Here is a 56,176-nt window from a genome sequence, read left to right as displayed (position 1 = left end):
CGCGAGTCAAGAACTTTGCTGCCAGGCAACTTCAGGAACTGTCCCCCGAGACTTTGGCCAAGCTGAGGGAAGTAATTGACAAGCACGCCGGGGGAGATGAGAACTCCTAAGCTGTTGGGAGTGCCGGCTTGGGACGCTTCGACTTTCCGGGTAACTCGTTGGCGTGGAATGGCGACACCGAAAAGGGGGAGGCCTCCGTTGCGACGTTTTTGAAGTCGCTGCCCCCGGATTGAAACCAAGCTGCGAGCTCCGATAACTGCCTCTCGATCTCGTCCGGTCGCGTCCTGTATCGGCCCGATTCAAATGTCAGGAAGCCAGCCTCGTAAAGCAGGCTCAGCTGCCCTTGGAGGGAAGGCGCTGACCGGCTGAAAGCGGCAGCTACGTCGTCGCAGGTTGCCGGTCCGTGGGCCATGAGGAAGCGGATGATCTTGCTTCGCGTCCTGTGCATCAAGATGTTTGCCATGGAGACCACAACCAGGTGATGAGGAGGTCTTTACGGCCCGCTGTAGACGGGTCTACAGCAAAACGATACGCCTTAGAGCGAGCTGAGGGAAGCGATGGCCGGCGCTCATTGCGTGATAGGGGAACCCCCGGAATACTGAGCATCACCACGAATCTGACAGGTGCGTTTGCAACGTTCGGGAGGTGAGTCGTGACCAGCGATGACAAGCACACGGGGAGTACTGCTTTGTCTCCTCAAGCTGAGCTGGCCCGCCGCCTGAACCTGCTGCTCGACGTCGTGATGGCGGAGCGGGGGCAACCGATTACGTTCCGTGAGGTTCAGGAGAAGCTGGCGGACAAAGGGATCAAGCTGTCCAGGGCCCGTTGGTTCTACATGAAAGACGGTACGGGAAGACTAGTAAGCGACCCTGCCCTGCTGGGTGCTCTATGCGAAACCTTCAATGTGGATCCCGCTTATCTGTTGGATGCTGATTCGGCCGGCCTGCCCCAGCGAATTGATTCGCAGCTTGAGTTCGTGAAGTCCTTGCGCGCTGCCAGGGTGAAGACTTTCGCAGCCCGCACTCTTGGGGACGTGTCGCCGGAAACACTTCGAGCAATTACGGAATACCTGAACAAAGACATCAGTAGGCGCCCAGAAGGAGAGCGGGCGGCGGCGAATTCACAGCCGGAGCCTCCGGAGTCGCTGGAGCAGGAGGGGTAGGTCGCTGCTGGGGCTACTTTTGTTCTTCCAGCAGGTACTTCAGGTGGGCGTCGAGCAGCTCCTTGATCCGGACGGGGTTCGCGGAATACCTAGGCGACCGTCCGTGCCTGCGGCCGGGCTCGACGTCGACCATCACCACGCCAGCTTCCTCTAGCGCGGCGAGGTGCTTGGCTACACTGGGATCGCCTGCGCTGACCACGGCGGCGATATCGCCCCGGGTTGCCGGCCCGTTGGCCGTGAGGAACCGGAGAATCTCATTGCGTGACCTGTTGCCGAACGTCGCGACCGCAGCCTCGACGTCGACCGACCAGGCCTCGTCATGCGGCTGCGTAATTCTCGGCATAGCGCCATTCTTCCCGAAGAATCCGGAAAAAGTAAGAACAGCACTCTTGACGATACTTTAAGTATCTTCGACAATAATTCGTATAGCTTCTGCTGATCGTTGTGGGCCTCCAAATCCACACACCAGGGCCGCACTCGCGCGGCCCTGCGAGGTACTGATCTGTACAGTCAAAGCCGGTGAAGCCATGGAAATTGAATCGAAGGCGTTGCAAACGAAAGGCCAGTCAGCGCCTCCTGTTGGGGTGGATGTTTCGCTGCGGAACTCGCCCCCACCAGGCGGCCTCCTCATCCCCATCGATCGGATTCTGGTTGCGGTTGATGGCGTCCACCGTTACGTCAACTCTCGCTTAGGACGAATTGGACGCTCCTGCGACGTGGATGATGTCATGCAGGAGATTCGCGTTGCTGTCTGGGACGGGGTGGTGAGGGACCGTTACCGGGAGCTTCCAGGGATTCCTTTTGAAGCTTGGGTGCAGGGAGTGAGCAACAAGATCTGTGCTGCCCATATCCGCCGTGAGCTCGCTCATCAAACGCTGCCTCTGCTCGTGGACTTCACGACGACGGAAGGGACCCCGGAGGTTCTTGCGGTCATAGGCTTCTCAGCTATCTCGGGCAGCGCGGAAGGCTGCATCGATCAGGCATGGGCGCACTCCATGTTGGATCTGGTTCACCGAAGCGTCACTGAGGAAACCTGGAAGCTCGCTATTTCCAGCCTTGTCAGCCCACGGCATTACGGCCCGCCGTCTCCTCAGGACCGACGCCGCTGGCACGCGGTCACTGTCGTCCGGCAAACCGCCAAGACACTCAACGCGGCGCTGAACTGCCACCCGGAGGCAGGGATAGGGCTGGACGGCCTGTGCCGATTGGCTGCCAACTGCCTTCCCACCAATGTGCTTCGGCGAGTTGCCATGTCGATAGTCCGCCCGGGCTTACGTGGGCCGGAGAGATCCGCCCAGATGGCTGCCTTGGCGAGTGAGCTACGCGTTTCGGAAAGGTACATAGCCGTGAACATTGGCTTCGCCCGTCAGCTGTACCGGGCCGCTTGGCGCGTGATCCAACATGAAGCGCATGTGGCGGCTGTGTAGAGCAGCCGTTTACGAACAGAGGCAGGACGATGAATCTGATACGGGGGTTTGGCCACCAGCGGTTTTTGGCGGCAGGGCTCGTTGCCCTGTTGATAGTCAGCGTGATTTTCCTTCTCTGGCCGGCCGCCGATTCTGGCGGGGATGTAGCACCGCCGCCGTCTGCAGCCGCAGGGGTGCCCACCCCCGAGCCCTCGTATACCTCGTCAGGTCAAAGCCGCCCCTCAGCTGCCTCTACCGAAGTCAAGGTACAGGTTCAGCCTACTAATGGCTCACTGCCTCGCACTCAGGATTACAGGGCGCTTGCTTCGGCGGCAGCCCAGGACATTTATACATGGGACAGCCGTTCTTCGTCGTATTCCGCCATCTATGCTCGTGTGCGGTCCTGGTGGGAGCTTCTTCCAGATGGGTCAAACCCTTTGTCAGCGCTGGTTCGGGAGTTTGAAGGTACTGGGGTGACAGCTAGCAGCTTCACCGTGCTTGCGGAACAGTCTGCAAGGCGAAGCGGCACTGCTCAAACCCTTCGATGCGACCTTGAGCTGGCAAAAGTGCAGGAATATCCAGCACCTTGGGATGGCCTCCATGTTTGCACTGTGACAGTTCAGGTCGTGGACGAGGCGAACAACAGCCGAAGCGCGTATGCGGCGCCAGTCACCGTCATGGTCAACTGTCCGCCAGCGGTTACTGCTCCAGCTGGGCGCTGCGCGGTGGTCGGCTTCTATGCGACTACCGGGCGGATCGTTTACTGATGACAGCCCTAGCAGCCGCCGTTGTTATCGCCCGACGGCGGGTATTGCTGAGGGGTATTTGCGCCGCCGGCATCGCCGTCCTACTCGCCGGGCTCATGACCTTCCTGGGAGGGGTGGGCGTACTAGCCGGCATTGGGGGCCAGCGCACTCTTGCCTGTGCGCCATCTGGCCGTCACACAGACGTCAATGGCACTGGCGCCGGCCTGGAGATCCGCGCTGCCGGTCAGTTGCTTTACGTTCTAACGCCTCGGCAAGAGAGCGTCGCAAGGACGTACATCGCTGTGGGCAAGCAGCTTGCTTTACCTCGTTCTGGACGCATCATCGCGATCATGACGGCGCTGCAGGAGTCGAGCCTCCGCGTGCTTGCCAATCCAGCGGTGCCGGATTCGCTGAATTACCCCAATGACGGCCTCGGGCGGGACCACGACTCTGTTGGCTCAGCCCAACAGCGTCCGGCGGCAGGCTGGGGCACAGTGGCCGAGCTGATGGATGCCTCGTACAATGCGCGGGCGTTCTACGGTGGGCCGACGGGACCTAACCGTGGGAGTCCCCGTGGGCTGCTAGACATACGTGGCTGGGAAGCGATGGACAAAGGAATGGCGGCGCAGGCTGTCCAGGTCTCCGCCTTTCCCGAGCTGTACGCGCGCTGGGAACTGGCGGCGACAGCAATTGTTGCGGCCCTTGAAACGGGCACCGATCCAGCCAATTGTGAGAGTTCTCCGTCTCCGGCCCACTCTGTCGGATCAGCGCGCAACCTGAGCCAGCTCCGCCAGGACATCCTGAGGTTTACTCAAGAAGGCCTCGGCGGACAGTATGTCTGGGGCGGTACGGCCTTCAAAGCCTGGGACTGCTCCGGATACGTGCAGTGGATCTACGGACAGGCAGGAATCCAGCTGCCGCGGGTCGAGCAGTGGCGCGTTGGTGTTCGAACAGACGACCCACAGCCAGGAGATTTGGTGGTGCAGAATCCTCAAGGACCGGACAACTGGGGTCATGTCGGCATATATGCCGGCGACGGAATGATGTGGAGTGCGCTGAACCCGGCGGTAGGGACACGGCTCCATCCTGTCAGTTGGAATCCCGGCGCAGCCTATTTCGACCTGTTGGCGCGTTAAGGCGCACATCGGGTTCGATGATCAGAAGCGGCGTCCGGGCCTGGGGGAGCGTTCAGCTACGTAACCATTCTTGACGCGAGGATTGTCCCTTCGGGCACGGGCCTTACCGTGGACAGCGTGGAGACAAGCCCTGGGAAGGGGATTATCTACTTATACGTTCCGGCTCGGCTTTCCGAGATGCAGCCCTACTTCGTACATGGCGTTGTGGCGAAGGGAAAGTCGAGGGTGACTTTTTCAGCATCGTGCAAAGGAGGGGCGAAGGATCTATCGCCGTTACAGCGAGCCAGATTCATGGCTACCTCGTGGCAGGCAAGGCGTTCCTGAAAGGTAAGTAACTGGTTGCTGGCGACGGGGATAGACGCGGGTAACCTGCCCGCCGGGCTTCGTGCGCTTCCGTGCGGATCATCATCAGCCGCCATCCGCCCATTTTGGCGTCAAGGGAAGATCTGAAGACGGGTGACAAACCCGCGTCATAATGTCCCTTATGGCGTGGGACAGTGGAGCGCTCTTCACCATGGCCACTGGAAAGCGCTGGCAGCGCTCGAACGCAGCACGCACCGTGCAGTGGCTGGCGCGCCGGGCCGGCATCGACGGACAGATCAGCCCGCACAGCCTGCGGCGCACGTTCGCCACGATTGCCCTGGACTCCGGGACGCCGCTGCACGCGCTGCAGGACAGCATGGGGCATGCAGATCCGAGGACCACCAGGCGGTATGACCGGGCCCGGAACAACCTGCAGAAATCAGCCGGCTACGACTTCGCCAGGGCCCTGGCGTAGGGGCCGTTTTTGACCGGCCCTTTCGAGGCGCGGCAGTCTTCTGGTCTGGTGCCGCTATCGTGGCCCGTATGGGGAATCAAAAAGAACGGAACGACCCGCCGGCTACGGACGTGGAGGCCGTGACCCTCGATATGCTGGCCTTTTCCATGTTGCTGAGGCTTGTTCGCCAGCCCGATTTGGCTCAGAGGTACGAGTCGCTCGCTCTGGACCTGAGGACTGACGGCTCGGTCCACGCGGTCCAGGCTGCCCGGCAGTGGGTGTTTCCTACCCTCCAATCAGGTCCGGGCCGTCTCGACGATCTATATGTCCAGAAGCGGGACGGTTCAGTCGACCTTTTCCTCAGCGCTTGGTATGACGTCCTCCGCAACAGACTGTGGGATTTTGCGAGAGGCACGTAGGTTGCAAGAAATTCCGGTCGTCGTCGCAGGGCAAGCCACTCGGGGCGTGGTTCGACATGCACATACTGTCGTTTTTGTGCCCCTATATATAGGGTATGAAAAGTGGCGGAGAAGGGCCGGCTACAAACTGCCGCCGGTACCGTCACTGGGGGCAGCGTTGTGGCTGGTTGCGTCCCAGTTGTAGACCCTGCCGCGCTGGGACTGGAACTCTCCCCGGTGGGCCGGGATTCTTTCCCTGGCCACTGGCCGGAAGATTCTCCAGACGACGCGAATGGCAATGGCCACCGGTACGGCAAAGATGACCGCCGCAGCAATGAAAGTCTCCAAGGAATATCCCCCCTATTGCCCCGATAGTAGCAACTTTGGACTAGGCCCAGCGGGCATCCAGTAGCATTGCCGCAAGTGGCCGGTGAGGGAAGGGAGTTGTTCATGCACTACGTCGTCCTGAGCGCCCGCAGAGCCGACTGGGACCGACGCGGACGCAGGCTGTGAAGTGCTGCGCGGCAGGGGGACATGCAGAAAAACGGGATCACGGAATCGTAGTGCCGATCATCCCGGGACAGCCGCTACCTGCGGTGGGCGCTGAGCCACTCCAGGGCTTCCTGTTCGTCGGAGAAATACCGGCTGGGGCACGCCGGATGGGGAAGCCCGTGCATCCCGTGCGCTATGACCCGGTCCACAGGGGTGCTGCCCAGGATCGCAAAGGCCGTGACCGTGGTCGATCTGCTGAGGACCTCGACGGCGTCGCGGCTCACTGACTGCACACCCGTGATCTGCAGCAGTACCGCGGCGCCAGCACCGGCCGTTAGCGTAAGGAACCGCTCCCGGACCAGGGCTCCGTCGGCTGCAGTGATCCGGCCTCCTGGACTCAGCGTGATGCGGAGGACCCGGTCCCCGATGACGTGGATCGTGACTTTTTCTGGAGCTGGATCTGGATCTGGATTGAGAGGCGCTTGATCGCCTTTGGCAGCCCCGTCGGAAAAAGTCGTTGCCGCTGCAAGAGTGAGTTGTTCGGCCTTGACCTGGGCCATTGTTGTCATCAAATTCCCCCAAGTGATGTAACTGCGGCCTCGTCGCGGCAGTTGCGCCCGGGATCTGTCAGAGGCCCGGCAGACGCCAGCGTACCCGTCAGCAGACTCAAGGTCCATGTAAATCCGAGCAATGAACACAGCCTCAGTCCGCTCGCGATCTTTTGACCGCGGGGGCGCTGGATGGCCGTTGGGGTTCACTTGACAGCGATCCGGAGGAAGCGCATCCCGGTGGATTGCCCGCGTGGCTGGAGCACCGGCTCCTGGATCATCTCGGCCCCATCACCGCCTCATTGAATGCCGTCTTCCGCTGGAAGCTGCCCGGGCCGTGTTGCTCATAACGACACTGTCAAGGAAGACCGCAGCCCCGGCTTTATCCCAGCTGATCACAATGGGCCGCTTCCGTGAAGTATCCACTGTGTAGGCTTTCGCCATGAGGGCCCTGAAGCACCCGGGGAAACCGGCTGGAAGCCGCCGGCAGTCTGTGCTGCTGCATGCCGGTGCGTGTCTTCTGGCGTGCTGTCTTTTGGCTGGGTGTGCCCCTACCATCACAGGGACAGTCACTGGCCGTAACAGCACCTCGAGCGCCACCAGCACACCGCACACCGACAGCGACCCCGGGGACAGGAAACTGAACCTGCTGGCCACCGACCCGGCCCTGGTCAACCTGCCGGCGGGTCTGGTCAGAACCTCCGTACAGCGAACTCCCGCCCATTACGAAACCCGTGGGTTCGGTTCAGGCGGCTCCTTCGGCGCCGGGGTGACTGTGACTTTCACCAGCACCGCCAGCCCGGCCGACGTTTACAAAGCGATCGCGGAGAACGCTGCCTGCAACGGCTGGGTAGCCAAAGGGTCCAATTCGGCCGGCCTGACTAACAGGTGGCTGAAAACCTACCCGGACGGCACGTTGGCCACCCTCTTCCTCGGCAGTGAGGATCCGAACGCAGTGTCACCAACGCACACCTATTCGCTAAACGGTGGAATCTGAGATGGGACCTGACTGCAGGCTGAAGACGAACAGGCACAGCGCTCAGTGGGGGGACACCAGACCGCTATGGAACAGGTAAGCAGGCCATTGCGGCGGCGATCTGCAGGAATGTGGGTCCTTCGGATCGCCGTCCTGACCATCGACACTTTGTCGTTGCTCTTCGTCCTCATCATCCGTTTTGCACCGACAACTTCAGGCCACGACGACGGTGAGGGGTGGTACTGGGCCGGGCTGCTGCTCGTGTATGCGCTGTTCCTGGTCCTCGGGCTGGCGTTGCTGCTCAATGTCGTCTTCCTGGTTGCCCTGGCGTTCATGCGCCGACGATACGACAACAACTACAACCGGGTCTCCCGCGCTTGCCTGTTGCTGTTGCCCGCGGCCACGGCCTTGGTGATCGTGCTGAACGGATAGCCTCCGGCGAGCTTCAGGACGAGGACGGGACCGGGGGACCAGGAGTAGTCAGTCCGGCACGTAGTGGGGCCTGACGTTGAGCCCGACGCGCTGGGGTTCCCCTGGTCCGGGGCTCGTGACAGTGAGCCAGTAGTCGAACTCGCCGTCCGTGCCGGTGGAAATGCAGATCGTGTCGGTGCCGATGACTTTCGCCTGCCGTTTGCATGGATGGTTGGTTGCCATGGTGAAGCCGAGCCCCGACGTCAGCGCCGCAACGTCGTTATCGGTGAGTTCGCTGCCCGTGTCCCAGCGGCGGGAGAGACTGGGGCAGGGGTTCGTGCTGATGCACAGGAACCGCTCGGGGCGGACTATTTCCGTGGTCAGCTTCCAGTCGGCCGGGATGGCGAACCGCCCGGCACCCGAAAGCATTCGATCCGTCACCTTGTCCTCGGCGGACTGTACTGCAAAGAACGCCGTGACTGCCAGCAGCAGGATCACAGCCAGGACCCCCCAGATTCTGCGCCTCACTGGACCCCCCAATCAGTTCCTGTTCCGGCCAGCGTAACCCTGTCTGTCCCGCCGCAGCGTGAGGAAGGGTTTCCCGTCAGCCGACAGCTGACCATATAGCCTGTGATCTGTACCGACACTTCTTTGGGGGACCCTTGAAACGCATCCTGACGGCATCCCTGCCCGCACTTCTTGTCACGGCTCTGTTGAGCGGGTGCGGAGGAGCGCCGGCGGCTGCTCCCAGCAGCACCAGTTCACCCTCGGTTTCGGCACCGTCGCCGAGCCAGACACCCAGCGCCACACCCACGGCCATGGCCACGGCGACCCCGACGCCCACGCCTGCAGGTCTGAAGTATTCACTCTCCTGCTCGGTGAATACCGCATCCCGGACCACGGTCACCGACTACAGGGCCGCCTGGGCGACCCCGTTCGATCTCTGCACCGTCAACAGCGCGACGGGCACTCAGACTGCAGCCGAGAAGGCCGCAGGTGTTGCCTCGGGCGGAACCTCGCCGGACACGGCCAAGTACCTTTACGCGCTGTGCGCCACCACCGCCGGACACTATTTCGAGGGCTCCGTCAGTGCCGGGCAGGCCAAGGAAATTGCGGCTGCACTGATTCTCTGTCCGGATCACCCGAAGCGGGCCGTTTTGGAGGCGAACGCCGGCGCCGGTGCCGCCCTGGACGCCGACCGCGCCAGCGGCAAACTCGTCTACACGGGCAAGTATCTGGTCGGCAAGGACGTCGTGCCCGGCACCTGGCAGTCCCAGGGTGACAAGGTGGAGAACTGCTACTGGGAGATCTCCGACGCTCAGGGCAACATCATGGCCAATAATTTCATCAACGTCGCCCCGCAGTTCACCATCGTCATCCCCGCCAGTGCCGCTGGATTTACGGTCAATGGCTGCGGGTTCCGCTGGATCTCCGGTTAGCCGGCACCACCGGGATCAGCGTCAGAGTTTATAGAACGACGGGGGAGACATGAAGAAGAACGGCCTGGAGTTCAACACCAGGCGCATGCCGGAGAAGTGGCGGCCACACTTCAAGATTTACCGATCCAAGATCAGCATCTATTTGGATACGGCCGATTTCGGCGTTCCACTTATGGTGGACGCCTCGGAGATGATGGGGTTCCTGCCTGCAGGGATAGAGGATCCATCATTCGTCAAGGAAATTGGACCGGTGCGACCTGGTGGAGAAGCCGTCTGGATCGAAGCGGAAGTCTTTGGCGGCTTGCCGTCCCGTCCGGACGTCCAACGCATCGGGGCGATGGTGCACCGCAGTAAAACGAGGACCAGTTTCATGGTCGCGCCGTTCACGGGGGCAGATAACGAATTCTGGATGGAGATCTACCTGCGGGACACCGACGGACTCTCAACGAGGCTGAAGCAGGACGTACGGTTCCGGCTTGACGGCCCCGGGTTCCTCACCGGCTGGGAATTCATGGAATACCGAAGCGTCCTTCGTCCGGGAAAACAACTTGGGGAGACCCAGAGCATGTTCACCACTGGAGACTTCGAGGTGCAGGCCAGCGGGCCGGATCTTGAAGAGGGTCATGTTGCGGCTCTGGAGGCAATGAACCGGGTCTTCTTCGCCCTGGCGTTGATGAATTGTCGCAACGTCAGCCTGCGGGAACGGGGTTCAGGCCGGTCCACAGGAGCCGGGCCCACTGGTGACGCCTTCCACGAGGTGGTTATTGATGGCAACGCCCGGGGATCAACCAGGACCGGCAGTGCATCTGCGGGCGATGCCGCCGGGCGACGTCATCTGGCGCGGGGTCACTTCAAGACCTTCACCGAGGATGCGCCGCTGCTGGGCAAGCATGTGGGGACGTACTGGTGGGGCTGGCAGGTACGTGGCCAGGAGGGCAACGGCGTGATCGAGAAGACGTACTCGCTGAGGGCCAGCCGCCGCTGACCCGTAGGCCCGATGCTGCCGTGAATCTGCGCTCGGTGCGAACGCTCGGCAGTCGCTAGATACTCTGGAACAATCGTGGCCATGGAAAATGAGTGGTTTCGGTCTCCGGCCTGGGGTGAAGCGGATCGCGCGCTTTTTGAAGCCCGCCTCGCGCGGTCCCGTGGCTACAACCGCGCCCAGTACCTGCGTATCAAGGGACTGGCGCTGAGCGACGCCGGCGAGATTGCCGGGGCCAGGGACCTGTGGTTGCGCGTCCTCGCGGACGACGGAGAGTTCTCCAAAATGGAGGGCTTCACAGCATTGGAGCATCTCGGAGACTCATACGTTGAAGACAAGCCACTGCTTGCAGAAACCTATTACCGCCGATTGCTCGCTGACAATCCCACCCTGAAGAGTACAACCGCGACTCAGCACATCAAGCTTGCCGAACTCCTCATTCGGCGGGGTGAAGCGCAGGACCTGGAAGAAGCCGCGGAGTTGCTGACCCAATGGCCCGACGTGGCCCGCCTTCCATTCCCCAGCGCCCATTTTAGGTGGAACCTCGCAGTGATCGACCTTGCAGAAGCAACCGGAGACCGGGAAACGGCGGTAGAAGCAGCCCGCCGGGCGCTCGACCTCGCCTATCGAGGCCCGGTGTTCCCCCGGCACAAAACAGTTGGCGTGGTTCACGCGGAACACCGGGACCTTGAGCGACTGAAGCGCGTAGCGAAGTAAATTCGTGTTGCCTGCGCCCGCACGCTGATCGGCTTAGGGCGGGCCGGAACGGAGTACGAAAAATGGCCGAAGCGAGGTCAGCCGCCACGGCAAGACCCTACTTTGAAACACCTCCGTGCCAGGAACAAGCACCACTCTTGCCTCCTGACTTGGACACGCTGCCGTCACTGCACATGGTGGAATATCCGTAACCGGATGACCCACCGGAGGTGTAGCCGCCAGAGCCCGATGAACTGGAACCCGGGTTCGATCCGCTGTAAAGGGTGCTGCCACCAGAGCTGGGAGAGGCAAGGCCCACAGCCGTTAGACGGCGCTGGTATTCCGGGGCGAGCTGGGCCAGGAAATCGATCATGGCGTCCATGTCCGCCTTGCTGTGAACGTAATCGGCCGGGTAACAGGAACCGGCGAAGACCAGCCACATGGATCGGGCGAGGGCGTCCTTGCCGGACTCCGAGAGACGGCTCAGGTCGCCGATGGTGAAATACCCGCTTCCCCGCTGCTGCATGTCTTTGCAGACGCTGTCCCTGAGATGGTCGTAGTCGATTCGGGTTAGGGGTACGCCGGCGGCCCGGTACTTGGCACTCACGGTCTCGAACATCAGGTCGTCCAGGATGCTGGAACTGGTCACCTTCGCCGACTGGGGCACTGCAGTTCGGGAGGGTGCTGCGGCAGGTGACTGGGGGGCTGCATATACCGGCACTTGAGGAGCTTGCGAGGAAGCGCTATTGCTGGTGGCATACGTGCTGCCTGCACCTTGCGGGGCGCTGCATCCGGCAAGAAGAAACGCAGCTGCACAAGCGATAGCCACGCTTCGTCTCACGCGATCCCCCAAGTTGAAAGTCTGTAGGCAGATCTTACAGGCGGCCACCCTGGCCCGCCAGCGGCTGGCTGAGCCGCCTCCACAGAACTCGAATGCTTGTTCACATGTGGAGAAGCCTGTGGAGAACGTATGTTCGATAAGCCCCGGGAGCCGTCCTAAAATTGAGGGGTGATCAAGGCGGGCAGCCCCGAGGACATGGACCGGATGATCGCACGGTCGGACGCCGACAAGAGCCACCCCATCGACGACACCTCACCGATACGGGACTTCCCCAAGTTCAATTGTTTCCTGGTCCAGGTGGGCAGCATCTACGGCAAGGCCGTCGCCTGGTCAGACAGTTACGGCCTGATCGAATGGTTGGATGCCTCCAGCAAGTACCGCATTGGCTGGGCGCATTCGACCAGCATCAAGCGGGTGCCGGCTGAGGAGTGGAAGGGTGGCAAGGGGCTCTAGCCGCGCGGCATTCCTGATGGCATTCGACTTTTCAGGGGGCGGCCGGCTCGATCAGCTCGGGTCCGTTGTTCCGGACGCTGTTGACCCTGGTACTGACCACGCGGGGGACCAGAACCGGCTCCGGAAGGGAGTCCAGCACATGCTGGATGTCGGCCTTATCGGTGAGGTCCGGGTCCAGCCATTCGGCAAACCGGTCCCTCGGAATGATGACCGGGCTTCGGTCGTGCATATGGCCCAACGCGTCCTGCGCGGTCTGCGTCAAGACCGTGCAGCTGAGCAGCCAGCGTTCGGGATCATCCTCCGGCAGGGAAGGGTCAGCCCACCATTCGTACAGGCCGGCGAAGCCCAGCAGCGGTTCCTTCTCCGAGTACAGGTAGTTCGGAATCTTCTTGCCCTCGTCGGTCTTCTGCCATTCGTAGTAGCCGTCGGCTGGCAAAATTGCCCTGCGCTTCACCGCGGCCTTCCGGAACGAGGGCTTCTCCAGGATCGACTCGCTTCGCGCGTTGATCATCTTGGAGCCGATCTTGATGTCTTTGGCCCACGACGGCACCAGGCCCCACTTGGCGATGAGCAGGTGCCGGTCGATGCTGCCCTCATCCAGCCGCTCAGCCACAATGGGCACCGCCTGGGTGGGGGCAACATTCCAGCTCGGCGGTGGCGGACTGCCCTCCACCTCTTTGGCCTCAAAATGGCTGAGAAGATCCCCGGTGGCCTTGGACATCACGTATCTGCCGCACATGGGGCCATTCTGCCCCACGACCGGGGAATTCTTCAGGCATTGTCTACGTTAGAGTCGCCGTCACACCAATCAACAGAAAAGAGATGCACCTTCGTGGCAACCGATTACGACGAACTGCGCACCGACGTCAAGGAATCCCAGGAGAACTCCCTGGAGGCCCTGAAGACAGCCAAAGCCCCCGACGCGAAGTCTGTGGTCCTGGAGCTCGACGAGGCTGACACTACTGATGGCCTGACCCCCGGCGGCGAGTTCATTGCCGAAGAGCTCATCGTCCAGGTCATTCCTCAGGCCGAGGACGAGTTCACCTGTTACTCCTGCTTCCTGGTCCGCCACCGTTCGCAGAAGGCCCGTGAGAAGGACGGCCATGCCTACTGCGTCGAATGTGAGGGCTGAGAGGTTCTGGCCGGCTGTCCCGGAGCACATCTGGGACAGCATCCGCGAGGCATTCACCCTGCCCACAGCCGCGGAGCTGGAGACTCACTTTCAGGCCCTGGGTGATGCCAGCGCCATGCAGCGGGCCGTCCGGGTTTTCATCGGCGAGGGAACCTTTTGTCCCGGCTTCCAGCTCAAGGACGGTCTGTTTCATGAGCCGGTGCTGGATCTCTTCCGGCACGCCATGGCCTTGAAGATCCCGCATAATGTCTTCGCTGCCTGGATGGTCAGCCCACTGTCGGGCCTGGTCGACCAGTCTGGTTCCGGTTTCCGGCCGGTGGACCAGCTGGGCAACACAGGGCAGCTTCAGGACGCGCTGCTGGCGTTTGCTGACAGGTATCGTCCAATCGAAAAGCGCAGCTGAGCCTACCCAGCCTTAGTTTCAGCGCTTGCGGCCCATGATCTGATTGATGGCCTCTGCCTTGCGTTGCGCGTCCCGTTCCGGGTCGATACGCGGCGCGCTTGCACTGCCACCCAGTATCCGGCTGTAACTGGTGCGGCCCTGGTACTGCCTGAGTGCGTCCGTCCGCCGCTCCATCGGCGTTGGCGGCCTGGACGTCAATGGCCGCCCGGCCCTGGCTTCCCGGTGGTCCTTGAGCTGTGTGACCCGGGTCGATTCCGGCTTGTCCCCAATGAACTCAGCCATCCCTGGCGGCGGCACCAGGGATCCTGCGTCCGACAGGCTCCATTCGGATATGGGAGCGGAGGCGTAGTGCGTGGGAGGCACGAGGTACCGCTCAGCCGTAGGGTGGCGGTAGTTGCCTGAGTACATGGCCACGAGGACACCGAGGGTCTCATACTCCATGTCCAGGACGACGCTGGTCAGCGGCAGATCGAGGACCAGATCAGGAACGTCCGGAGACCACAGCCAGACGTCACGGATACCCTCCTGCTGATAGCCGCCGTGGCGGCGATTCCACTCTTTGGTGTCCATTGGCTTGCGCTGGACCTCGAATGCCAAATGCCGGCCGGAGGTTGCTGTTGCCCTCACGTCGCTCCGCAACTGGACCTTGGGGATCCAGATCTCGTCTTCGACGGACCAGGGAAGGATATGGTGTTGCTCTCTGGCCCAGTCCATGATGATGCGCTTGCCGTGCAGGTGCTCAGCGGTCTCGCCATGGCGTCGCTGGCCCTCGGGGGCCTCGCCGGTCTTGTGGCGGAAATGCTTGCATCGCGTTTTGGCGTCAACGAGCGTGACCGGGACTTCACGGCCCTCTTCCTTACAGTCGATGCAGACGATCTCCTGGGAGCCCTTGTACCCGTAGCGGTCGTAGTAGGAATTGTTTCCGCGCTGCATGGCCGCCGCTGTGACAATCTGCCCGTCAGCGTTGTTGTAGGCGACGAGGGGCTCTGAGGGTTCCCACGGCCGGGGAGAGAGCCGACGTATCTCGATCATGGGCACAGTATGCGCTAAAGGGCAGACAGTTGCTGCCATGTAGCTGTTGGAATCGCTTGAGCTCATTCATGCAACGTCATTCCATTTTCCTCACCGGACTCCCGTTAGGGACGCTCACCGGGAGAAGGGCCTCGGACAACACTGCAAATCCTCACCGCCAACTGAAAAGTAAATCCGATAGTTCAGAAAAGCCCCAATGTTTTTAGTACTGCCGGTACCCGGTGGCCATATCGCTAAGAGTTTTCGCAGTGCGCAGGCATGCACCCTCACCGCATCCGAGGTCTACTCTGCGAAACCCTGTGTTGAGAATCTGGTTTGTAGCCCCCTGCCGTCCCGTACCAACGACCTTCTCAGAACTCGTGCCTGCTCCGCCTGGGTGACGCGAAACCCTTGGCCGTTGTTTCCCTCTCTGGGATCATGAACCCAACGGAGCGAGAGGAGCAATCCGATGTCTGCTGCGGATGAGGAACCCCGAGCGTCCAGGGAAGAAGCCATCCGACGCATACGGAGGGGAATCCTGGCCGCCCAATTCCGGATTACCATGGACGAGCTCCAGGGCCGACAGGCGCCGGAGGCGGTCGTGTGCCTGGCGCAGCTGACACTGCCGCGATTGCCGTCACCGTTCAAGACTTTGAGAACGCCGGATGGGAAGCTGCGGACTGATCCGGCGTCACGGAGAGAACTGGCCATACATGTTCGCCGCAATCTTCTCGCCGCGCAGTTGAGGGTGGCCTTGGACAAGGAACGGGGCCGGGTGACCCCCGAAGCCCTGACCAGGCTGTCCCAGCTGGAGCTTCCACCTCTGAACTGAGGGACCTTGGTGCCGCCGCCAGTACTGTCGCAGCGTCTCATGCGAGTGCATTGGCAACTCGTCGCGACCGCGATGCCTCGAAAAATGCACCAAAAATGCACCACGGAACTCCTACGAAAGCAGAAAACCCCTGGTTTTCCGGGGGTTTTCCTTGGCGGTGACGGTGGGATTTGAACCCATGGTGGCTCGGAACATTAGTACAACTGGTATCCGCGAAAGTAGACATCTATTCCATGAGACTCGTCTTGAAGTATCAGACGGACGGAAAGTTTAGTCATTGATCTGCGCCCTGTGGTCCTGGGCTGGCATCGATCATCCCAGGAACAAGATGAAGGACTTAGTGGACCGCTCAATGCGGCCAGCCCCATGTCCTGACCTACTCACTAACCCACCACATCCTGAATCTTGTCTGGAGTCATTGCCCGCATGGTGCTCCTGCCAATTGTAAGAAGGTGATCGCTGGCGTGGTCATGTCGCTTTTTCCCACAACTTCCATAAACCCGTGAGCTCTTCTGCTCACTCCATGGAACAAGACGGACGGAACACTCATGTACTTTGCAGCGGTGGACCCGGGGATCACCCCGAATGCGAGCTTTCCTTTCCTGGAATCGCTCAAACAGATTGGCGGCGGCATCCTCGTCGGCGCCTTCATCATCATCGCCATCGTGGCAATCATCGGGGCCGCCATGCTGCTGGCCGGCAAGCTGAGCCAATCCTCACGTTTGGCCTCCAGCGGGGGAGTTATCCTCCTTTGGACCGGGCCCGTGGCTGCCATCCTCGGCGGCATCAACGGCTACATCCTCTGGTCGCAGACGGCGTTCCCGCTCGGGTTCTGACCCATGCCTGTCGAGTGCGACCTCAACGGGTGGTGGCCGCCGGGCTGCGGACTGGTTTCACAGGCGAACGATAACGCCCTCGGCGCCGTCACGTCACTCTTCGCGAACATCCTACAAAACATGGCCTCATGGTTATGGGCCTTCATCACTGGCGCTTTCACTATCTCTAACGTGGACGACTCACAGTGGCTCTCCATCGAAGGGCTGACGAACTGGTGGTCGATTGTCATGATGACGCCGCTTGTTGTTGTGATGATCCTGCAAGTCCTGTCGGGACTGATGAGTCAGCAACCGAGACGCATCGGCCGGGCGATGGTCGGGGGAGCGGCCGCAATTCCCTTGGTTGGCGCGGCCGTCTACATAGTCCGTCAACTGACCCGCGCCAGCGATCAAGCTTCCGCAGCTCTGCTCGAATCGATAGGTTCTGACCCCTACCTGGTGTTCATGAGGCTCTTTGGATTTGAGCGGGCGCCCGAAGGAGCAGGGAGGGAGTGGAACTTGGTTTCTTTGGCGCCCGGGACAACCGGTGGTCCCGTAGGTGCAGTCGTGGTGACTTTGATGGCCGTTGTTGTCGTTTGGATCCTGGCCTTCATTCTGATGTGCTCGATGATCTTTCGCTCCTTCGCCCTCGTTGTGTTGGCCGCAGTCGCTCCGGTCGCCCTCATGTTGTTGCCTTGGGACAAGACCAAGTCCTGGGCGCGACGGTGGTGTGAAGTGGTTACTGCTTTGGTGATCGCCAAACCCTTGGCCGGAACCGTGTTGGCCGTCGCCGTGAAGCTTTTCGCGGAATCCAAATCATTCGCAGGGCTGGCAGCGGGAACTGTAGGCATGGTACTTGCCTGTGGCGCACCCTTGATGGCCATGCGCCTGGTGAGCTTCGCTGGAGGGGAACTGGCAGCAGCGGCTCAAACTGCTGGAGGGGGTCACATCCTCTCCCGCAGCAGCAGCGTTGCAGCGCGACAGATCAGCAGGCAGTTCGGCGGAAGGCTCACACTCGCGAGCATGGTGAGTCGCTCGGCCATGACCCGGCCGATCAGTTCCAGCCGCAACGTCATCCCGACGCAAGCGTTGGCGCCTACCGATTCCCGAGCAGGCAAAGGCGCCGGCGAAGGTCCGCTGGCCCTAAACCCGGGAACCTCTACGACGGACCACGCGCTGCACGAACCGGAGCCGCCTGGCTTCGTACCCCCGGCCCCGCAGAGACACACAGGCGCAGCCCCAGCACCTGCTCGGAAAGCGCCATCGGGAGAAGCCGAATCGCGAGTGAATCCAACCGCGAGCGCGCCGGGCCCATCACGGGTCCGGCCGAAACCGCACCCACCAAAAATCGATCCTCCGAATGGAGGCAATCCGCATGTCTGAAGACGCACGCGCCCTCGAGGCCGTCAAATTCCCAAGGTACGAGCGCCGGGGGTTCTTCCTCGGGCTCAAGTGGTACCAGCTGCTGATCGTGGCCGGGGGAGGCGCAGTCGCCATCGTTGCATCTGCGACCAGCGGCCCAGCTGGCCTGTTCACCTCCGGCCCCATATGGCTTGGGCTCATGCTGCTCGGGCTCCTCCAGTACTCCCGCATCCCTTATCCAGTCTGGGCAAAACAGATCGCCCTTTACTTCTACCGCGCAGCGGCGGGACAGACGCGTTTCCTCGTTAGGCCGGCAGCGCCCCAACTGGCCGGACGGCTCGCCCTCCCCGGCGGCCTCGGCAACCTGGAAATCCGGACAACGGCCAGAGGTGAATGCTTCATCGTTGACCGGCAGGGGAGAGAAGCGGTCGCCGTCCTGCGTTGCAGTACCCGGTCCTTTGCCCTCCTCGACTCGGACGACAAGGCGTGGTCTATCCAAGCATGGTCGCGTGTGCAGGCCGGTATGGCACAACGGCCCGGAGTGGCCAGGGTCGCCGTTCAGGACTACACCGTGCCGTACCCGTCATCCGCGCTCTGGGACTTCTACCGCAACAACGCGCAACAGTCTCCAAGCGCGAAGCCGACTTGGGGACAACGCGCCTATGAGGACTTGCTGGGCGCGGCCGGGTCGACCATGAGCCATGAACTTCTGGTCGCGATTGTCCTGGACACGAGCAAGTCCCGACGCCGGATCAAGGAGTCGGGCGGTGGGTTGACCGGCCTGGAACGCGTCCTCCGCCTGGAAGTTGAGGCGATGAAGACGTCGCTTGCCACTCACAACGTGAACGTGGAGGAGTGGGTCGGTGAACCAAGATTGCTTGGCGTCATTCGTGGTGCCTTCGACCCCGCTGCTGTGCCCTCAGCCAAAACCGCACTGGCGGCAGCCCCGCCGTCAAACATTCCAGCACATACGGAGACAGACCACGTCCACTGCCACGGCCCCATGGCCGTCGAAGAACACTGGACCTATCTGCGCACCGACAGCGGGTTCCACCAGACCTTCTGGGTCGCCGAATGGCCACGGCAGAAAGTCTTCCCGGGCTTCCTGCATCCCCTGATCTACGTCGGCGAGTTCCGCCACACCTTCACGGAAGTCATCCGGGCCGTGCCCACGGCCGAGGCGCTGCGCGATATCCGCTCTGCGCAAGAGGCGCATGAGACTCGCCGCCGCATAAACGCCCGTTTTGACAGGCCACTCACCCGCGAGCAAAAGGCCGAGGAGGAAGAAGTGATCCAGCGGGAGGAAGAGATCGTCGCCGGCCACGGTGACGTGCGGCCGGCCGCCTACATCACCGTCACCGCGACCTCAATGGAGGACCTCGCCCGGCACCGCCAGGAACTGGAGTCCGCTGCCGCAGGGGCCTTCGTCGAGCTGCGCCTTCTCTACGGTCAGCAATGGGCGGCGTTCGTCGCCGGCGGACTGCCGTTCGGAAGGGGCTTGCGGTGAAACGGGCAACGACGAGCTTCGAGTACCTTCCGTCCGGGCAGACGCGGAGGGAAGAGAAAGCACGACGGCGGCCCTCGCCATCCGCGGCCACCGGGACCAACGCGGCGCTCGCCGACAAACGCCTCGATCTTGGCGACCTGCACATCGGCGGCGACTGGGGCAGCAAGGCGCCGAACTCCCTGCGCGGGCCACACCGGCTCCGTCCTGCACCGCACCGCGCCTCCACCATGACCTTCGCCGCTGCCTATCCCTTCCTCACCGAGTCCGGCCTTGGCCACGAAGGAACTTACATCGGCACCGACGTCTTCGGATCCGGCGCCTTCTCCTACGACCCTTGGATCCTCTACGACAAGGGCATCATCAGCGGCCCGTCCATTGTCGTTATCGGAACTGTTGGCACCGGCAAATCCATGTGCGGCAAGTCGTTGGTGACACGGTCGATCACCCTGGGGCGAAAGGCGGCCGTTGCTTCCGACCCCAAAGGTGAGTGGGTCTCTGTAGCCAAGGCTGTGGGAGGAAAGGTCATCTCCGTTGGCCCCGGCCGTCCCGCACGCGTCAATCCGCTCGACGCCGGTCCGCGCCCCAGCGCCCTCACTGAGGCGCAGTGGCAAGCAGTAGTGAGGCAACGCCGTCGCTATCTCCTCGTGGCGCTGGTCTCCCTCATGCGGCAGGGCACGCCGCTGCGCCCGGTGGAGCACACGGCTTTGGACATTGCCCTGATGGAAACCATGTTGGAAAACTCGAACCCCACCTTGCCCATGGTGCTGGACCATCTCCTGAAGCCATCAAAGGAGATGATCGCCTTAGTAGGCGCAGAGGGCGGGACCGCAGTCAGCCACTCGCTCCGGCGCACGGTGTCCGGCGATCTTGAAGGGATGTTCGATGCGCCGTCCACGGTGGCCTTCGACGCTGACGCGCCCATGATGGTGATGGACACGTCCGCCTTGATTGGCGCCTCGGAACAGGCCCTGTCGCTGGCGGCGGCCTGTGGGGCCACCTGGTTGGAAGCGGCTATCACAAATCCCGACGGCGGGAAACGGCTTGTCGTGTACGACGAGGGGTGGCGGATGCTCGCCGATCCATACATGTTGGCGAAGATGAGCGAGCAGTGGCGGCTCGCCCGAACGTACGGGATTGCGAACCTGTTGATCATGCACAAGGTGGCAGACCTCAACGAGATCGGCGACAGCGCCAGTGGCCACCGTCAGAAGGCGCTGGGTCTGCTGACCGAGGCGGACACCCGGATCATTTACCGCCAGAAGCACGATGCGATGCGACTGACCAAGGAAGCGCTTGGCCTGACTGAAGCCGAGTGCGAGCACGTTGAGAACTTTCCGAAGGGTGTGGGGCTCTGGAAAGTGGGGAACCGCTCCTTCATCGTTGCCAACCGCGTGACCACTGACGAGCTCGCCGTCTTCGGCACCGATGACAGGATGCTGTGAGGCGGCCGGGCAGCTCAAGGGCTGCAAGCGATAATCCTCTGGTGACCGCAGGCCTGATGGGGGCGGCGGCCTATGTTTGTCTTTGTGCTGTCGTTCAAGCTGCTGGGCACCTGGCGGCGTCGTGGCGCTGCGGCCCGACGCCGCCGTCGCCCTTCAATCCGGGCGCCGCTGTCGGACTTCTGGCCAACCGCATGGAGTGGATAGTCTCGCCGCGATCCGGCTGTGTGATCGGCACAGACGCCGTTTGGTGGGTGCTCGCCCCGGTGCTCCTTCTGGTGGGCGGGCTCGCCATTGGCGCCGTTGTTACCTGGCGGCGCTGGAAGCAATCAGGAGGGTGGCTGCGCCAGGACATCCTGAACCGCGACGGCGTTGCCCGCCGGGCAGAAATCCTCCACGACTTCGGGGCGAGGGCCGTGCGGAAGCGGGGAAGGTTCACGCGGCCGGGGGTGGTGAACCCCTCTGTGCAGGACGTGTCTTGGACGCTGGGCCGATCCCGCGGCGTCACCGTCCATGTCTCCACAGAGGAGTCGATGGTGATTCAGGGTGCGCCGCGGTCCGGCAAGGGCTTGTACGTGGTCATCAACGCCATCCTTGATGCGCCGGGGGCCGTCGTCACGACGTCGACGAGGGCGGACAACCTGGTGGTGACCATGAAGGCGCGGGCCTCTGGTGGGCGGCCCGTGACGGTCTTCGACCCACAGGGTATGTCGGGAATTCCGACGTCGCTTCGCTGGTCGCCGGTGCGCGGATGCGAAGACCCGGACATCGCGACCCGGCGGGCGTTAGTCATTACGGCGGACACCGAGATGAAGGGCGAGAACGCGGCCTGGCAGAAGCGTTCGTTGATCGTGCTGCAATGCCTTCTTCACGCTGCGGCGCTGTGCGGCGAAGGAGTTGCGGCATTCCGGCGCTGGTCCTCCAGCCCGGTACTGGCACGGGAAGCGCTCGAGGTGCTGGGCGCGCCCGCAGCTGCACTCGGGTGGCAGGCCGACCTGATGGGGATCCTGGAGGACGACCCGCGGAATACGTCGAACTCCTGGATTGGTGTTTCGGCGGCGGTGGCACCCCTGTCATCGCCCAAGGTGCTGGCCGCGCTGAATCCGCAGGACGCCTCGGAGGAGTTCGATCCGAAAGCCTTCATCCGGGAGCGGGGGACTCTGTATCTCATAGGCACTCGAGCCGGGGCCGCTGCTGCCGGGCCGTACCTTTCGGCGCTGATCGATGACATCGACAATGCCGCCCGGGAGATGGCGCTCGTGTCACCCGGCGGCCGGCTGGAGCCGCCGCTTTCCCTGATCCTGGACGAGATCGCCAACCTTGCCCCGTGGCCCGGGCTGCCTGTGGCGTTGTCCGACGGCGGCGGCATCGGAATCTCGACGCTTGTCGTGTTGCAATCCTTGTCCCAGGCCCGTTCAGGTTGGTCCATCGAAGAGGCATCGACCATCTGGGACTCGGCCATCATCAAGGTCATATTCGGAGGCGGGTCCGACGAACGCGACCTGCGCTCGCTTGCCGGGTTGCTGGGGGAGCGGAGCCTCACCCTGACCACGCGATCCTGGTCGTCCGCTGGCAGGCAGGACGGAGAGCAGATTCGGGAAAGCCCGGTAATTGCCTTGGACGAGATCCGTCGCCTGCCTGCCGGGACCGCTCTCATGCTGGGCCGGCGCACCCGGCCCATCCTGCTGGACCTGCTGGAGTGGCATAAGCGAAAGGACGCCGGGGAGTTGCGCCGCCTGAAAGCGGAGATGGAGCGCGTCTTGGCCGACGGGCACAGGGAGCGTCAGCAGAAGGCGGAAGGGGCGCCCGATGCGGAGTCATGACGAGACCGACGAGTTCGACATCCCGTCCGCCAGCTCTTTTGGGGACGATGAAATCACCGCGCAGCTATTTCGGTCTGCCTTTGGTGGAGCTGCCTCCCACAAGAGTGTGACGCGCCGGTGGCGGGAGATGACACCCGAACAGTCGCAAGAAGTCTGGGGTGCCCTATTCGCTTGGGTGCGATGGCTTGTGGCTACTTACCAACTGACGACGTCGGTCATTCCCGACTGTTGGTGGCGCCACCCTGAGATTGTGGCTGAGTTGTACGCGCTGCACCGCGCGGAGCTCGCCTCCTATACACAGGACGATCCGGGCTTTGGTCCGCTGGCATTTCACGAGAGGCTCCCGCACGCCGTCGAACGCCTACGGATGCACGCCAGGACTGCCGGATGCGTGGGGCTGCAGGCGCACAAGGAGCCCGCGCCCCGAATCCTGGCGAACGACGATCCTGCCTTCGTTGAATGGCGCAAGGCAACCCATCAACTGGTCGCCGACTTCTAAGTCATGCCGCTCCTGCGGCGCTCAACCATGAACGGGTGTCTGTGCAGCAACGCTGCGATCCAAGAAGCATGAAGGGTGGCTGTCGTGGCCGCTATACCTGAAGTTCCTCCCACCAACCTGCCCGACTCGCGTTCCCCAGAAGCCGGGCAAGGCGCTCGCCGCATGGCGCCCGAGGAGCGGATCGCCTCACTGATGGACGGCCTACACTCGATCCTGGAGGAGGCTGTCGAGTCACCCTCTCATTGGCAGGTCTTGCTCGATGCATCAGCCAATTTGTGGCGGTACTCGGGCGGCAACGTCGCCTTGCTGATGATGCAGATGGCGCAGCGGGGAACGGATGAGCCGACGCTCGTCGCCGGGTACAAGGAATGGGAACGCCACGGACGCACTGTGCTTCGGGGCGAGCATGCACTTTGGGTCATTGCGCCTCGGACCGCCCGTGTGCAGCAGATGCTCTTGCCTGATGGCACACACCAGCGCATTCCCTTGGGCAACAAGCTTCCCAAGGGCGCAGTCGACGAGGGGAAGAAGACCCTCATCACGGGTTGGCGCGGGCAAGCAGTCTTTGACGTCTCGCAAACTGAAGGCACTCCGTTGCTGGTTCCCAAGCCCGGTCCGGCTTCGTCCGCGGATGCGCCCCAGCTGTGGGAGCCACTGACTCAGGTTGCTCGAGCGCACGGCTTCTCGATCCACGTCACGGAGGCGCAGTTTGGCCTGACGAGCGGTTTCACCGACTTCTCTCAGCGGCAAGTGCAGGTGGGCGGCTGGCTCAACGCGGAGGAACGTGTCGCCGTGCTGGCGCATGAGCTCGGCCATGTTTTGCTTCACGGGCCCGACGACAAAGTTGGAAGGCTGTACGGGAGCAGCGTGGACCACCGCGGCCTTGCTGAAGTCGAGGCGGAGTCAGTCGCATACACGGTGCTGAAGGCCCATGGGATTGACCGCGGGCCGCAATCGGCAAGCTACCTTTCGGGCTGGGCTGACGCAGTCATTGAAGCGGAACAATCGGCAGGGGCGCGGGGCAGTTCCCCGAAACAGCCTGCTTCGCGAGTCGACATTGCGAAGTCAGTCTTGGGGCGCGTCACAGCGACAAGCAAGGACATTCTCGAAGTCACGGACCCTCCTGGTCTTGGGGGCAAAGTCCCCGTCGACGTCTCACCGCGAGCGCAAGGCCAGGATCCGTACGTTGGCCCGCAGCCACCACGCGGGCCATCTCGTGGCCTGGAAATATCGGGTCCGTAAGCGATCCAAGAGGTGTTGGACGGGAGAGGCCCGTCTGCAAATGAAAGGTCAGCACACATGAGTACAAAAATCCCGGTCAACATCACCGGTAACCTCGTCGCGGACCCTGAGCTCACCTATGGTGAGTCCGGTGTCGCCCACGCAAAGCTACGAGTCGCTGTAAACCAGCGCATCCAAGGCGCCGACGGAAACTGGCACGACGGCGAACCTGTCTTTCACAATGTCTCTGCGTTCCGAGCACTCGCAGAAAATGCCTCAAACTCCCTGAAAAAGGGGGACCCTGTCACGGTGTCGGGTGAACTGGAATTCCGCGCGTTCGAAAAGGATGGCGAGAAGCGGGAAGCCCGCCGGATTGTTGCCGAAACCATTGGTCCCGACCTTCGGTTCGGCACGGCGGCCTACCAGCGCTCGCCGCGCGCGGCCGCCGGTGCGGAGGCTGGATTTGACGCCGGGCTGCAAGTGACGCCGGAAGTGGCGCAGCCCGCCTACAGCATCGCTACGAAAGGGCCGGTGGCCGTGCCCCCTTTAGGCGGGCCGGCGCGAGCTGACATGAGCATGTAGCTGTTTGCTGCTGGATGTAGGACGGCCTGATCCTCGACTGGACCAGGCCGTCTCTTTGTGCATGTTTCCCGGCGCTCAGACGCTTCCGATGGCTAAAGACTCGGCGTTAACGACGGCGGTGGTCTGATTACGCGCCAACCCGGCACGGGGCGCCTCAACCAAGAACCTGTGGCCGCAGTACTAAGACAAACGAAGAAACTGTCCAGGCTTCACCTGCACCAGGATCGGCAGCGCGAGCTGGACCGGCGCGGCGCCAACCGGCTCGTCGAGCAGGTCGTTGATCGAAGTCTGCCCTTTCAGCTCCCCAGATGGGTCCCTTTCCATGCCCACGACCCTAGGTACGATTAGACGCCGACGGCTTCGTCGACGCGCGGTGCGCTATCCGATGGTTACTCGAAAATCGCCGGAAGGGCGGCCAACTAAAGCGCACTGCTGCCCTTCCAGTCTCCGGGCTGGACGCGCCGGATGCTCGAGGAATGCGCCCAGCCCATATGGTACTTCCCGGAAGGATCCAGCCACTCTATGAGGCCGTACTTTTGCGTCCAGCCCACGGCCTTGCCGTAAATTCCACCCACGAACACAAGTGGCCGACCATGCTTGGGGAAATCCCTCAGCGGCGCAGGATCATCGATCGGCCGATTCGCCTCAGTGTCCATGCGAATCATCATTCGCTCCAGATCTTCGGGGGAGCCGGATTTGATCATGAAGCCATATTAGAACATGTGTTCGAATGCTTGGATCGGATGGGCCTTGCGGCAATGGGTGGAGCCTAAGTGCGCCACCCTTGGGCGGGTGCCCACGCCAAGCAGTCAGCGGCGCGGATGAAGTACGTCTCTGGCCAAGGGACGCCGGGCATTATCTGAGCTGGGTCGGGTGCGAGGAGCAGGATGGATCCTGGCCATACCGGCTCCGGCAGCGCTTCAAGCCAGGCTGGTTGCACATGTTCGAAACGGTTCCACAGGATGGTCACCCACGAACCGGTTGGCTGCACGGCATCGACACTGAGGAGCGTCACTTCTGTCGTCGTGCCGCTCGACTGCTTGGTGGTGTTGAACGCCCTCCAGCGGGCGGCGGACAAAGCCTGCCATTCACGGGACCGAGTGATCCGCTTCCACCATTGCCAGCCCAGCAATAGTCCGGCTGCGAGCCAAACAGCCACCAGGGGCAAAGATACCGAAGGCGGAAGACTTGTGGCGGGAACGATAGCTAGGAACAGGACGAGGAGAATCAAGACGCCCACGCTGGTCAATACCAACGCGACTGTCGCGACTCGCGGTTTGACCACCGGATTTTCGACCATCGTCTTGCCTCACTTCCCAGCTTAGAACTGCCAGCCAGCACTCGTAAGGACGACCTGCTGCGGCAAGGACAATTCCTTGTGACCGGTTCCTGATTCGGGTGGCGTAGATCTGAATCGAACGACTTCGATTGCTTCGCTTAGACGTGCTCGCTGAGCCGCTTGTTCCCACTCGAAGTCCGAGGGTGCTAACCCCAAGGGCAGGGGAGAATCGGGCAATGCCCACCTGTCCCGGTAAACGGCAACGTCACGAACCAGCTGCCACGTTTCGGCGCGGGCGGAGCCTCCGAAGGCATCGAGCAAAGAACGTTTCCACTCAGGATCGGTTGTCAGAGCCGCCATGCTGACGGTTTCCGATCTTCGGATAATACGTGCCCTGACCTGCTCAACCATCTCCGCTAAGTCGGGACGGGAAATGGTGAGCTTTTCAACCAAGGGTTCCACAGCCGCCGTCGTTCCCCTAGGTAATCGACGCAAACGCGTGCTGAGGACGGCGCAGCGATCATTGGCGCTACTGGTTTCCTGGCAGACCTGCTGGAGGACACGTTCGGTGTCCTGCCGGCTAATAGTTGTGGCTTTGCGCCATGCAGCTACGGCTGCGCCCCATGACGGCGATTGTTCGAATGCGAACGATGCGCCCGGGAGGTTCTCGTCCAGCCACTGTTTCAGATCCAGCCCTGCGGCGATCTGCGCGAGGTAGTCATACTCTGCGTAGAGTCGCTCAAGGCTGTCGGCGTTCCTTCGCTCCGCGTCGCGCACCTCGTGGGCAGTCCGCTCCGCACCTTCAGCCGCGAGTACCTCGCCAAGGATCCCCCGCCACGAGAGCTGCAGGGATGGGTCGACAGCAGCATGGTCGGCGTCGTCACCTTCGCTGACATACGCGAAGTTGCCGGACCGACCGCGGGTCATGCTGACGTACAGCAGCTCGCGGGTGAGCCTGCCCTGAGTGACGACCGTATGGCCGGTGTCCACCGTGATGCCTTGGGAACGGTGAGCCGTGGTCGCGTAGCCGAGCTCGACGGACGACTCAAGATACGACTGGGGGAGTGCGACGCTGGCGCCGGTGTCGCGACGGCGCGCAAGCAGGGAGTCATGACGCTGGCTGATGGCTTCGACGTCGAACAGCGTGCCATTCCGGACGAACTCACCGTGGCTGTCGACGAGCTTTCGGTCGTTTCCGCGGGCGATCACCGTGTCACCGAAACCTGCGCATAGGCCGTCGCTGAGCAGCATCGTCAGCTCTGGGTCCACTTCCCCTTGTGCCACCCGGTCCGCTTGGGCGCGCTCATTAAGCATGCTGACCGTTTCGTTGTCGGCAGCAATGAGGATCGACGACTTACCCGTCCGAGTATCTGCCAGCCAGGCGAGGTACGCCTGGTCAGCCATATTCAGGTAGGTTCCGTGCCGGATTCGCCCATGTGCTGCATAGTCATTAATGGATGAGTAGTCGCCCTTCCGGAGCTTGAGCGATGACGCCCGTTCCCACTCCTCATGGAACCTCCAGATGGTGCTGAGCCGTGTTGCCTTTCCCTGCCGGTCCAGCCAGCCAAGAACGCCGCCGGCATCGATGGCGTCCAGCTGTCCAGGATCACCCACGAGCAGAATCTTGGCGCTGGCTTCCTGCGCCTGGCGTACGAGCGCCGCGAGTTGGAACGTGGAAACCATGGAAGCCTCGTCAATAATGACCAATTGATTCGCTTGGAAGCACCATCGTTGCTGGGTGGCGGCAAGGCGCACAGCCTCCTGCGCTAACGCGATGCTCCGGCGCTCGCCGACGTTAGTTGCGGTCAGTTGCGTCTGGACGTAGAAGAATCGCTCGGCCCTCGAACTTGCGCCCTGCCCGGCGGATTCGTGCAGCCATTTGCTGACGTTCTCAGTGGCCATGGCAAGTTCACGGCCCAGCACCTCCGCACTTGCGGCCGCAGGAGCCAGCCCGACAACGCTGCCCGTGCCGTACTCGGCTTCCCACACAGCCTTGACGACCGCTAGCGTCGTTGTCTTTCCCGTGCCGGCTGGCCCCACGATGGCGGCGAGCCTGTTACCGGTTAGGATCACGTCGGCAACCGCGGCCCGCTGGTCAGAGTGAAGCGCACGCCTTCCAGGTTGTTGGACCTGGTCGAGGAGGTCCATGATGACGTCCGCGCGGACTGCCGGGCCGCCGTCGTCGTTCCTTGCCGCCATAATCGCGTCCTCGCAGGCGAGCGTCGACGTATCGGTGTAGAGGCGTGATCCGTGGAAGTCGAACACGCTCCGCGTTCCCAGCCGGAGGTCTGCTCGGGCGTCGGAAGAAACGGTGTATCGGTAGTCGTTTAGCGGCACGGACTGCTGCTCGGCAGCGGTGGCGACGGCGTCCATCAGCGCGCTCCTGTCGGCCGCGGGCCGGCAGCGTACTTGGGCGCAGACGCGTTCGGCTTCCGCCAGGAGGTTCCAGCGGTTCCATGTTGAGCGTTTCTGGGCGACGCGCTCACGGCTCACGGTTGCGACGGCGCTGATCCAGTCTGGGGTGAAGTCTTGGAAACCGAAAGGGGAAATCTTGGAGCGATTGACCGTTGCCGCGATGACGTCCTCTGGCTGGAATCCTTTGGCGGTGGCGCGTGCCTTCCATTGTCTTGAGAGCCGGTGCAGGGGCGTGGGGAGTTCGGCCTTGGGGACGCGTGTGGTCAGGGTAGCTTGCTGCCGAAGCTTGATGATTGTGGCCGTGCTTGGCGGCTGGCCATGTTCCTTTGTCCACTCCGCAACCAATCGGTCCGTTTCCAGGTTAATGAGGCGTGAGCGCTTGGAGAACTCCCGGATGAGGTCTTCGTCGATTCCGGTGAGCTGCTGGCTAGGGTTGTGAGTACTGATGACTGGGATGCGGATGTCCGTGTCGGTTCCAAGTTGTTCGTGGAGGGCGTCGAAGAGGAGTCCGTTGTAGTGTTCGCTGGCAGCGACGGCGGCCTTGTAGAGGGTGCGGGAGTCGAGGGTCACCCAGGCGCCGTCATTGATGCGCCGGACGCGGTTGGCGATGACTATGTGAGTGTGCAGTTGTGGATCGCCGGTGCGCGATTCCCAATGGTCGAAGGCGGCTGCGATTGCGCCTCTTGTGCCGACGTGAGCGACGCCGTTTCGGCCGGCTCTGGTGTGGATGACTTGCTCTTCCAACCAGGTCAGGGTTGCTTCAACTGCTTGGTGGTGAGTGCGGAGAATGTGGTCTTGCAGGCTGCGAGGGCTGAGTGCCCAGAGGACCGATACGGACTTTGGCACGCTGAAGGTCAGGTCGAAACCTACGACGGCGTGTCTCCTCACCGTGGGCGAACCGCTCTTGTTTTCGACGGCAATGGGATGGCCGTGCGGGCGGCCCAGCGCCGCGCCCGTGTCCGGATGCATAGCTATATCGAAGACGGCCTTAGCGTCGGACTCGGTGATGACGTCACCGCTGCTTCTGTTGATGCCTTGGAGTCCGCTGCCTATCCAGCGGCCTTGAGGCGTCCCGGCCTTTACGTAGTAGGTGGTCGCGTCCGGGGGAGTTGTGGTGAGGTCGTCCATCATCGTGGTCTTGAACAGGTAGCGAAGACCTGACTGCGCGGACAGCCGGGCGATTGACATGGTCATAGCCGTGACGATGAGGACCGGCGCTTACTCGGATTCCATCCCCGGCGATTGAGAATGTCCAGCGTCGTGGAGTCGAGGGCGACGCCCTTTGCATTGGTCAGCGAAACCAGCCATGCAGCGACGTGGGCGAGGTCCTGCACATTGGTTCTTTGTGCACGTTTGAGGCGGCCTACTTCCCCCTGCAGGACATTGTTGCTCTGGCGTAGTTCGGAATTTTCGGCCTCGAGCCGGTCAATTTCGTATGACTGTGAGCGCAGTTTCGACACCAGAATCTCGACACGACGCCGGCAGATCCTAGCTTTGATGTCCATGCCAGGGTCCGCATTTCGGAGCTCATCACCGGGAGGCGCAATTAGGGCGCCGCCGGCGCCAGCCACTTCATCTGCACCTTGCCGGCGCCGCCGTCGACGATCCCGTCTTCTGTTGCCGCAGCGCACGGAACAGAAGCGCTGGTCCCTCCGGGACGGCATAAAACCGGTTCTACACTCTTCGCAGCTCTTGTCGGTCACGGATGTTCATCGGTGTGGCAATCCGTCTCGACATGACGAGCCGCGACGCGTCCTCACGGTCAAGACCTTGGATGCCAGAGGTGTGAGGAGTTGATCGTGATGGGCAGGTGGGGAGGCAAGCGATAACTGAGGCACCGATATCGACGCTGGGCGTGTGGAGGGTGGGACGGACCGCTGAAGGTGCCCGAGCTTGTGGCACTAAGTCGCGGATTTGAGGACACGCAAGGCTCGGGCAGGCGGAGCCCGTGCGGCTCGAATTCTCAATGGTCCAGACGGCCTCTGGATAATTGCGCAACAAGCTGTTGCACAATTGCCAGGCACCCGCCGACACATGCTCAGCAATAAGGACGGCAGTCAGGTTTGGATCTAAGACTGTTATCCCGGCGTGTGCAGAAACCGGCTTTCGCACCTATTCTGACGGTCTTTTCAGCGTTTCCTGACGTCATGTTGGGGTGTGCCTCTGTCTTACAACCAACGTCGCCTGTTGGCGTTGAAGCAACCAGCTGCGGTTCACGAAACCTTGCTTTCTAGAAGAAGGCTTGGCGCTGCTGACCGGCGGGTAGAACGTAGCTTCGTTCACGGACGCTGGACGCACTTCGGATCATGACGCTCGCTCACTGTCGGTCAGGCAGGGATCAGGTCCGAGCTGTTCGGCGAACCGAAGTGGTCGCGTAAGGTCGATCCCTGGTACCCGTCGGGTCGAAGACCACGGCGACGCAGGATCGGCACGACCAGGTCGACGAGGTCATTTTACCCGTCGTGCAGGTCGTCAATGAGGATCGAGAAGCCGTCGGTGACGCTTGCATTCATCCCTCCTGAGGCATGTCGGCGACCTGCTCCGGGGTGCCGGCGACGCCGGGGTTCGGATCGAGGACGCGGTGACCGAGGATCTCTAATGGGGTCCGGCCCTCGCTGGCGAGCCTGTGGACGAGGGCCTCCTATCAGACTGCCCCGTCGGGGGAGCGGGCGCGGCTGCCAGAGTTGGTTCCGACATTGAACGTGCACCCGGCCAGGGTTCGGCTAAGTGAGCAGAGGAAAATGGGGAGAATCTGCGCCGGGCGGCACAGTCCAAACGTGAGCAGGCAGTCTTGGAGGCCGAGAAAGGCCTACGAGAATTACTGAAAGCCCGTCCAATCAGCTTTCAGACGGTCTCTGTTGAGGCCGGAGTATCAAAGGACTTCCTCTACCTCACAGCCGAGCTGCGCGAGAGAATCATGGACTTGCACGAAAGAACCATTGCCTGCATCTCGACCGGCCTCTGCCCAGCGAGAGCCTGGTGGCGTATTGGAGGACAACAACAGCATCATCAGGACCCTCACGTCGAAGCTTGCTCAAGAACGCTCCTTTAGCCGACGAAAGATCTCTGAGCTCGAGGCAGCCTTGGCGGCAGCGCACGGTCAGATCCTTGAATTACGTCGGGTCAGGCCAGCTCCGACCGGATAAGACAGCTCCCCAGCAGACGATGGGATGTAGCACGGCAGCAAGAAGCGCGGTACTGTCTTAATGACAGATACTGACATCCTGAAGCGAGGAATCCATGGTCCGGGAGCGTATGAGTCTGCGTGAGCGCCAGCAAACGCAGATCAGGGATGAGCTTCGCTCTGTTTCCTTTGAACTCTTCCTTAGGGAGGGGTTTGATGAGGTGGCCATTTCGCAGATCGCGGCGGAGGCGGGCATTTCGGAGCGAACCTTTTACCGGTACTTCGCCACGAAGGAAGATGTCGCGCTGGACTGGATTGATGACATTGCCGGGGCTATGCATCGGCAGCTGAGGGCAGTCCCCTCCGAGGTCTCTCCTGTGGAGGCCTTCGTGCGAGCGTTCGTGGGCCTGGAGCGGCTCCCTCATTTGGAGAACTCGCAGAGGATGCATCTGATTCTGACCACGCCGAGGCTTCTGTCTGCTTACACGCTCCGGCAGCATGCCTGGGAGGCCAGTGCGGCGGAGGTCATGGCGGACCGGCTTGGGGTGGACGGCCGGATGGATGCCAGGCCTGCCCTGTGGTCAGCCATCGCCTTTTCGGTGGCCTTCAGGGTGGCGGTTGAGTCAGCCGTACATGGTGTCGATACTGATTACGAGCAGGCTCTGCGTAGCCGTTTCGAAGATGCTGAGTCATTCTTCGCGACAACTCTGGCAAGCGCCACTGTGAGCGCAGCTGTCTAATTCCTTTCGTTCAAGTGGCTTAGCCCTTTTCTCCCGTTTCACTGTCAAGGCGAGTCGTTGAGACTGGAGGGTGCCTTAGACGCATCTGTAGTGGAGGCCGGACCCGACGGGTCCGGCCTCCAACTACTGTCACGGTCGTTTGTTGTGTTGCTGGATTCTGTCCCTTGCCGCCAACACCGTCATTGCTTTGAGGCGTGTTCTGTCACGGCCGGCGTGGAAGAATCTTCCAGCATTTCTCCCAGTTCCTCTTCGGCCTTCTGGTAGCGGGGAAGCAGCAGCAGGAAAATGACACCCCCCAGGACGACGAAGAATGAGGTCCAGATGGGCAGGGAATAGCTCTTGCCGATGGCATAGAGCTGGCCGATGACCAGTTGCGATCCGCCGGCGAACAGTGCGTAGAAGACGTAGAAGATACCGAAATTGAACCCAAAGCTGGCAACGCCGAAGTAGCGGCTCATGATGAAGCCGGCGAAATCTGCTTCTGCTCCGATGACGACGCCGAAGACGAACACGCCGATGGCAGCAAAATCGACGGGGGCCAACCAGGTCCACAAGATCGCGGCGGCGGCGAAGAGGTGCATGATGCCGGCGACCTTTCCGGCGTGGAATCGATCAAAGAGGTATCCGGAGCAGAGACGTCCAAGCAGCGTTGCCACGCCTAGCACTCCCAGTGTTGCTGCGGCCTGCAGTGGTTTCATGCCCCGGTCTGTCAGGAGCGGGTAGTAGTTCACGAGCAAGGCCGAGGTGAAGCCGCAGACGAGAGGCACAATCATCGTGATCGTCCAGAACAGCGGACGCTTCAGCGCCGAAAGGTCCCGTTTCGCCCCGGCCGTGTGGGTCTTCCCTGCCGCCTCCCGGGGGTCTGCCGCCTGTGGCCTAAAGAAGACAAGGACCAGGGGCAAGGGGATCAAGGCAATCACGGCCAGGGTGGTGAACGCCTGGGCCACGCCTCCCTGCTGGATCGCCAGGGTCAGGACGGTGGGAATGATCATCGTGGTCAGCCCAGCGCCTGCGGCCATGATGCCCATGGCCAGTCCCCGGCTGAGATTGAATCGCTCGGAGATGGCGCGGGTGTAGACAACGGGGATCGCACCGACGCCGATCAGCCCCATGATGAAGAACATCAGCCTGAGGCCATTAATATCCGGGGCCAGTTGGCCCATCAGGAACAGCATGGCGGCGAAAGCGGGGATACTGATGCCTGCGACAATGCGTCCGCCGAACCTGTCTATAAGCCGCCCGGCGACGGGGCCGGTAACGACCATCGCCACTGTGGCGAACAGCCAAAGCGAGGAGATCTCGCTGCGTGCGAAACCACGCTCGGCCTCCAGAGCCGGTGTGAGGGCGCCGAGTGAATTCAGCGTCAGCGTAATCATCGAGAGTGCGTAGCCAACGAAGGCTGTGACCAGGGTGGGGAAGCCCTTCTTCGTTTCACCCCACTTCGTCACCGGCGGGTAATGGCCGGTGCTAATGCGGTTCAGCCCCTTTGCGTCCGACATGTTGTTCCAATCCTCATTGACTTCCAGGACCAAGTGGTCGTCGCTGACCACCGACCAAAGTGTGTGTGCTCGATCACTGTGGCAGGTGCTGCCAACAAAAGCAATACTGCTTTTGAGGCAGTAAATATGAAAAAGGCAGCTACTGACAAAAAAGTTCAGAATGCGTGATGACAGTCACTGACAGATGTGCATATACTGTCTACATCGCAGTTCGCCAACGTTGCTGAAGGAGCGCACATTGAACAGCAGCACCGCCTCGCCCACCCGGTCCGAAGTACTCGCCTACACCTCCGGGGACGCTGAGCTCACGTACAAACTCAAAGGGATGGACGGTCGGATCAGGCTGACCCTGGCGGGGGAGAGCATGGACCTGCTGGTCGAAGATGCCCGGATTGGCGCCGTCGTGGACCCTGTCGGTGACCCCGTATTCGGTTTGAACCTTCCCGCCGAGGTCTTTGCGGCCGAATCCCGCGGGAGCCTTCGTTTCACGAGTGCATTCCGGGCCCGCCGCCACGGTGTCGAAATTCTGGGCGACCCGGCTACCGTGATTGCCCCGTACGCCGCAGCCATCGAACGCCTCTACGCTCTGCTTCTCACGGCCGGCCAGACAACCGAGCTCGAAGCACCGTCCCGGGCCTTGTTCAAGGAAACTGACACGGCGATCGGACGCTACGTCTACATCGACATCGACGGCGTCGAGTACCGCATGTACTACGAAGAGGCCGGCACCGGTGACATCCCGCTTCTGCTGCAGCACACGGCCGGCGGCGATGCCCGGCAGTGGCGCCACCAGCTGGCAGATCCCGAATTCCAATACCGCTTCCGGGTGATCGCCTATGACCTCCCGTACCACGGCCGGTCGCTTCCGCCCACGGATCTGCGGTGGTGGGAAGAGGCCTACAAGCCAACCAAGGAATGGATCGAGAAGGTCATCGTTGCATTCTCCGACGCCCTCGGACTGGACTCCCCGTTCTTCATGGGATGCTCCGTCGGCGGGCAGCTCGCACTGGACCTGGCAGCAGACTACGGCGACCGTTTCGGTGCCTACTTCGCACTGAACGGGACGCTGGACAACCCGCTGAAGGGTGATGCCATCATTGCGACCTGGAACGACCGGTGCAGGGACAACCGCTTCTCCAATGAACAGGTCAGCACCGGGATGTACTTCGCAACTTCCCCGAACGCACCCGAACCGTACCGCCGCGAAGTTTACTGGGGCTACCGGTCCAACTTCCCGGGTGTATACGCCGGAGACAACGACTACTTCATGGACGGCCACGACCTGACAGTCAACGGTGAAGGACTGGCCGCCCTGACCAGCCCGTTGTACGTCCTCGGCGGTGAATACGACCCGGCCGCGCTTGACCCCGAGCACGGAGCCCCGGCCGTCGGAAAGCTGTTCCCCAACGTGGACTTCCGCGAGTTGAAGAACCTCAGTCACTTCGCCCCTACGGATGACCCACTGACCTTCCGTGAAGCCATGCTGCCCATCCTCGATGAAGCACTCACCCGCACCGGCGCCCTGAAGTCCTCATTGGTGCCGTAGGAAAGCCAGGAAACACTCATGACCACCACCGCGAACGTCATCGACTTCGACCACCGCTCCGCCCATTACCGGGACAACTGGGAAAAAATCGCCGACGACCTCCACGCCACCGGCAACGCCATCGCCTGGTCCGAAGCCCACGGAGGCTTCTGGGTCGTTGGGTCCTGGGAAGGAGTCCAACAGGTTGGAACCGAATGGGAGTCTTTCACCTCGGTGAATGACCTCAATGGAACCGAAAACGGCGGCAAAGGCCAGCGCATCCCGCAAAACTCCTACCGCCTCTACCTGGGCGAATCCGACCCGCCCCTGCACACTGAGCGCCGCCGCCTGGAAGTCCCGTTCTTCACACCCCGGGCCATCCGCAAATGGGAACCGGTGGCCCGGCAATTCCTTGACGAAGCCATCAATGCCGTCATCGAGACCGGCCACGCTGACCTGATCAACGACATCATCCTCCCCGTCACGGCCCGCACAACCCTCTACGTCGTGGGCTATCCGGCCGACGACTGGCAGGACGCTGCCGCAGCCGCCCACCGCGGCGCCTACACCCAGCCCCACGAACCGACCTACCCGCACGCAGAACAAGCACGCCTGCGGACCCGCTTCCGGGAAATCCTCCAGTCCCGGCAAGGCGCGGAAGGAACCGACGTCATCAGCTCACTGGCCAACGGCAGCGTCTTCGGCGAACCGCTGTCCCTGGACGAGGGCGAAAGCATGATGAACGCCCTCGTCTTCGGCGGCTTCGACACCACCATGTCCGCCACCGCACGGTCCCTGGTCTGGCTCGACCAGCACCCCGAAGAGGCCGAACGGATCCGCACCGACCGCGACTACCGGCTCCAGGCGATCGAAGAACTCCTCCGCTACTTCACCCCACCAGCCGGCATGGGCAGGACGGCCGTGCAGGACATCGAACTCATGGGACAGCAGATCAAGAAGGGCGACTCCGTATACATGTGGCTCGCCGGCGCCAACCGCGACCCGCAGAAATTCGAAAACCCCAACACCATCGACCTCACCCGCGCCAACGCCCGTGACAACATCGCCTTCTCCACCGGCGCGCACCGGTGCCTCGGTTCACCCCTGGCCAAGATCGAGCTGAGCATGCTGCTCTCCGAGATCCCCTCCCGGCTGCAGAACCTGCGCATCGAACACGACAAAATCGTGCGTTACCCCACGATCGGCGGAGTCAACGGCATCTCACTGCTCCCCGCAACCTTCACCCCGGGGACCCCGTCCTCGCCCGAATCCGCCTCAACATCTGAGTAGGACAGGAAAGAACAATGCCCGAAATCACATACACCCTGCACAACGGCCAGACCCGCACCCTCAACGTGCCCGCCGGTACCACCGTCATGAAAGCCGCGACCAGCAACGGCGTCCCCGGCATCATCGGCGAATGCGGCGGAGTGCTCTCCTGCGCCACCTGCCACGTCTTCATCGACGGTCCGGACCTTGACCGTGTGCCACCGATGACCGACCTCGAAGACGAAATGCTAGAAGGCACCGCTATCGAACGTGAAGACAACTCCCGGCTGGCATGCCAAATCCACGCCACCGACGACACCTGCCCACTCCACGTCACCATCCCGGAGTACCAGCAATGACCACCCCCCAGCCCCGCAACATCCTGATCGTCGGAGCCAGCCAGGCAGGCGTGCAAATCGCCTGCAGCCTGCGCGAGTTCGGCTACGAACACGACATCACGATCGTCGGCGCCGAACTGCACATCCCCTACGAACGGCCCCCACTGTCCAAAGCCTTCCTCACCACGCAGCTCAACCACGAGGAAATCGCCCTGCGGACAGCGGAATTCTTCGCCCAGAACAACATCAGGCTCGAACTGAACCAACGCGTCACCCACATCACCCGTGATGCCAACGGCCACGGAACAGCCACCACCGACACCGGCCGCACCTTGACCTTCGACGGGCTGGCACTGGCTGTCGGAACCCGGGTCCGCAAACTCGCCGCCGCAGGGCAGGACCTGAACGGCATCTCATACCTGCGCGACGCCGACGACGCATCGCGGGTCCGGAACCTGCTCGGTCACGCCTCCAAAGTCCTCGTCATTGGCGGAGGCTTCATCGGCCTCGAAGTGGCCGCAAGCGCCCGCACCCTGGGCAAGGACGTCGACGTTGCCATCCCCCGCGACCGGCTGCTCGGCCGGGCCGTGGGAGCCGAAACCGCCGCCCAGCTGCGCGCCTCCCACGAAAAGCGCGGAATCCGGTTCATCGAACACGCCCAGGTCACCTCATTCATCGATAACGGCGAAGGCCACGTAGCCGGCGCCCGTCTGGCTGACGGACGCATCATCGACGCCGACACCGTCGTTGTTGGAATAGGCGCCGAACCCAGGGTCGAACTCGCTAAAACCCTCGGCCTGGACGTCACCGACGGCATCACCGTCAACGAAAGATGCGTCGCATCCGACGGACGGACCGTCGCTGCAGGGGACTGCGTCAGCGTCCCTAACCCGCAGGCAGGCATCGGCCCCGCACGAATGAGATTTGAATCCGTCGCCACAGCTATCGACCAGGCCCGCATCGCGGCAGCCTCGCTCATCGGGCACGCCGCTCCCGCCATGGGCGTGCCCTGGTTCTGGTCCAACCAGTTCGACCTGAAGCTGCAGGTCGCAGGGTCCCCCACAGCTGCCACCGGGCATGTCATCCGCGGCAACCCCGCGGAAGAGAAATATACGATCCTCTACTACGCGGGGGACAACGTCGTCGCCGTCGAAAGCGTCAACCGCCCAGGTGAGTTCATCGCCCTCAAAGGGGCACTGCAAAAGGGACGCACCGTACCAGTCGAACTGGCCTCCGACGAAACCCAACCGCTGAAGAACCTGCTCGTTCCCGCAGGCCGCACACTGCTCGCGGGAGCAGCGGCATCATGAACACCACCACGGAAACAGGGCTGGCTGGGCGGCTCGCATGGTCGATGAAGCAGTCCTTCCTCCGCTACGTCGCCCGTCTAAGCGACGGCCGGTGCTCGGCCACGGACGGCGCAGAACCGAGCGAAACTGAAGGATTCACCTTCGAAGTGTCAGCCATGCAGGCCACCAATCACGGGCTGAGCCTGGCCTTCCGGGGCGACCTCCGCTTCAGCGGACACCACGGCGCCCTCTTCCTGCGCATCGCAGACCCGGCCATCCTGGTCGACGGTCCCCACGGAACACTGAGCATAGCGGGCGGCGACGCCGACGCCCCCAGGGTCCCGCTGGCCACCTTCACAGCGGCCGTCGACTCCTCCGGACCTGCGCTGCGGATCGCCGGCACCGGCCTGATGCTGACCGAAGCCGGCAGCGAACTGTTCATCGGCATCTACCCGCCAGGTGAACCGCTGGATGACTTCACCGTCGAAGCAGCACACCACGCTCCGGCATCCACCGCCGCAGAACCCGCGCTCAGCCATTGACAGACCCGCCCCTTCGTTACACCGACAGCGAGAAAGACCTCATGACAACGACAACATCTGCACAGCAGTGGCCCACCACTTTGGAAGAGATCGACCTTCAGGACCTGACCGAGAGCCGCGACCGTGGCGTTCGATGGCTGACCGAACGGGTAGGCGCCGATGGTGCACCCGAGGGCGCCGACCGCGCCAACGCCTGGTGGCGGGCCCCTTGGGCTCTGGCCGTCGGAGGCGCTCCCGACGTGGCGTCCGCGATGCTCGGTTGGATCGAACGCACCGCCCTGACATCTGACGGTGACCTCCGCGAGGGCCCGGCCTCGGCCCCGGCACCCGGAAGCCCGGTCTACCACTTGTCCCCGATCGCCATCGCGGCGTGGCTGTTGGGCCGGTATGACACCGCGGAGGCAGTCAACACGGCGATGGCGCGTTACCAGGATCCGGACAGCGGGGGCGTCTATGAATATGCGACTTTCGATGACCCGCTGCAGGACATGCTGAAAACAGCCCAGCTCGGCGTATCAGCACTGGTCACCCGCGACCGGAACACCGCAGACGGGGTCTACTCCTGGCTCCAGGAAACGTACGCGCTGCAGCAGGAACTTCCCACCCGCCTCTACACCAGCCGCCGCCACGGCACCCTCGTGACCGCTTTCGAACCCAACGAAGCGTTCGGCAGGGTCGTTGACTTCACCGCCGAACGACAGGCGTACTTCCAGCCGGGCATCGCCGCAGCTTTCCTGGCGGGCTACTCCCAGCAGACCGGCCTCCGCTCCCCGATGGATTTGGCCCACAGCTACCTGGCCCTGAACCTGAACGGAACCGAGCAACAATTCAACGACGCGTCCTCCGTGCAGATCTGCAAATTCGGGTGGGGCGCCGCCGTAGCTCAAGCGGTCTCCCCAAACCCGGACACCCTGGCCTCGGTCGTCAAAATGGCTGCCTGGTTCATGCGCAACCAGCGCCCTGACGGCAGCTGGGCACCATCGAGCTTCGTCCGGCCGGAACCGACACTTCTGGACCTCTACTGGAAGACCGCCGAGCACGTCATGGAAGTGTCCTACATCCTCAACACACTGCGCGCCGAACCCGGCCAGCGCCCCACCAGCCTCTGAGACCAGGAAACCCATGAACACCACCCAGAACACCCTGCAGGCCCCCGACACGAACACCGCAGAGACCGAAGCGCTGCGCACAGTCCCCACCCAGCTGTTCATCGGTGGCACGTGGCGCGCCGCCGGCAACGAGGGCCTAATTCCCGTCATCGACCCGTCCACCACTGCCACGCTGGCCAGCATCGCCGACGCCAGCGAAGCGGACGCACTTGATGCCCTCACGGCCGCCAGCAATGCCCAGTCCCGCTGGCAGAAAACCCCTGCCCGCGAACGGGCAGAAATCCTGCGCCGCGCCTTCGAACTGGTCGTTTACCGTAGCGAGCAACTCGCCCTGCTGATCACCTTGGAGATGGGCAAACCCCTCAGCGACTCCCGAGCTGAAGTGACTTACGCAGCGGAGTACCTGCGCTGGTTCTCCGAAGAGGCCGCACGGGTCGGTGGCGGTTACCTGCCCGACCCCGGCGGAAACGGACGTCTGATCACCCTCAAGGAGCCTGTCGGGCCCTGCCTGATGGTCACACCCTGGAACTTCCCGCTGGCGATGGGAACCCGCAAGGTCGCTCCGGCGATCGCCGCCGGCTGCACCATGGTCATCAAACCCGCAACACAGACCCCACTGACCATGCTGCTGTTCGCTCAGATCATGGCCGACGCGGGAGTCCCCGACGGTGTCCTGAACGTCATCACCTCCAGCAGCGCGGCATCTGTCACGGCCCCGCTGATGAACGATCCCCGGTTGCGGAAACTGACGTTTACCGGGTCCACCCGGGTAGGACAAAAGCTCGTCGAACAGTCCGCAACCCAGCTCCTCCGCCTGTCCATGGAACTCGGAGGCAACGCACCGTTCATCGTGTTCGACGACGCCGACCTCGAAGCGGCCGTGGAAGGGGCGATGCTGGCCAAGATCCGCAACGGCGGTCAGGCCTGCACCGCAGCCAACCGGTTCTACGTCCAGGCGCGCGTGGCCCAGGAATTCTCCGAACGGTTCGCCGACCGGATGGAACAACTCGTCGTGGGCAGGGGAACCGAACCCGGCGTCAACGTCGGCCCCCTGATCGATGACAAAGCCCGGGCAGACGTCGCCCAACGCGTGGAAGAAGCACAGGCCAGCGGAGCGAGGATCCTCACCGGCGGCCAGTACCTCGGGGACACCGGCTACTTCTACGCCCCGACCGTCATCACGGACGTCGCTCCCGGCTCGCGCCTGCTGACCGAAGAAACGTTCGGTCCCGTCGCCCCTGTCGTGCCCTTCGACACCGATGAGGAAGGGCTGGCGCTGGCTAACGACACCGAATACGGCCTGGCCGCCTACGCCTACACCGAAAACACCACACGCGCCTGGCAAGTAGCCGAAACCCTGCAGGCCGGAATGGTCGCCATCAACGCCGGCATCGTCTCCAACGCCGCAGCTCCCTTCGGCGGCATCAAGCACAGCGGATTCGGCCGCGAAGGCGGGTTCGAGGGAATCAACGAATACCTCGAAACAAAATACGTCCGCTTCCCCTGACCAACCCCACCCAGCACGGATTCATCAAAGGAGAAAAATGTCCGCCACCCAATCACCGCCCCGCACCGACCTCTTTACCCGTGACAAGCTCTACATCGCCGGTGAATGGGTTCCCGCCGGCGACCGCCCACGGATCCCTGTCATCAACCCGTACACCGCCGAGGAAATCGGCTCCATACCCCAGGCAACGGTCGCTGATGTGGACGCAGCCATTAGTGCCGCAGTGACTGCCCACACCTCCAGCCCCTGGCAGCGCATGAGCTACCTGGAGCGAGGCGAAGTCCTGGCACGCATCGGCGAAGAAATCATCGCCCGCAGCAACGACATCGTCGAAGCCTACGTCCACGACTTCGGAGGCCTGCGGGCCTACGGGCAGAACCAAGCCATCAGGACCGCTGGAGTCTTCACCGAACACCTTGAACACGCCCGCCACCTGCACGACAAACCGCAGCTCGTCCCAGCCCGGGCCGGCTACCCGGACGTGCTGACCACCAGCGAACCCTGCGGACCGGTTCTGGCCATCGTGCCCTGGAACGGCACTCTCATGCTCACCGCACTGAAAGTTGCCCCCGCCCTCCTGGCCGGCTGCCCCATCGTAGTGAAACTGCCCCCCGAAGCGGCAACAGTCAGTTGGATCATCGCCGAAGCCATCGAAGCCGCCGGCGTCCCCGCCGGCATGGTCAGCTTCCTCCCGGGTAACCGTGCGGCCCTCGGAGACATCTCCGCCCGGCCCGAATTCCGCTGGATCTCCTTCACCGGAAGCACCGCCTCCGGCACCAAGATGATGCAGGCAGCAGCGGAAAACATCGCAGGCGTCACCCTGGAACTGGGCGGCAAGTCCGCAGTCATCGTCCTCGACGATATCGACCCGGAAAGCGCAGACGCCCTGATCCTGCGCGGTTCCCTGATGCAGTCAGGACAGGTCTGCACCACCTATTCACGCGTACTCATCCCGAAATCCCGTGAAACCGAGTGGCTCTCAACCCTCACCAGGATCTACGACGGCGTTGTCCTGGGGGACCCCAACGACCCTCTGACAACCATGGGCCCGGTCATCACCGAAGAGCACCGAGCTTCCATCGAAAGCTACATTCAGACCGCCAAGGACGAAGGTGCCACCATCCTGGCCGGCGGAAACCGCCCCGCACGCCTTCCCGGGTACTTCGTCTCACCCACCCTCATCGCCGACGTCAAGCCGGACATGACCGTCGTGAAGGAAGAAGTCTTCGGCCCGGTAACCGTCGTGCAGACCTATGAGGACCTGGACGAGGCCGTCGCAATCGCCAACGACTCCGACTACGGCCTCGCGGCCGGAGTCTTCACCAACAACGAAGACCTCGGGGTCGAACTCGCGTTGCGGCTGCAGGCCGGCAACATCACCATCAACGGTGCAGGGGTCTGCAACATCCTGCCTTTTGGCGGCTACAAAAAGTCCGGCCTCGGTCGCGAGGGCGGACTGCAGGGCGTCGAGGAACTCCTCGAATTCAAGCAGATTCAGCTTCCCCGGAAGGCATGAGCAATGACTGAAACTATCGCCGATACCTCGGCAACAGCACTCGAACACCAACTCGCAGACACAGCCGCCAGCCGCGAACTCAAGGGCCCCCGGCTGCGTTCCACCATCGGCGCCGGCCTGCTGACCATCGCCGTCTCCGGCGTCAGCGCCCTGGGCTTCATGGTCGTACCCGCCGCTAAGGAATTCGGTGTCGCCATGGCCCAGTACCTCGTGTACTACAGCCTCTGGACCATCGGCGGCGCCGTTACCATGGCCATCATCGGCCGCGTCTACGAACGCGTCGGCGTACGACCGGTCATCACCATCGGCGGGATCGTGGCCACCGCCAGCCTCACGGGCATGGCACTGGCCCCGAACATCTACGTGATCTACCTCTGCGGACTGCTCACCGGTGCCGCCTTCGGAACCTGCACTGTCATGGCCGCCACCACAATCATTACCCTCTGGCATTCCCGCAACCGTGCCTCCGTCCTCGGCATCGTCTTCATGGGCACCGGCATCGGCGGGTTCTTATGGGGATTCATCATGCCCCAGGTCGTTAAAAACGCCGGCTGGCGCATGGGCTACGCAGCCCTGGCCATCAGCGTTTTCGTCCTGATCGTCGGAGCGGCCGTCTTCCTGATCCGCAACCCCCCGGTGCTGGCCGCAACCGCCGCGGCCAAGAAGACCGACGCAAAAGCCACGGCCCTAAAGGTTCGTCCGGCCGCCTTCGTCATCGTCTTCGTCGCCACGTTCCTGATCTCCCTCCCCATCGGTGTGACCCAGGTGCTCCCCAGCCTGCTTGGCGGCAAGGGAATCCCCGCCCTTGAAATCGGTGCCATCATGTCAGTGATGTCGATTGGCATGATGCTCTCCAAGCCACTCCAGGGCGTCATCGCGGACCGGATCGGCCTCTCCACAGCCCTGGCCATCGCCGCTGCCTCTTCTACTGCGGCCTTCCTGATCCTCGCCTACGTCGGCTCCAACATCGCCGTCACCATCGCCACCGTCCTCGTGGCCGTTGGCAACACCCCCCTCACCGTCCTCCTTCCGATTGTCATCGCCAAGCTCTTCGGACAAGTCCGGTTCTCACGGGTCTACGGCGTCGCCATGATGTTCTACTACTTCGGCCAGGCCCTCGCCACGCCCCTGTGGGGCCTGAACTTCGACCTCACCGGCGGCTACACCATAGCCCTCCTGCTCGCCGTGACCGTCTCAGTCCTCGGACTCGCAGGGCTCGCCGTCGCCCTGCGCATGGCACCAAAGGACTAACCCCCCATGGTGCGCATGGTGCGGACCGCCACTAGCGGTGCAGGACCAGCACCATGCGCACCACCCCCACCCGGGCAAGCGGGTCACAACCCTGAAACAGGCCCGTGTCGCTCACCTCCACGTAAGCGACCGCACCAGCCACAGGAGCGAACAATGCGTGATCTCACCTCGATCAGAACAGATAACGAACTGCTGGCCACCCTCGCACCGGGAGACACGGTCGAAGCCGTTGGCCAAGACGGCCGACACATCGTCGGATCCGTCGACGTGGTGGCCGCCGAACTCGGCGTGATCTGGATCTACCAGCTATCCGGAGACCGCCAACTTCTCGACACCAGCGAACACCACATCATCCCGGCCACCTGAAAACAACAGCAGGCGGCCACCCAGAACCAGCAGCACCCAAGGGAGACACAAGTGAAGGCATATCGGGCATTCGAAGCAGGACGAGTCGAACTGACCGACGTGACCGTCCCACAACCCCGTGAAGGCGAAGTGCGGATCCGCACAGTCGCAGCCGGGGTCTGCCACAGTGACCTCACCCTCCTCTCCGCACCAGAACTGTTCGGCGCCGTTCTCCCCGTGACCCTCGGCCATGAAATGGCCGGAATCATCGACGCCATCGGACCAGGAGTACGAGGATGGACCGTCGGGCAGGCCGTCGGAGTCAAAGGCATCTCCGGATGCGGTACCTGCCGACGATGCCGCGAAGGACGGCCGGCATCCTGCGCGACCGGATGGTCGGCCCTGGGCGTCACCGACGACGGCGGCATGGCCGAATACTTCCTCGCACGTCCCGAACATCTCGTTGACGCCACCGGACTGGACCTCAGGCAAGCCGCCCCGCTGACCGACGCCGGACTGACTGCCTATGGTGCAGTCGAACGTGCCCGCACGATGCTCACCCCAGGGTCCGTAGCCCTCGTCATTGGCGTTGGAGGCCTCGGGCACCTCGCCGTTCAGATCCTCAAAGCCACCACCGCCGCAGCGGTAATCGCTGTCGACGTGTCGGATCAAAAGCTCGCTCTTGCCGTTCAGCACGGCGCAGACCTCGCCCTCACCTCTGGCGAAGAAACAGCCGAAAAGATACTGGCCCGATTCCCCGAAGGAGTCGACGCCACCTTTGACTTCGTAGGACGCACCTCTACCCTGGCCCTCGGTGCAGCCGTCACACGTGCCGGCGGACTCCTCGCCATTACTGGCATCAGCGACGGATCGCTGGACGTCGCCGGAAATCGAGCCGGCGGCGTCAAACCTGAAGTAACCGTCGTCAAAACATCATCGGGCAGCAAGTCCCACCTCGTCGAAGTCTTCGCCCTGGCACGAGACGGATACCTCACCGTGGACATCGAAGAATATGCATTCACCGACACTGAACGCGCCTTCGAAGACCTCCGCACCGGACAAATCATGGGACGTGCCGTGCTCGTCTTTGACAACAGCCGCAACGATGTCGAACGACATTCGACATCACTCGCACACAAGAACCGACCGCCAGTCGGGCAGCATCCCATTAAAGGACGCGTCTTCAACGGCTCTGCCTGAGAAAACGTCCTCCCAACGCTACCAACTACCGGATAACCCGACCGAGGGCAACTACGAATGGCAGAAGACCGAGGACGGCAAGAAGATCACCAACTACCTCTACTCAGAGAAAGAGCCACTGTTGGGGTTCGCCGGCCTGTACGAGTGGTGGGCTGATCCGTCGCTGCCAAAGGATGATCCGGAAAGATGGCTGCCCAGCTGCACGGTGCTCACCACGACCACCCAGGACGCCCTGAGCACGTCCATGACCGTTCCCCGGTCATCATCCCGCGGGACCGGTTCGCTGAATGGCTAGACCCGGATCTGACCGACAAGGACGGCATCTGGGACGTGCGCCTTACCGATCAGAGATGCGCTTCACTGGCGTGAACGCGGCATTCGATGCATAGCGCAACGTGATTACGGGCGTTTAGCCTTGTCAGGCGGTTTTTCTGTCAGGTTGGGGTGCAGTTAAGCCCGACCGAAAACCTTGGCGCGCGGTGCCTGGAACCTGCGTATTTCATCAGATGCAGCCATGGCTAAAAGGCGATCCATCGATAGCTGGCGATAGCGTCGGTCTCTTGGGGAAGCGTTCGTGCGATCACCGCAAGACTGCCGCCGCCGCATCGCACCGTGCAACGGAAGAGTCGAATGACCTCAGCCTTCCACCAGCTGAGGCCAGTTGGTCGCGAAGTACGTCACGAATGTGTCCGCCAGTTTCTCCGAGCGGAGGTGGTCCCGTGTCACGGGAAAGGACGGCGCGCGGTAGCCGGGGTCGGCTATTGCCCGTCGGGAGAAGGCATGGTCGGCGATAGCGGCCTTGCCGATGTAGGCGAGGTCAGCCCCCTGGTCGAGTACCCGCTGCACTGCCGCGGCGCTTGCTATGTGCCCGGCGACACCGATGACTGTTCCGTGGCGGGGCAGGTCAAGGAAGTGCTCGACGAGTGTTGGCCTGCCTTCGGGGGCGTTTGCGGGAAGCTTCGCCACGTCCCACAAGGACAGGTCGAGGATGTCGATGTCTCTGCTGGCGAGGAGCTCGCCGACGAGCTGGACCATGTCCGCCAAGACCAGGCCGTAGCGTTCGACGGACAGTCGGAGCCCGATGTGAAAGTCCGGGCCGGTGCGTTCCCTGATCGCATGTACGACCTCTTTCACGAAGCGGCCCCGTCCGGCGGGGTCACTCCCGTACCCGTCCTGTCGGAGGTTGTTCGAGGCGTCGAGAAACTGGCCTACCAGGTAGCCGTGGCCTCCGTGCACTTCAATGCCGTCGATGCCGGCTTTCTCGGCGCGTGCTGCGGCATCGGCGAAGTCCTCGACCGCCCGCTGGACCTCACCGGTGGTCATGCCTCGCACCCCGGTCTGCGCATCATCCCACGGTCCCACGACCTCCTGGCCGGACAGCGTCCTCTCCGCACGGACGCCTCCGTGATGGAGCTGCACCGAGGACCGTGCACCAGCGGCGGAGACGGCGGCGGCAAGGCGCTCCAGCCCGGGCAGGTGCTCGTCGGAGGAGATACCGAGCTGGCCGGGCCAGACCTGTCCGGCCGGGTGCACATAAGCGGCCGCGGTCTGCACAAGGCCGAATCCTCCTTCAGCGCGGGCGACCAGCCAGGCGAGCTCGTCCTCCGACAGGGTGCCGTTCGGATTGCTCTGCTGATTGGTCATGGGCGCGAGGACCAGGCGATTGGGCAGAGGGTGTCCATGGCGCAGATCCAGCGGGTCGGACAGATTCGTCATGGGGCTCCTGTGGGATACGGATTTACCTAGTCGGCGAGAGCGACTTCCAGTTCAAGGTCGTCCGGGAGGTCTCGGATGACGGCCAGGTCCCAGATAATCATCGCCCGTGAGCGCACGAACGGAACCTGTCTCCTCGTAGATGATGATACCGAGACTGTCCATCGAGTTGCATAGACGAGATCCCCCGGCTGGACATCGGGGTAATACTCCAACGGTGATTGATCGCAAGCACAGCTGATAACCACAGGGAAATCAGAGTTTAAGGCGGTCCCGCGGTCGGTCTTTTCTGTGTGCCCGCATCGGCATGGGTTTCTGGTCTTTCGCGACCAATTGGGGGTGTCTGATAGACACTGCCACCGCCGGCCTTGCCTGCGTAGCGTGGTGGATGTGGCAAGAAGAGATGAAATCCGGGACTTCCTGATCTCGCGGCGCGCGAAGATCACTCCGGAGCAGGCCGGCATCCCCAGCTATGGTGAACTGCGCCGTGTGCCGGGCCTGCGCCGTGAGGAAGTGGCCCAGCTCGCCGGGGTAAGCACGGACTACTACACGCGGCTGGAACGCGGTAGCCTGGGCCGCGTTTCGGATGCTGTGCTCGAGGCTGTTGCTTCGGCCCTTGAGCTGGATGAGGCGGAGCGAAGCTACTTGCTGGACCTTGCACGGGCGGCCAAAACCCCGGTGCGGCGGGCAGCGCGTCGTCCGACCCAGCAGCGGGTCCGTTCCGGGGTGCTGCGTCTTCTGGAAGGGATGAGCGGAGTGGTCGCTGTGGTGCAGAACGGCCGCTCGGACGTGCTGACCACAAACCTCTTGGGCCGCGCGCTGTACGGGCCGGTATTAGAGTCCCCAGTCGCTGCTGGTCCAGACACCCAAGACGGGCGGCCGAACCAGGCACGCTATCTCTTCCTCGATCCGGGAGCCGGGGACTTCTACCCCGATTGGCGTGCCGTCGCGGCCACTACGGTCGCGATGCTCCGCTCCGAAGCTGGCCGGAACCCGCACGACCGGGCACTGAACGAGCTGATCGGGGAACTGACCACCCGCAGCGGGTTGTTCGCCGCGCTGTGGGCAGGACATGACGTACGGATCCACACCACCGGGACCAAGCGCTTCCACCACCCGGTCGCCGGGGACCTGTCCCTGCAGTTCGAGACGCTTCACCTTCCCGGCGATCAGGGACAGACCCTGTTCACCTTCACCGCCGAGCCAGGCTCCACATCCCAAAACGCGCTGGCATTCCTGGCCAGCTGGGCGGCATCACCGTCCGAAACAGCCGCCAGGGCCGGCGGCCCGCAGGCAAATCCACGATCTTGGCCCGCTCCCACACGCGGCTCGGACCACTCCACGCAGGAAGACAGAACATGACTGAACAAAACAGCACCAAGCCCGGGAAAAAGGTCTGGTTCATCACCGGCGCGGCGCGTGGCCTCGGTACTGACATCGCCAGGGCCGCCCTCGCGGCCGGCCACGCCGTGGTCGCCACCGGCCGGGACCCCGAGAAAGTCACCCAGGCCGTCGGTAAAAACGAGAACCTGCTGGTCGTGAAGCTCGACGTCACCGACCCCGCCGACGCGACCGCCTCTATACAGGCAGCCGTGGACCGGTTCGGTCGGATCGACGTCCTAGTAAACAACGCCGGCAACTTCTACGCAGGGTTCTTCGAGGAAATCGTCCCGGGCGACTTCCGTGCCCAGATCGAAACCACCATGTTCGGGCCTATGAACGTCACCCGCGCCGCCCTGCCGGTCCTGCGCGCCCAGCGCTCCGGCCTGCTGGTCACCATCTCCTCAACCGCAGGCATTGCAGGCGGAGAGTTCCTCACCGCGTACGCCGCCTCCAAATTCGGCGTGGAGGGCTGGGCGGAGTCACTGGCCCCGGAAGTCGCACCGTTCGGCATCCGCAGCATGATCGTGGAACCAGGATTCTTCCGCACCGAGCTCCTCACCCCGGAATCCGCGAGCTACGCGGATTCCACCATAAAGGACTACGCCGAGCGGACCGAGCAAACCGTGACGGCGTGGAAGGGCATGAACGGACTTCAGGGCGGGGACCCGGCAAAGCTCGCCAACGCCCTCCTCCAACTGGCAGAACTGGAGGCGCCCCCACTGCGCTTCGCCGCTGGCGCCGACGCCGTGGCCAACTTCGAGACCAGGGCCAAGGCACTCCAGGGACAAGCCGACGCCCACCGCGAGCTCTCCATCAACCTGGCTCACGACGACGCCTAACCCTACCCCTCGCCGCCAGCCGCGCCCCTGAGCCCAGGGCGTTGGCCGGCCAACGCATCCAAGCCACTCCCACAACAATCCCGGGGGACGCACGTGGCTGACGCCTGCCCAAAAAAGCTCCCCCACCATTTGAAGGAGAACAAACCAATGACAGCGAAACTGACCGGAACCGTCGCCCTGATAACCGGAGCCAGCAGCGGCATCGGTGACGCCACCGCCCGTGCCCTCGCCGAACACGGGGCCTCCGTCGCCGTCGTCGCCCGACGCAAAGACCGCCTCGACACACTCGTGGCCGAGATCGAGGCCACCGGCGGCACCGCCTACGCCGTTTCGGCCGACATCACCGACCGCACCCAGGCCGAGAAGGCCGTAGCAGAGGTCATCGATCGCTTCGGCCGCCTGGACATCCTGATCAACAACGCCCGACTCATGCTCCTCGGCCCCATCGCTGGCGCCGATGTTCAGGAATGGAAACGGATGATCTCCGTCAACCAGAACGGCCTGCTCTACATGACCAACGCGGCACTCCCGCATCTACTCAAGGCAGCTCAGGACGGACCGCGCAAAGTGGCAGACATCGTCAATATCTCCTCGCATGCCGGGCGGCAGGCGTGGGCGAATTTCGGCGTCTACAACATGACCAAGTTCGGCGTGAACGGCTTCACCGAGGCCCTGAGGCAGGAGGTCACGAAGAAGCACGTCCGCGTCGGCGTGCTCGAGCCGGGTGCCGTGGACACTGAACCTATCTCGCACAACAACGACACCATCCGGGACGAACTCGCCGCCTCCGACGCCATCCCCGAGCCGCTGCAGCCCGGGGACATCGCCGAGAGCATCGCCTTCATGGTGTGACCCGCCCGCGGCGATCCTCCATCGCAGAGCTGTGGGCCATGCCCACGTCCCAGGCCTGAAAACCACCCCGAAAGGAATCACAACATGAAGAACGCACGCCTCCGAGACCTGGAAGTCTCCCGCATCGGACTCGGTGCCATGACCATGGCCGGCACCTACACCAGCGAGGGCGCCCTGGATAACGCCGAGTCGATCCGCACGATCCACCGTGCGCTCGAGCTCGGGGTCACCCATATCGACACGGCGGAGATCTACGGGCCGTTCCTGAGCGAGGAGATCGTCGGCCAGGCCATCAAGGGCCGCCGTGACCAGGTCAAGATCGCCACGAAGTTCGGCCTGGTCTCCCATTCCGGCAGCGGCCCCGGCATGATCGACAGCAGCGCGGCGAACGTGCGGTCCGCCGTCGAGGGCTCCCTGCAGCGCCTCGGCACCGATCACATCGACCTCTACTACCAGCACCGGGTTGACCCGAACACCCCCATCGAGGAAACCGCCGACGCCGTCGCGGAGCTCATCACCGAGGGCAAAGTGCTGCACTTCGGCCTGTCCGAAGCCTCCCCGGACACCATCCGCCGCGCCCACGCCGTGCAGCACGTCTCAGCCCTCCAGACCGAGTACTCGCTCTGGACCCGCGACGTCGAAGAGGAGATCCTGCCGCTGCTGCGTGAACTCGGCATCGGCTTCGTCCCCTACTCACCGCTCGGACACGGCCTGCTCACCGGGCAAATCCGAACAGTGGAAGACTTCGCCGATGATGACTGGCGCAAAACCAACCCCCGCTTCATGGGTGAAAACTTCGTCCGGAACCTCGCGATCGTCGACGAAGTCCGGAGCATCGGCGCCGAAATCGGCGCCACCCCAGCCCAGACCGCGTTGGCCTGGCTGTTAACCCGCGGCGGGGACATCGCCCCGATTCCCGGCACCCGCCGCGTCTCACGGGTGGAAGAGAACACCGCCGCCGATTCCGTCGAACTCACCACCGGCCAGCTAGAACGCCTTAACTCGCTCCAACCCGCAGCAGGGGCACGGCACGACGACGCCAACATGGTTTCCATCGATCGCTAAGCCTCAATTCACCGACGCCTCCACTGAACAGATGTGAGGGAGCGTTCGAATTCAGCGAAGGCGGCCATGACCGAGAGCATGAGGTCGGCCATGGGGGAGTCCTCGCCGGTGAAGACCAGGCTCACTTTGACGAACTCCACCCGAAGGCCCTTGCGGGTTTAAGCCCTGGACAAGGGCACGTGGGTCGTCGAGGTTGCGGGCGAGCCGGTCCAGATGTGCACGACCACGATGTCCCCGTCGCGGGCGAATCGCCACAGCTATGTGAACTGGGGCCTGGCCGTGTCTCTGCCGGAGGCCATGTCCGTGAAGACACGATCCAGAACCTGGTTGTCGAGCCGGCGTTTCTCGTTCTGGTCCAGCTTGCTCACGCGCACGTGCCCGATCCTCTGTCGGCCCTTGGCGCCTCCAACCCTCTTCCCGTCAGGTTGAGTATCAGGCCTGCCCAAGAAGAAGAGTCAAGGTATAGGAGCCTGTTCCCGTCAGGCTGGGGTGTGACTCAATCTGATGAGTCATTCCATCTCTAGTTCCCCGTAAGACCTCGTTTCCGCGCCAAAATAGCTAAGCCGCTTGTTCCTCCGGGTGCCGTAGGTCATGTGTCAGGACGATCAAGACCATCACAACTGACAAACCGATGCAGGTTTCCAGGGCGCGGTCGGCTAGTAGTGGGCCGAGTGGCTGTGGATGGTTGAGAAACATCATGCCGATGGTCAGGGGTGTGAGGAAGAGCATCGCCAGTCCGTAATTGCGGGCCACCATGAGCTCTGTCAGGGCAGTCAGCAAAGCCAGTACGACGATGAGGACAGGGCCTCCGGGCGCCCAAAAGAGTAAAAGTCCGCTGACGCCGATGCCAAGGAAGGTGCCTATCATTCGGTGGGTTGCCCTAGTCAGCTGCCCGGCCGTTGTCGCCCCGATTACTGGCACGATGGCAGTAACCATAGCCCAGTAGGGGTGCGCAAGACCGCCTGCAAGACTCAACATGCCTGCCGTAGCTGCAGCGATCAGGCAGGCAAGCGAGTGTGTGGCGATCAGGGGCAGCGGCAGGCGCCGGGGAGCGGCTGGTGCCTGCCGGCCCGGGACGCCGCCTCGACGTGGGCGGGTGACGGCCTCAAGGGCTCCTCCGACAATGGTCACGAGAATTGTAAGAACAGCTGAACCGGCGGCTGCCGCGGCAATCAGTGGTAGCCCTGTGTTTCCCGCAGGGGTGTAGGCGCTTACTGCAAAGGCGAAGACAAAGAAGAGGCAGCCGGAGGGTGTCCACTGGAGCAGGTCGGCTGCCGCAGAGCACAGGCAGGCGACAAGGGCTGTTGCCAGAACGGCGGTCCAGCCAGGAAGCTCTGCTGCGGATACGGCCGCCCCGGCAAGGATCAACAGGACCAGAACAGCTGAGGTCTGCAGTTGCATCGCGAGACGCCGGGGCAAAGAAGCGTTGCGCCCAAAAACTGCTCCCGTCGCTGCGAGTATCGCAAAGGGAGCCAGTTCGATCTTGTCCAATGACCACAGCACAAGGAGCGGCAGCAGGGCTGATGCCCCGGCTCGGACGGCGACCCGATGGGCGCCTGCGTGGGGACCGATGGCCAGGAGCTGTTTCACTCGCGGAATTGCAGTGACTGATGGTGATGTCACGATCCTCCAATTAAAAGTATTTCGCTGGCGAAGTACATTTACTCTACAGTACGGTTGCTACATGAGGGACTCGGTGGATGAGGTTGTGGAGCAATGGCGGCTAAGGCTGCCTTCGATTGAGGTGGAGGTGGCCGCCGTCTTGGGGCGTGTCCACCGGATATCGCGCATTGTTCAGCTGCAAAGCGAGGCGGTTCTTGAGAAGGCAGGCCTCACGCGGGGCGAATTTGACGTCCTGGCCGTTCTGATGAGGCACGGCCGCCCATTGGCTCCCACTGAAATCGCAGCCGCACTCTCGGCTTCTCCGGCCGGAACGACCAAGAGGGTGCAGAAGCTTCTCGCGGCTGGGTTGTTAACACGGAGACCGCACGAAAGCGACCGACGCAGCGCGCTATTGGATCTCACTCCGCGGGCCCGGCAGGAGATACCCCCGCTGCTCGAAGCGATCACCGGCATCGAGCGAGAATTGCTCGCAATATTGCCGCCGGAAGAAACTAGTCACCTTAACCACGCTCTAAGACTCTTGCTGGTGGAGTTGGAGTCCAAGGGGCTGGAGGCGCCTGGGAAGCTACCTCGCCAGCATTTTGCTAGCACCGGGCCCTAGGCATTATGGCGTTCCTGCCGGGTTGCGGGAAAGCTGCCAGGCGCCGCGGGATGTTCGGCGATTTCAAGACTAGGGTAGGCCGCCGGTCCCCACCGTCATTTTGCGGGGTCTCCGAGCGACTGCTCCAAGCCTGCGACTTCCTCCGTGCTGAGCGATCTGACCGATGGTATAAGTTCAGCCGCACTTTGTCCCACATGGTGACGCATGCGCGCCTCTGCGGCCGCCGCTAAGCCGTCGTAGGCTTGTTCGAACAGCGTTCGCGCCATAGCAAGCGGCCAGTCCGCCGGCAAAAGATCCACTGGCAAGTCCGGATGGTTTTCACCCAGGTTTCGCCAATCCCGAAGCGTCTCGATCCGCAGTCGAAGCGCATCGGTGGGAGAGATTTTGTTACCACGCAATGCATCAACAATCGGTGCCGTCCGTGCGATGAAAGACTCCAGTAGCGGCCTTACAGCTTCCAGCTCAAAGGCCGAAACAGGGTCACCCTCCCCACCGAAGGCAGCAGAGGCTGCGCCAGTGAAGACGGTGATGCGGTCAATGCCTATATTCAGCATTGCTTGACGGGAATCTTCCGCTAGCGGCCATGGACTGACCCAAACCCCGTCATACAACAGCCCGAACCCGGACTGTCGAAGAACTTGCCGAGCCTGATGTCTAAGGTGGCGTTGGTCCTCGCTCACTGAGAACGTTGCAACGGTCCAAGTGCCGTCCCATTCGCGAAGAACCCGGCCAAAGTCCACTATTTGCTTCAGGCGGCGCCGTTGACGGCTGTGGGCCGTCTCAGTCAGGGCATAGTAAGTGGACCTACCCCGCTTAGTAGGTTCCAGGAACCCCTGCCGGGCGACACGGCTTAATGCATTCCGTGAGGCTGTTTCGCTTAGGCCGAAGTCACCCAGAACATCTACGAAAAAGGTCGAAGGGACTTTGTCCTCAACACCCAGAAAGTAAGTGCCAAGGAGCGTCAGCAGGAACTGCTGCGAGCCATGCACCGGCTTTGCGTTAGTCATATGTCAGTTCTTCCATCTGGAACACCTCCCCGCAACTCTATCCTTGCCACTTGTCTTGACGCTAGTCACAACAACTGCGAACCTTAGACGAACTACAACACCAGTGTTGGTCGGCCGGAACGGCCGCTGTTAAGGAGGCAAAGGTGGCTCACCCCAAACATCCCAACGAATTCGATCCTCTCTATGACGAGACGTTTGATAATTCGCACGTCTACTACGAAGAGATGCGGAGGAACTGCCCTGTGGCTCATAGCGAGGCTTTCGGCGGCTTCTGGGCACTTTTCAAGTACGAGGACATCGTTAGGATCCAGACAGAGCACGAGAACTTCAGCACCGCTGAGAAAAACGTAGTCCCTCCGGCAACGCGGAATCAGGGACGGAGGCCACCGCTGCACTTCGACCCGCCGGAGCACGATGCGTACAGGCGGCCCGTCACACCGGTGTTCAACAAGAGTCGAATGGCTGTTCTTGAGCCCGAACTCCGCCGCTTCGCAGACGAGTTGATGGATCCCTTGGTAACCGAGGGAAGATTCGACTTCACCCTCGACTTCGCCGAGTACTTCGCGGCGAGGGCGTTCGGCTTGATCTTGAAACTCCCTTTGGACATGATGCTGCGCGCAAGGGAAGTGCAGGTGCAGTATTACCGGGCGCAGATGGCAATGGACAAGGAACGGGTGATCAAGTGGAGCGATGAGCTTTACCGTGTGGCCAATGACTTAGTGAATGACCGGAAAAAGAACCTTCTTGATCCCAATGAAGACCTCATTTCGGCGTTGCTGCTTGCCGGCGAAAACGGGGAGGCCATATCTGAGGAGATGGTAGTGGCAAGCATCCGGCAGTTCCTGTCCGCATCGCAAGCCGCCCCAGGAGCAGTTCTGGGAAGTATCGCGGCGCATCTGGCCCAGGATTCGAAGCTGCAGCAAAACCTCCGGGAGAATCCGCATCGTATTCCTGACGCGGTGGAAGAATTTCTTCGTCTCTATTCCCCCTATCGTGTATTCGCGCGCACAGCTATCCACGACGAAAATATCCGCGGCAGGGACATTCCCTCCGGAGAGCCCATCGCCATGATCTTT

The 56,176-nt window shown here is 62.5% G+C and carries 57 protein-coding genes and 1 pseudogene (2 of these 58 only partly in view); 40 read left to right on the top strand and 18 right to left on the bottom strand.

Going from position 1 to position 56,176, the window contains the following annotated elements; genetic code table 11:
* On the top strand, positions 1 to 110 hold the 3' end of the coding sequence (locus ACR65J_RS14900; RefSeq protein ID WP_440170391.1) for a hypothetical protein. Its footprint begins 331 nt before the window's first position; only the last 110 of its 441 coding nucleotides appear in the window; its start codon lies beyond the left edge, outside the window; its stop codon occupies positions 108 to 110.
* Here ACR65J_RS14900 and ACR65J_RS14895 read toward each other — a convergent pair.
* Positions 107 to 448 carry an ArsR/SmtB family transcription factor gene (locus tag ACR65J_RS14895; RefSeq protein WP_440170614.1) on the bottom strand — a complete coding sequence of 114 codons (342 nt, stop codon included), beginning with the start codon at positions 446 to 448 and terminating at the stop codon, positions 107 to 109. The genes ACR65J_RS14900 and ACR65J_RS14895 overlap by 4 nt on opposite strands.
* Before the next feature lie 204 nt (positions 449 to 652).
* Between ACR65J_RS14895 and ACR65J_RS14890 the strand changes: the two genes are divergently transcribed.
* Positions 653 to 1,162: a hypothetical protein gene (locus tag ACR65J_RS14890; RefSeq protein ID WP_440170389.1), complete on the top strand. Its 510-nt coding sequence runs from the start codon at positions 653 to 655 to the stop codon at positions 1,160 to 1,162.
* Between the two features lie 13 nt (positions 1,163 to 1,175).
* On the opposite strand, the gene ACR65J_RS14885 is transcribed toward ACR65J_RS14890, so the two are convergent.
* Entirely contained in the window at positions 1,176 to 1,505 is a 330-nt protein-coding gene (locus ACR65J_RS14885) for an ArsR/SmtB family transcription factor (protein WP_440170387.1), read from the bottom strand.
* A gap of 184 nt (positions 1,506 to 1,689) precedes the next feature.
* Between ACR65J_RS14885 and ACR65J_RS14880 the strand changes: the two genes are divergently transcribed.
* The 3 genes from ACR65J_RS14880 (at position 1,690) to ACR65J_RS14870 (ending at position 5,228) form a co-directional block, all read left to right on the top strand.
* Entirely contained in the window at positions 1,690 to 2,589 is a 900-nt protein-coding gene (locus ACR65J_RS14880; protein WP_440170385.1) for a hypothetical protein, read from the top strand.
* A 1,027-nt stretch (positions 2,590 to 3,616) separates the two neighbouring features.
* Positions 3,617 to 4,450 (top strand): C40 family peptidase, encoded by an 834-nt coding sequence (locus tag ACR65J_RS14875; protein ID WP_440170383.1) that lies wholly within the window; start codon positions 3,617 to 3,619, stop codon positions 4,448 to 4,450.
* 484 nt (positions 4,451 to 4,934) lie between these two features.
* Positions 4,935 to 5,228 (top strand): tyrosine-type recombinase/integrase, encoded by a 294-nt coding sequence (locus tag ACR65J_RS14870; protein WP_440170380.1) that lies wholly within the window; start codon positions 4,935 to 4,937, stop codon positions 5,226 to 5,228.
* Positions 5,229 to 5,746: 518 nt separating this feature from the next.
* Here the strand turns inward: ACR65J_RS14870 and ACR65J_RS14865 are convergent.
* A complete protein-coding gene (locus ACR65J_RS14865; protein WP_440170377.1) occupies positions 5,747 to 5,953 on the bottom strand; it encodes a hypothetical protein in 207 nt (68 codons plus the stop codon).
* Positions 5,954 to 6,192: 239 nt separating this feature from the next.
* Positions 6,193 to 6,666: a DUF7793 family protein gene (locus ACR65J_RS14860; protein WP_440170375.1), complete on the bottom strand. Its 474-nt coding sequence runs from the start codon at positions 6,664 to 6,666 to the stop codon at positions 6,193 to 6,195.
* Positions 6,667 to 7,138: 472 nt separating this feature from the next.
* On the opposite strand from ACR65J_RS14860, the gene ACR65J_RS14855 reads away from it, so the two are divergent.
* Positions 7,139 to 7,642: a hypothetical protein gene (locus tag ACR65J_RS14855; protein ID WP_440170372.1), complete on the top strand. Its 504-nt coding sequence runs from the start codon at positions 7,139 to 7,141 to the stop codon at positions 7,640 to 7,642.
* Between the two features lie 108 nt (positions 7,643 to 7,750).
* Positions 7,751 to 8,053: a hypothetical protein gene (locus ACR65J_RS14850; RefSeq protein ID WP_440170369.1), complete on the top strand. Its 303-nt coding sequence runs from the start codon at positions 7,751 to 7,753 to the stop codon at positions 8,051 to 8,053.
* A gap of 48 nt (positions 8,054 to 8,101) precedes the next feature.
* Here ACR65J_RS14850 and ACR65J_RS14845 read toward each other — a convergent pair whose 3' ends face one another.
* Complete coding sequence (locus tag ACR65J_RS14845; RefSeq protein ID WP_440170366.1) at positions 8,102 to 8,560, bottom strand: hypothetical protein; 459 nt, start codon at positions 8,558 to 8,560, stop codon at positions 8,102 to 8,104.
* 350 nt (positions 8,561 to 8,910) lie between these two features.
* Between ACR65J_RS14845 and ACR65J_RS14840 the strand changes: the two genes are divergently transcribed.
* From ACR65J_RS14840 to ACR65J_RS14830, 3 genes are all read left to right on the top strand, one after another.
* A complete protein-coding gene (locus ACR65J_RS14840; RefSeq protein ID WP_440170363.1) occupies positions 8,911 to 9,471 on the top strand; it encodes an Rv1352/Rv1906c domain-containing protein in 561 nt (186 codons plus the stop codon).
* A gap of 49 nt (positions 9,472 to 9,520) precedes the next feature.
* Entirely contained in the window at positions 9,521 to 10,456 is a 936-nt protein-coding gene (locus tag ACR65J_RS14835) for a hypothetical protein (protein ID WP_440170360.1), read from the top strand.
* Positions 10,457 to 10,537: 81 nt separating this feature from the next.
* Positions 10,538 to 11,170 (top strand): tetratricopeptide repeat protein, encoded by a 633-nt coding sequence (locus tag ACR65J_RS14830; RefSeq protein ID WP_440170357.1) that lies wholly within the window; start codon positions 10,538 to 10,540, stop codon positions 11,168 to 11,170.
* Between the two features lie 97 nt (positions 11,171 to 11,267).
* Here the strand turns inward: ACR65J_RS14830 and ACR65J_RS14825 are convergent, their stop codons facing one another.
* Positions 11,268 to 11,798, bottom strand: coding sequence for a DUF3761 domain-containing protein (locus tag ACR65J_RS14825; RefSeq protein WP_440170355.1), 531 nt, complete (start codon positions 11,796 to 11,798; stop codon positions 11,268 to 11,270).
* Positions 11,799 to 12,158: 360 nt separating this feature from the next.
* On the opposite strand from ACR65J_RS14825, the gene ACR65J_RS14820 reads away from it, so the two are divergent.
* Positions 12,159 to 12,443: a hypothetical protein gene (locus tag ACR65J_RS14820; protein WP_440170352.1), complete on the top strand. Its 285-nt coding sequence runs from the start codon at positions 12,159 to 12,161 to the stop codon at positions 12,441 to 12,443.
* 31 nt (positions 12,444 to 12,474) lie between these two features.
* On the opposite strand, the gene ACR65J_RS14815 is transcribed toward ACR65J_RS14820, so the two are convergent.
* Complete coding sequence (locus ACR65J_RS14815) at positions 12,475 to 13,182, bottom strand: SOS response-associated peptidase (RefSeq protein WP_440170350.1); 708 nt, start codon at positions 13,180 to 13,182, stop codon at positions 12,475 to 12,477.
* A gap of 93 nt (positions 13,183 to 13,275) precedes the next feature.
* Between ACR65J_RS14815 and ACR65J_RS14810 the strand changes: the two genes are divergently transcribed.
* Both ACR65J_RS14810 and ACR65J_RS14805 read left to right on the top strand, forming a co-directional pair.
* Positions 13,276 to 13,575: a DUF4193 domain-containing protein gene (locus ACR65J_RS14810; protein WP_440170347.1), complete on the top strand. Its 300-nt coding sequence runs from the start codon at positions 13,276 to 13,278 to the stop codon at positions 13,573 to 13,575.
* Positions 13,547 to 13,978 carry a hypothetical protein gene (locus ACR65J_RS14805; RefSeq protein WP_440170344.1) on the top strand — a complete coding sequence of 144 codons (432 nt, stop codon included), beginning with the start codon at positions 13,547 to 13,549 and terminating at the stop codon, positions 13,976 to 13,978. Before ACR65J_RS14810 ends, ACR65J_RS14805 begins: the two co-directional genes overlap by 29 nt.
* A gap of 18 nt (positions 13,979 to 13,996) precedes the next feature.
* Here the strand turns inward: ACR65J_RS14805 and ACR65J_RS14800 are convergent, their stop codons facing one another.
* Positions 13,997 to 15,010 (bottom strand): competence protein CoiA, encoded by a 1,014-nt coding sequence (locus ACR65J_RS14800; RefSeq protein ID WP_440170342.1) that lies wholly within the window; start codon positions 15,008 to 15,010, stop codon positions 13,997 to 13,999.
* Positions 15,011 to 16,369: 1,359 nt separating this feature from the next.
* Between ACR65J_RS14800 and ACR65J_RS14795 the strand changes: the two genes are divergently transcribed.
* The 8 genes from ACR65J_RS14795 (at position 16,370) to ACR65J_RS14760 (ending at position 25,069) form a co-directional block, all read left to right on the top strand.
* On the top strand, positions 16,370 to 16,657 hold the full coding sequence (locus ACR65J_RS14795; RefSeq protein WP_440170340.1) for a hypothetical protein: 288 nt from the start codon (positions 16,370 to 16,372) through the stop codon (positions 16,655 to 16,657).
* A gap of 171 nt (positions 16,658 to 16,828) precedes the next feature.
* Positions 16,829 to 18,019 carry a type IV secretion system protein gene (locus ACR65J_RS14790; RefSeq protein WP_440170338.1) on the top strand — a complete coding sequence of 397 codons (1,191 nt, stop codon included), beginning with the start codon at positions 16,829 to 16,831 and terminating at the stop codon, positions 18,017 to 18,019.
* Positions 18,012 to 19,505 carry an SCO6880 family protein gene (locus ACR65J_RS14785; protein ID WP_440170335.1) on the top strand — a complete coding sequence of 498 codons (1,494 nt, stop codon included), beginning with the start codon at positions 18,012 to 18,014 and terminating at the stop codon, positions 19,503 to 19,505. Before ACR65J_RS14790 ends, ACR65J_RS14785 begins: the two co-directional genes overlap by 8 nt.
* A complete protein-coding gene (locus tag ACR65J_RS14780; RefSeq protein ID WP_440170333.1) occupies positions 19,502 to 20,947 on the top strand; it encodes a putative type IV secretion/conjugal transfer ATPase in 1,446 nt (481 codons plus the stop codon). Before ACR65J_RS14785 ends, ACR65J_RS14780 begins: the two co-directional genes overlap by 4 nt.
* A 41-nt stretch (positions 20,948 to 20,988) precedes the next feature.
* Entirely contained in the window at positions 20,989 to 22,767 is a 1,779-nt protein-coding gene (locus ACR65J_RS14775; protein WP_440170330.1) for a type IV secretory system conjugative DNA transfer family protein, read from the top strand.
* 250 nt (positions 22,768 to 23,017) lie between these two features.
* Positions 23,018 to 23,266 (top strand): hypothetical protein, encoded by a 249-nt coding sequence (locus tag ACR65J_RS14770; protein WP_440170328.1) that lies wholly within the window; start codon positions 23,018 to 23,020, stop codon positions 23,264 to 23,266.
* 162 nt (positions 23,267 to 23,428) lie between these two features.
* On the top strand, positions 23,429 to 24,508 hold the full coding sequence (locus ACR65J_RS14765) for an ArdC-like ssDNA-binding domain-containing protein (RefSeq protein ID WP_440170325.1): 1,080 nt from the start codon (positions 23,429 to 23,431) through the stop codon (positions 24,506 to 24,508).
* Positions 24,509 to 24,565: 57 nt separating this feature from the next.
* The gene (locus ACR65J_RS14760) at positions 24,566 to 25,069 is read left to right on the top strand and encodes a single-stranded DNA-binding protein (protein WP_440170323.1); all 504 of its coding nucleotides are present in this window, start codon (positions 24,566 to 24,568) and stop codon (positions 25,067 to 25,069) included.
* Positions 25,070 to 25,249: 180 nt separating this feature from the next.
* Here ACR65J_RS14760 and ACR65J_RS14755 read toward each other — a convergent pair whose 3' ends face one another.
* From ACR65J_RS14755 to ACR65J_RS14735, 5 genes are all read right to left on the bottom strand, one after another.
* Positions 25,250 to 25,393: a hypothetical protein gene (locus ACR65J_RS14755; RefSeq protein ID WP_440170320.1), complete on the bottom strand. Its 144-nt coding sequence runs from the start codon at positions 25,391 to 25,393 to the stop codon at positions 25,250 to 25,252.
* A gap of 95 nt (positions 25,394 to 25,488) precedes the next feature.
* Positions 25,489 to 25,773: a hypothetical protein gene (locus ACR65J_RS14750; RefSeq protein ID WP_440170317.1), complete on the bottom strand. Its 285-nt coding sequence runs from the start codon at positions 25,771 to 25,773 to the stop codon at positions 25,489 to 25,491.
* Between the two features lie 65 nt (positions 25,774 to 25,838).
* A complete protein-coding gene (locus ACR65J_RS14745; RefSeq protein ID WP_440170315.1) occupies positions 25,839 to 26,369 on the bottom strand; it encodes a hypothetical protein in 531 nt (176 codons plus the stop codon).
* A gap of 21 nt (positions 26,370 to 26,390) precedes the next feature.
* Entirely contained in the window at positions 26,391 to 29,957 is a 3,567-nt protein-coding gene (mobF, locus tag ACR65J_RS14740) for a MobF family relaxase (RefSeq protein WP_440170312.1), read from the bottom strand.
* Positions 29,954 to 30,268: a nucleoside triphosphate pyrophosphohydrolase family protein gene (locus ACR65J_RS14735; RefSeq protein WP_440170309.1), complete on the bottom strand. Its 315-nt coding sequence runs from the start codon at positions 30,266 to 30,268 to the stop codon at positions 29,954 to 29,956. Before ACR65J_RS14735 ends, mobF begins: the two co-directional genes overlap by 4 nt.
* 1,750 nt (positions 30,269 to 32,018) lie before the next feature.
* On the opposite strand from ACR65J_RS14735, the gene ACR65J_RS14730 reads away from it, so the two are divergent.
* Positions 32,019 to 32,627 carry a TetR family transcriptional regulator gene (locus ACR65J_RS14730; protein WP_440170307.1) on the top strand — a complete coding sequence of 203 codons (609 nt, stop codon included), beginning with the start codon at positions 32,019 to 32,021 and terminating at the stop codon, positions 32,625 to 32,627.
* A 179-nt stretch (positions 32,628 to 32,806) separates the two neighbouring features.
* Here ACR65J_RS14730 and ACR65J_RS14725 read toward each other — a convergent pair whose 3' ends face one another.
* The gene (locus ACR65J_RS14725; protein WP_440170305.1) at positions 32,807 to 34,177 is read right to left on the bottom strand and encodes an MFS transporter; all 1,371 of its coding nucleotides are present in this window, start codon (positions 34,175 to 34,177) and stop codon (positions 32,807 to 32,809) included.
* A 187-nt stretch (positions 34,178 to 34,364) separates the two neighbouring features.
* On the opposite strand from ACR65J_RS14725, the gene ACR65J_RS14720 reads away from it, so the two are divergent.
* The 12 genes from ACR65J_RS14720 to ACR65J_RS14665 all read left to right on the top strand — a co-directional run bounded on the left by ACR65J_RS14720 (position 34,365) and on the right by ACR65J_RS14665 (position 46,312).
* The gene (locus tag ACR65J_RS14720) at positions 34,365 to 35,672 is read left to right on the top strand and encodes an alpha/beta fold hydrolase (protein ID WP_440170303.1); all 1,308 of its coding nucleotides are present in this window, start codon (positions 34,365 to 34,367) and stop codon (positions 35,670 to 35,672) included.
* A gap of 18 nt (positions 35,673 to 35,690) precedes the next feature.
* Positions 35,691 to 36,941 (top strand): cytochrome P450, encoded by a 1,251-nt coding sequence (locus ACR65J_RS14715; RefSeq protein ID WP_440170301.1) that lies wholly within the window; start codon positions 35,691 to 35,693, stop codon positions 36,939 to 36,941.
* A gap of 14 nt (positions 36,942 to 36,955) precedes the next feature.
* A complete protein-coding gene (locus tag ACR65J_RS14710) occupies positions 36,956 to 37,279 on the top strand; it encodes a 2Fe-2S iron-sulfur cluster-binding protein (protein ID WP_440170299.1) in 324 nt (107 codons plus the stop codon).
* Positions 37,276 to 38,568, top strand: a complete 1,293-nt coding sequence (locus ACR65J_RS14705; protein ID WP_440170296.1) for an NAD(P)/FAD-dependent oxidoreductase — start codon at positions 37,276 to 37,278, stop codon at positions 38,566 to 38,568. The genes ACR65J_RS14710 and ACR65J_RS14705 overlap by 4 nt, the downstream gene beginning before the upstream one ends.
* The gene (locus tag ACR65J_RS14700) at positions 38,565 to 39,089 is read left to right on the top strand and encodes an HtaA domain-containing protein (protein WP_440170294.1); all 525 of its coding nucleotides are present in this window, start codon (positions 38,565 to 38,567) and stop codon (positions 39,087 to 39,089) included. Before ACR65J_RS14705 ends, ACR65J_RS14700 begins: the two co-directional genes overlap by 4 nt.
* 41 nt (positions 39,090 to 39,130) lie before the next feature.
* Entirely contained in the window at positions 39,131 to 40,198 is a 1,068-nt protein-coding gene (locus ACR65J_RS14695) for a hypothetical protein (RefSeq protein ID WP_440170291.1), read from the top strand.
* A 13-nt stretch (positions 40,199 to 40,211) separates the two neighbouring features.
* Positions 40,212 to 41,705: an NAD-dependent succinate-semialdehyde dehydrogenase gene (locus ACR65J_RS14690; protein WP_440170289.1), complete on the top strand. Its 1,494-nt coding sequence runs from the start codon at positions 40,212 to 40,214 to the stop codon at positions 41,703 to 41,705.
* Between the two features lie 37 nt (positions 41,706 to 41,742).
* Positions 41,743 to 43,221: an aldehyde dehydrogenase family protein gene (locus ACR65J_RS14685; protein WP_440170286.1), complete on the top strand. Its 1,479-nt coding sequence runs from the start codon at positions 41,743 to 41,745 to the stop codon at positions 43,219 to 43,221.
* Positions 43,222 to 43,224: 3 nt separating this feature from the next.
* Positions 43,225 to 44,472, top strand: coding sequence for an MFS transporter (locus ACR65J_RS14680; RefSeq protein ID WP_440170283.1), 1,248 nt, complete (start codon positions 43,225 to 43,227; stop codon positions 44,470 to 44,472).
* 153 nt (positions 44,473 to 44,625) lie between these two features.
* A complete protein-coding gene (locus ACR65J_RS14675) occupies positions 44,626 to 44,838 on the top strand; it encodes a hypothetical protein (RefSeq protein WP_440170280.1) in 213 nt (70 codons plus the stop codon).
* 51 nt (positions 44,839 to 44,889) lie between these two features.
* Complete coding sequence (locus tag ACR65J_RS14670; RefSeq protein ID WP_440170278.1) at positions 44,890 to 46,017, top strand: alcohol dehydrogenase catalytic domain-containing protein; 1,128 nt, start codon at positions 44,890 to 44,892, stop codon at positions 46,015 to 46,017.
* The gene (locus ACR65J_RS14665; RefSeq protein WP_440170275.1) at positions 45,923 to 46,312 is read left to right on the top strand and encodes an SOS response-associated peptidase family protein; all 390 of its coding nucleotides are present in this window, start codon (positions 45,923 to 45,925) and stop codon (positions 46,310 to 46,312) included. The genes ACR65J_RS14670 and ACR65J_RS14665 overlap by 95 nt, the downstream gene beginning before the upstream one ends.
* 341 nt (positions 46,313 to 46,653) lie before the next feature.
* Here the strand turns inward: ACR65J_RS14665 and ACR65J_RS14660 are convergent, their stop codons facing one another.
* Positions 46,654 to 47,733, bottom strand: coding sequence for an oxidoreductase (locus tag ACR65J_RS14660; RefSeq protein WP_440170273.1), 1,080 nt, complete (start codon positions 47,731 to 47,733; stop codon positions 46,654 to 46,656).
* A 387-nt stretch (positions 47,734 to 48,120) separates the two neighbouring features.
* Between ACR65J_RS14660 and ACR65J_RS14655 the strand changes: the two genes are divergently transcribed.
* The 4 genes from ACR65J_RS14655 (at position 48,121) to ACR65J_RS14640 (ending at position 51,869) form a co-directional block, all read left to right on the top strand.
* A complete protein-coding gene (locus ACR65J_RS14655) occupies positions 48,121 to 49,092 on the top strand; it encodes a helix-turn-helix transcriptional regulator (protein WP_440170271.1) in 972 nt (323 codons plus the stop codon).
* Complete coding sequence (locus ACR65J_RS14650; protein WP_440170269.1) at positions 49,089 to 49,952, top strand: SDR family oxidoreductase; 864 nt, start codon at positions 49,089 to 49,091, stop codon at positions 49,950 to 49,952. The genes ACR65J_RS14655 and ACR65J_RS14650 overlap by 4 nt, the downstream gene beginning before the upstream one ends.
* A 147-nt stretch (positions 49,953 to 50,099) precedes the next feature.
* Positions 50,100 to 50,804, top strand: coding sequence for an SDR family NAD(P)-dependent oxidoreductase (locus ACR65J_RS14645; RefSeq protein ID WP_440170267.1), 705 nt, complete (start codon positions 50,100 to 50,102; stop codon positions 50,802 to 50,804).
* An 84-nt stretch (positions 50,805 to 50,888) separates the two neighbouring features.
* On the top strand, positions 50,889 to 51,869 hold the full coding sequence (locus ACR65J_RS14640) for an aldo/keto reductase (protein ID WP_440170264.1): 981 nt from the start codon (positions 50,889 to 50,891) through the stop codon (positions 51,867 to 51,869).
* A gap of 35 nt (positions 51,870 to 51,904) precedes the next feature.
* Here the strand turns inward: ACR65J_RS14640 and ACR65J_RS14635 are convergent.
* Positions 51,905 to 52,315 (bottom strand): annotated as a pseudogene (locus ACR65J_RS14635) (recombinase family protein); the annotation flags it as partial.
* Positions 52,316 to 52,427: 112 nt separating this feature from the next.
* A complete protein-coding gene (locus ACR65J_RS14630) occupies positions 52,428 to 53,459 on the bottom strand; it encodes an FUSC family protein (protein ID WP_440170262.1) in 1,032 nt (343 codons plus the stop codon).
* Between ACR65J_RS14630 and ACR65J_RS14625 the strand changes: the two genes are divergently transcribed.
* A complete protein-coding gene (locus ACR65J_RS14625; RefSeq protein WP_440170259.1) occupies positions 53,440 to 54,093 on the top strand; it encodes a MarR family winged helix-turn-helix transcriptional regulator in 654 nt (217 codons plus the stop codon). The two genes, ACR65J_RS14630 and ACR65J_RS14625, sit on opposite strands and share 20 nt — an antisense overlap.
* Before the next feature lie 95 nt (positions 54,094 to 54,188).
* Here ACR65J_RS14625 and ACR65J_RS14620 read toward each other — a convergent pair whose 3' ends face one another.
* The gene (locus ACR65J_RS14620) at positions 54,189 to 55,100 is read right to left on the bottom strand and encodes a PaaX family transcriptional regulator (RefSeq protein WP_440170257.1); all 912 of its coding nucleotides are present in this window, start codon (positions 55,098 to 55,100) and stop codon (positions 54,189 to 54,191) included.
* Between the two features lie 143 nt (positions 55,101 to 55,243).
* Between ACR65J_RS14620 and ACR65J_RS14615 the strand changes: the two genes are divergently transcribed.
* On the top strand, positions 55,244 to 56,176 hold the 5' portion of the coding sequence (locus ACR65J_RS14615) for a cytochrome P450 (protein ID WP_440170255.1). It continues 258 nt past the right edge of the window; only the first 933 of its 1,191 coding nucleotides appear in the window; the start codon lies at positions 55,244 to 55,246; the stop codon falls past the right edge of the window.

The organism is Arthrobacter sp. SAFR-044, from assembly GCF_059414985.1.
The sequence above is the reverse complement of the archived record's forward strand: the minus strand, read 5'-3'. Positions and strand labels throughout refer to the sequence as shown.

Excerpts from the sequence above, each read along its gene's own strand:
- ACR65J_RS14895 (WP_440170614.1), bottom strand. The coding sequence starts at position 448 with ATGCACAGGACGCGAAGCAAGATCATCCGCTTCCTCATGGCCCACGGA.
- ACR65J_RS14885 (WP_440170387.1), bottom strand. The coding sequence starts at position 1,505 with ATGCCGAGAATTACGCAGCCGCATGACGAGGCCTGGTCGGTCGACGTC.
- ACR65J_RS14880 (WP_440170385.1), top strand. The coding sequence starts at position 1,690 with ATGGAAATTGAATCGAAGGCGTTGCAAACGAAAGGCCAGTCAGCGCCT.
- ACR65J_RS14870 (WP_440170380.1), top strand. The coding sequence starts at position 4,935 with ATGGCGTGGGACAGTGGAGCGCTCTTCACCATGGCCACTGGAAAGCGC.
- ACR65J_RS14860 (WP_440170375.1), bottom strand. The coding sequence starts at position 6,666 with ATGACAACAATGGCCCAGGTCAAGGCCGAACAACTCACTCTTGCAGCG.
- ACR65J_RS14850 (WP_440170369.1), top strand. The coding sequence starts at position 7,751 with ATGTGGGTCCTTCGGATCGCCGTCCTGACCATCGACACTTTGTCGTTG.
- ACR65J_RS14835 (WP_440170360.1), top strand. The coding sequence starts at position 9,521 with ATGAAGAAGAACGGCCTGGAGTTCAACACCAGGCGCATGCCGGAGAAG.
- ACR65J_RS14830 (WP_440170357.1), top strand. The coding sequence starts at position 10,538 with ATGGAAAATGAGTGGTTTCGGTCTCCGGCCTGGGGTGAAGCGGATCGC.
- ACR65J_RS14815 (WP_440170350.1), bottom strand. The coding sequence starts at position 13,182 with ATGTGCGGCAGATACGTGATGTCCAAGGCCACCGGGGATCTTCTCAGC.
- ACR65J_RS14805 (WP_440170344.1), top strand. The coding sequence starts at position 13,547 with ATGCCTACTGCGTCGAATGTGAGGGCTGAGAGGTTCTGGCCGGCTGTC.
- ACR65J_RS14800 (WP_440170342.1), bottom strand. The coding sequence starts at position 15,010 with ATGATCGAGATACGTCGGCTCTCTCCCCGGCCGTGGGAACCCTCAGAG.
- ACR65J_RS14795 (WP_440170340.1), top strand. The coding sequence starts at position 16,370 with ATGTACTTTGCAGCGGTGGACCCGGGGATCACCCCGAATGCGAGCTTT.
- ACR65J_RS14785 (WP_440170335.1), top strand. The coding sequence starts at position 18,012 with ATGTCTGAAGACGCACGCGCCCTCGAGGCCGTCAAATTCCCAAGGTAC.
- ACR65J_RS14765 (WP_440170325.1), top strand. The coding sequence starts at position 23,429 with ATGGCGCCCGAGGAGCGGATCGCCTCACTGATGGACGGCCTACACTCG.
- ACR65J_RS14760 (WP_440170323.1), top strand. The coding sequence starts at position 24,566 with ATGAGTACAAAAATCCCGGTCAACATCACCGGTAACCTCGTCGCGGAC.
- ACR65J_RS14755 (WP_440170320.1), bottom strand. The coding sequence starts at position 25,393 with ATGGAAAGGGACCCATCTGGGGAGCTGAAAGGGCAGACTTCGATCAAC.
- ACR65J_RS14750 (WP_440170317.1), bottom strand. The coding sequence starts at position 25,773 with ATGATCAAATCCGGCTCCCCCGAAGATCTGGAGCGAATGATGATTCGC.
- ACR65J_RS14745 (WP_440170315.1), bottom strand. The coding sequence starts at position 26,369 with ATGGTCGAAAATCCGGTGGTCAAACCGCGAGTCGCGACAGTCGCGTTG.
- mobF (WP_440170312.1), bottom strand. The coding sequence starts at position 29,957 with ATGACCATGTCAATCGCCCGGCTGTCCGCGCAGTCAGGTCTTCGCTAC.
- ACR65J_RS14735 (WP_440170309.1), bottom strand. The coding sequence starts at position 30,268 with ATGGACATCAAAGCTAGGATCTGCCGGCGTCGTGTCGAGATTCTGGTG.
- ACR65J_RS14730 (WP_440170307.1), top strand. The coding sequence starts at position 32,019 with ATGAGTCTGCGTGAGCGCCAGCAAACGCAGATCAGGGATGAGCTTCGC.
- ACR65J_RS14715 (WP_440170301.1), top strand. The coding sequence starts at position 35,691 with ATGACCACCACCGCGAACGTCATCGACTTCGACCACCGCTCCGCCCAT.
- ACR65J_RS14710 (WP_440170299.1), top strand. The coding sequence starts at position 36,956 with ATGCCCGAAATCACATACACCCTGCACAACGGCCAGACCCGCACCCTC.
- ACR65J_RS14705 (WP_440170296.1), top strand. The coding sequence starts at position 37,276 with ATGACCACCCCCCAGCCCCGCAACATCCTGATCGTCGGAGCCAGCCAG.
- ACR65J_RS14700 (WP_440170294.1), top strand. The coding sequence starts at position 38,565 with ATGAACACCACCACGGAAACAGGGCTGGCTGGGCGGCTCGCATGGTCG.
- ACR65J_RS14695 (WP_440170291.1), top strand. The coding sequence starts at position 39,131 with ATGACAACGACAACATCTGCACAGCAGTGGCCCACCACTTTGGAAGAG.
- ACR65J_RS14690 (WP_440170289.1), top strand. The coding sequence starts at position 40,212 with ATGAACACCACCCAGAACACCCTGCAGGCCCCCGACACGAACACCGCA.
- ACR65J_RS14685 (WP_440170286.1), top strand. The coding sequence starts at position 41,743 with ATGTCCGCCACCCAATCACCGCCCCGCACCGACCTCTTTACCCGTGAC.
- ACR65J_RS14680 (WP_440170283.1), top strand. The coding sequence starts at position 43,225 with ATGACTGAAACTATCGCCGATACCTCGGCAACAGCACTCGAACACCAA.
- ACR65J_RS14675 (WP_440170280.1), top strand. The coding sequence starts at position 44,626 with ATGCGTGATCTCACCTCGATCAGAACAGATAACGAACTGCTGGCCACC.
- ACR65J_RS14665 (WP_440170275.1), top strand. The coding sequence starts at position 45,923 with ATGTCGAACGACATTCGACATCACTCGCACACAAGAACCGACCGCCAG.
- ACR65J_RS14660 (WP_440170273.1), bottom strand. The coding sequence starts at position 47,733 with ATGACGAATCTGTCCGACCCGCTGGATCTGCGCCATGGACACCCTCTG.
- ACR65J_RS14650 (WP_440170269.1), top strand. The coding sequence starts at position 49,089 with ATGACTGAACAAAACAGCACCAAGCCCGGGAAAAAGGTCTGGTTCATC.
- ACR65J_RS14645 (WP_440170267.1), top strand. The coding sequence starts at position 50,100 with ATGACAGCGAAACTGACCGGAACCGTCGCCCTGATAACCGGAGCCAGC.
- ACR65J_RS14640 (WP_440170264.1), top strand. The coding sequence starts at position 50,889 with ATGAAGAACGCACGCCTCCGAGACCTGGAAGTCTCCCGCATCGGACTC.
- ACR65J_RS14625 (WP_440170259.1), top strand. The coding sequence starts at position 53,440 with ATGGCCAGGAGCTGTTTCACTCGCGGAATTGCAGTGACTGATGGTGAT.
- ACR65J_RS14620 (WP_440170257.1), bottom strand. The coding sequence starts at position 55,100 with ATGACTAACGCAAAGCCGGTGCATGGCTCGCAGCAGTTCCTGCTGACG.